Origin of the sequence: Exiguobacterium sp. s35 (assembly GCF_018617535.1) — a bacterium.
Classification (GTDB): Bacteria; Bacillota; Bacilli; order Exiguobacteriales; family Exiguobacteriaceae; genus Exiguobacterium; species Exiguobacterium aestuarii.
In genome coordinates, this window is record NZ_JACSKI010000001.1 from 1 (window position 1) to 57554 (window position 57554).

General features: G+C 47.5%; 56 protein-coding genes, 14 tRNA genes and 1 rRNA gene (1 of these 71 running past the window's edge). 55 read left to right on the top strand and 16 right to left on the bottom strand.

From position 1 onward, the window contains the following. Positions 1-154: 154 nt before the first annotated feature. From rrf to KNO75_RS00105, 21 genes are all read left to right on the top strand, one after another. A 5S ribosomal RNA gene (gene rrf / locus KNO75_RS00005) occupies positions 155-271 on the top strand. Positions 272-279: 8 nt separating this feature from the next. Then, positions 280-354, top strand: a tRNA-Asn gene (locus KNO75_RS00010). Between the two features lie 11 nt (positions 355-365). Next, positions 366-456: transfer RNA gene (locus tag KNO75_RS00015), tRNA-Ser, on the top strand. 20 nt (positions 457-476) lie between these two features. Beyond that, positions 477-551, top strand: a tRNA-Glu gene (locus KNO75_RS00020). 16 nt (positions 552-567) lie between these two features. Then, positions 568-641: transfer RNA gene (locus KNO75_RS00025), tRNA-Met, on the top strand. 9 nt (positions 642-650) lie between these two features. Further along, positions 651-726: transfer RNA gene (locus tag KNO75_RS00030), tRNA-Asp, on the top strand. 31 nt (positions 727-757) lie between these two features. Next, positions 758-833, top strand: a tRNA-Phe gene (locus KNO75_RS00035). Between the two features lie 5 nt (positions 834-838). Next, positions 839-922 (top strand) — tRNA-Tyr (locus tag KNO75_RS00040). A gap of 3 nt (positions 923-925) precedes the next feature. Continuing rightward, positions 926-996: transfer RNA gene (locus tag KNO75_RS00045), tRNA-Trp, on the top strand. 17 nt (positions 997-1013) lie between these two features. Next, positions 1014-1089 (top strand) — tRNA-His (locus tag KNO75_RS00050). Between the two features lie 7 nt (positions 1090-1096). Then, positions 1097-1171 (top strand) — tRNA-Gln (locus KNO75_RS00055). Positions 1172-1175: 4 nt separating this feature from the next. Further along, positions 1176-1250 (top strand) — tRNA-Gly (locus KNO75_RS00060). Between the two features lie 10 nt (positions 1251-1260). Continuing rightward, positions 1261-1334 (top strand) — tRNA-Cys (locus KNO75_RS00065). 9 nt (positions 1335-1343) lie between these two features. Continuing rightward, positions 1344-1424, top strand: a tRNA-Leu gene (locus KNO75_RS00070). Positions 1425-1520: 96 nt separating this feature from the next. Then, on the top strand, positions 1521-2588 hold the full coding sequence (locus tag KNO75_RS00075; protein WP_353047542.1) for a DUF2332 domain-containing protein: 1068 nt from the start codon (positions 1521-1523) through the stop codon (positions 2586-2588). Between the two features lie 122 nt (positions 2589-2710). Beyond that, a tRNA-Gly gene (locus tag KNO75_RS00080) sits at positions 2711-2781 on the top strand. A 67-nt stretch (positions 2782-2848) separates the two neighbouring features. Next, positions 2849-3997, top strand: a complete 1149-nt coding sequence (queG, locus tag KNO75_RS00085) for a tRNA epoxyqueuosine(34) reductase QueG (protein WP_214819181.1) — start codon at positions 2849-2851, stop codon at positions 3995-3997. Further along, a complete protein-coding gene (locus KNO75_RS00090) occupies positions 3978-4418 on the top strand; it encodes a methylated-DNA--[protein]-cysteine S-methyltransferase (protein WP_214815494.1) in 441 nt (146 codons plus the stop codon). The genes queG and KNO75_RS00090 overlap by 20 nt, the downstream gene beginning before the upstream one ends. Positions 4419-4429: 11 nt before the next feature. Continuing rightward, positions 4430-4903: a tRNA (uridine(34)/cytosine(34)/5-carboxymethylaminomethyluridine(34)-2'-O)-methyltransferase TrmL gene (gene trmL, locus KNO75_RS00095; RefSeq protein ID WP_214789745.1), complete on the top strand. Its 474-nt coding sequence runs from the start codon at positions 4430-4432 to the stop codon at positions 4901-4903. A 227-nt stretch (positions 4904-5130) separates the two neighbouring features. Beyond that, a complete protein-coding gene (locus tag KNO75_RS00100) occupies positions 5131-5688 on the top strand; it encodes a DUF5366 family protein (RefSeq protein ID WP_074032604.1) in 558 nt (185 codons plus the stop codon). Next, on the top strand, positions 5685-6560 hold the full coding sequence (locus KNO75_RS00105; protein ID WP_214819183.1) for a hypothetical protein: 876 nt from the start codon (positions 5685-5687) through the stop codon (positions 6558-6560). Before KNO75_RS00100 ends, KNO75_RS00105 begins: the two co-directional genes overlap by 4 nt. A gap of 47 nt (positions 6561-6607) precedes the next feature. On the opposite strand, the gene KNO75_RS00110 is transcribed toward KNO75_RS00105, so the two are convergent. Continuing rightward, the gene (locus tag KNO75_RS00110) at positions 6608-8395 is read right to left on the bottom strand and encodes a transglycosylase domain-containing protein (RefSeq protein ID WP_214819185.1); all 1788 of its coding nucleotides are present in this window, start codon (positions 8393-8395) and stop codon (positions 6608-6610) included. Between the two features lie 154 nt (positions 8396-8549). Between KNO75_RS00110 and KNO75_RS00115 the strand changes: the two genes are divergently transcribed. Genes KNO75_RS00115 through KNO75_RS00130 form a run of 4 tightly spaced genes read left to right on the top strand, consistent with a single transcriptional unit; the run spans position 8550 to position 14738 of the window. Then, positions 8550-9704: a glucose-1-phosphate adenylyltransferase gene (locus KNO75_RS00115; RefSeq protein ID WP_214789737.1), complete on the top strand. Its 1155-nt coding sequence runs from the start codon at positions 8550-8552 to the stop codon at positions 9702-9704. Next, entirely contained in the window at positions 9646-10839 is a 1194-nt protein-coding gene (gene glgD / locus KNO75_RS00120; protein WP_251126005.1) for a glucose-1-phosphate adenylyltransferase subunit GlgD, read from the top strand. The genes KNO75_RS00115 and glgD overlap by 59 nt, the downstream gene beginning before the upstream one ends. A gap of 10 nt (positions 10840-10849) precedes the next feature. Then, entirely contained in the window at positions 10850-12283 is a 1434-nt protein-coding gene (glgA, locus tag KNO75_RS00125; protein WP_214819187.1) for a glycogen synthase GlgA, read from the top strand. Between the two features lie 22 nt (positions 12284-12305). Then, positions 12306-14738: a glycogen/starch/alpha-glucan phosphorylase gene (locus tag KNO75_RS00130; protein WP_214789733.1), complete on the top strand. Its 2433-nt coding sequence runs from the start codon at positions 12306-12308 to the stop codon at positions 14736-14738. Between the two features lie 52 nt (positions 14739-14790). On the opposite strand, the gene KNO75_RS00135 is transcribed toward KNO75_RS00130, so the two are convergent. Continuing rightward, a complete protein-coding gene (locus tag KNO75_RS00135; protein WP_214819189.1) occupies positions 14791-15606 on the bottom strand; it encodes a sulfurtransferase in 816 nt (271 codons plus the stop codon). 100 nt (positions 15607-15706) lie between these two features. On the opposite strand from KNO75_RS00135, the gene KNO75_RS00140 reads away from it, so the two are divergent. The 3 genes from KNO75_RS00140 to KNO75_RS00150 all read left to right on the top strand — a co-directional run bounded on the left by KNO75_RS00140 (position 15707) and on the right by KNO75_RS00150 (position 18966). Next, positions 15707-17434 carry a phospho-sugar mutase gene (locus tag KNO75_RS00140; protein WP_214794551.1) on the top strand — a complete coding sequence of 576 codons (1728 nt, stop codon included), beginning with the start codon at positions 15707-15709 and terminating at the stop codon, positions 17432-17434. A 126-nt stretch (positions 17435-17560) separates the two neighbouring features. Continuing rightward, a complete protein-coding gene (locus tag KNO75_RS00145) occupies positions 17561-18319 on the top strand; it encodes a transporter substrate-binding domain-containing protein (protein ID WP_214819191.1) in 759 nt (252 codons plus the stop codon). Beyond that, on the top strand, positions 18316-18966 hold the full coding sequence (locus KNO75_RS00150; protein ID WP_015880920.1) for an amino acid ABC transporter permease: 651 nt from the start codon (positions 18316-18318) through the stop codon (positions 18964-18966). The genes KNO75_RS00145 and KNO75_RS00150 overlap by 4 nt, the downstream gene beginning before the upstream one ends. Positions 18967-19008: 42 nt before the next feature. Here the strand turns inward: KNO75_RS00150 and KNO75_RS00155 are convergent, their stop codons facing one another. Together KNO75_RS00155 and KNO75_RS00160 are read right to left on the bottom strand one after the other, a co-directional pair. After that, positions 19009-20106 (bottom strand): ABC transporter ATP-binding protein, encoded by a 1098-nt coding sequence (locus tag KNO75_RS00155; protein WP_214789726.1) that lies wholly within the window; start codon positions 20104-20106, stop codon positions 19009-19011. Between the two features lie 104 nt (positions 20107-20210). Beyond that, positions 20211-21062, bottom strand: coding sequence for a PucR family transcriptional regulator (locus KNO75_RS00160; protein ID WP_353047543.1), 852 nt, complete (start codon positions 21060-21062; stop codon positions 20211-20213). Between the two features lie 42 nt (positions 21063-21104). Between KNO75_RS00160 and KNO75_RS00165 the strand changes: the two genes are divergently transcribed. From KNO75_RS00165 to KNO75_RS00180, 4 genes are all read left to right on the top strand, one after another. Continuing rightward, positions 21105-22223: a DUF445 domain-containing protein gene (locus KNO75_RS00165; RefSeq protein WP_251126006.1), complete on the top strand. Its 1119-nt coding sequence runs from the start codon at positions 21105-21107 to the stop codon at positions 22221-22223. A gap of 35 nt (positions 22224-22258) precedes the next feature. Next, on the top strand, positions 22259-22630 hold the full coding sequence (locus KNO75_RS00170) for a YlbF family regulator (RefSeq protein WP_074032614.1): 372 nt from the start codon (positions 22259-22261) through the stop codon (positions 22628-22630). A gap of 133 nt (positions 22631-22763) precedes the next feature. Further along, the gene (locus KNO75_RS00175) at positions 22764-24542 is read left to right on the top strand and encodes an SLC13 family permease (RefSeq protein ID WP_214819195.1); all 1779 of its coding nucleotides are present in this window, start codon (positions 22764-22766) and stop codon (positions 24540-24542) included. 61 nt (positions 24543-24603) lie between these two features. Continuing rightward, positions 24604-25095, top strand: a complete 492-nt coding sequence (locus KNO75_RS00180) for a hypothetical protein (protein ID WP_214819197.1) — start codon at positions 24604-24606, stop codon at positions 25093-25095. Positions 25096-25132: 37 nt separating this feature from the next. Here KNO75_RS00180 and KNO75_RS00185 read toward each other — a convergent pair whose 3' ends face one another. From KNO75_RS00185 to KNO75_RS00195, 3 genes are read right to left on the bottom strand one after another with little or no spacing between them, the layout of a single operon-like run. Continuing rightward, positions 25133-25351: a YhzD family protein gene (locus tag KNO75_RS00185; protein WP_214819199.1), complete on the bottom strand. Its 219-nt coding sequence runs from the start codon at positions 25349-25351 to the stop codon at positions 25133-25135. Between the two features lie 40 nt (positions 25352-25391). After that, positions 25392-26483, bottom strand: coding sequence for a DNA polymerase IV (dinB, locus tag KNO75_RS00190; protein WP_214819202.1), 1092 nt, complete (start codon positions 26481-26483; stop codon positions 25392-25394). Between the two features lie 35 nt (positions 26484-26518). Beyond that, positions 26519-27442: a CorA family divalent cation transporter gene (locus KNO75_RS00195; protein ID WP_214815515.1), complete on the bottom strand. Its 924-nt coding sequence runs from the start codon at positions 27440-27442 to the stop codon at positions 26519-26521. An 81-nt stretch (positions 27443-27523) separates the two neighbouring features. Between KNO75_RS00195 and KNO75_RS00200 the strand changes: the two genes are divergently transcribed. Beyond that, complete coding sequence (locus tag KNO75_RS00200) at positions 27524-28483, top strand: HD domain-containing protein (protein ID WP_214794537.1); 960 nt, start codon at positions 27524-27526, stop codon at positions 28481-28483. Between the two features lie 49 nt (positions 28484-28532). On the opposite strand, the gene KNO75_RS00205 is transcribed toward KNO75_RS00200, so the two are convergent. Then, positions 28533-29519, bottom strand: a complete 987-nt coding sequence (locus tag KNO75_RS00205) for a peptidylprolyl isomerase (protein WP_214794535.1) — start codon at positions 29517-29519, stop codon at positions 28533-28535. A gap of 153 nt (positions 29520-29672) precedes the next feature. Here KNO75_RS00205 and KNO75_RS00210 point away from each other — a divergent pair, with 153 nt between their 5' ends. Continuing rightward, positions 29673-30011, top strand: coding sequence for a DUF1878 family protein (locus KNO75_RS00210; protein WP_353047455.1), 339 nt, complete (start codon positions 29673-29675; stop codon positions 30009-30011). On the opposite strand, the gene KNO75_RS00215 is transcribed toward KNO75_RS00210, so the two are convergent. Together KNO75_RS00215 and KNO75_RS00220 are read right to left on the bottom strand one after the other, a co-directional pair. Next, the gene (locus tag KNO75_RS00215) at positions 29995-30558 is read right to left on the bottom strand and encodes an HTH-type transcriptional regulator Hpr (RefSeq protein WP_015880933.1); all 564 of its coding nucleotides are present in this window, start codon (positions 30556-30558) and stop codon (positions 29995-29997) included. The genes KNO75_RS00210 and KNO75_RS00215 overlap by 17 nt on opposite strands. Positions 30559-30619: 61 nt before the next feature. Then, positions 30620-30976 carry a hypothetical protein gene (locus KNO75_RS00220; RefSeq protein WP_214789715.1) on the bottom strand — a complete coding sequence of 119 codons (357 nt, stop codon included), beginning with the start codon at positions 30974-30976 and terminating at the stop codon, positions 30620-30622. Between the two features lie 168 nt (positions 30977-31144). Between KNO75_RS00220 and KNO75_RS00225 the strand changes: the two genes are divergently transcribed. Then, entirely contained in the window at positions 31145-31480 is a 336-nt protein-coding gene (locus KNO75_RS00225) for a hypothetical protein (protein ID WP_214819204.1), read from the top strand. 38 nt (positions 31481-31518) lie between these two features. On the opposite strand, the gene KNO75_RS00230 is transcribed toward KNO75_RS00225, so the two are convergent. Continuing rightward, positions 31519-31947: an HIT family protein gene (locus tag KNO75_RS00230; RefSeq protein ID WP_214819206.1), complete on the bottom strand. Its 429-nt coding sequence runs from the start codon at positions 31945-31947 to the stop codon at positions 31519-31521. 129 nt (positions 31948-32076) lie between these two features. Here KNO75_RS00230 and KNO75_RS00235 point away from each other — a divergent pair, with 129 nt between their 5' ends. Continuing rightward, entirely contained in the window at positions 32077-33126 is a 1050-nt protein-coding gene (locus tag KNO75_RS00235; RefSeq protein WP_214819208.1) for a hypothetical protein, read from the top strand. Positions 33127-33174: 48 nt separating this feature from the next. On the opposite strand, the gene KNO75_RS00240 is transcribed toward KNO75_RS00235, so the two are convergent. Continuing rightward, positions 33175-33426: a GlsB/YeaQ/YmgE family stress response membrane protein gene (locus KNO75_RS00240; protein ID WP_031421191.1), complete on the bottom strand. Its 252-nt coding sequence runs from the start codon at positions 33424-33426 to the stop codon at positions 33175-33177. Between the two features lie 170 nt (positions 33427-33596). Between KNO75_RS00240 and KNO75_RS00245 the strand changes: the two genes are divergently transcribed. Together KNO75_RS00245 and KNO75_RS00250 are read left to right on the top strand one after the other, a co-directional pair. After that, entirely contained in the window at positions 33597-34334 is a 738-nt protein-coding gene (locus KNO75_RS00245; RefSeq protein ID WP_251126007.1) for an ABC transporter ATP-binding protein, read from the top strand. Then, on the top strand, positions 34331-35464 hold the full coding sequence (locus tag KNO75_RS00250) for an ABC transporter permease (protein WP_214819210.1): 1134 nt from the start codon (positions 34331-34333) through the stop codon (positions 35462-35464). Before KNO75_RS00245 ends, KNO75_RS00250 begins: the two co-directional genes overlap by 4 nt. Before the next feature lie 341 nt (positions 35465-35805). Here KNO75_RS00250 and KNO75_RS00255 read toward each other — a convergent pair whose 3' ends face one another. Continuing rightward, positions 35806-37110 carry an ammonium transporter gene (locus KNO75_RS00255; RefSeq protein WP_251126008.1) on the bottom strand — a complete coding sequence of 435 codons (1305 nt, stop codon included), beginning with the start codon at positions 37108-37110 and terminating at the stop codon, positions 35806-35808. Positions 37111-37231: 121 nt separating this feature from the next. Here KNO75_RS00255 and KNO75_RS00260 point away from each other — a divergent pair, with 121 nt between their 5' ends. From KNO75_RS00260 to lplA, 6 genes are all read left to right on the top strand, one after another. Next, the gene (locus KNO75_RS00260) at positions 37232-37537 is read left to right on the top strand and encodes a MerR family transcriptional regulator (RefSeq protein ID WP_074032630.1); all 306 of its coding nucleotides are present in this window, start codon (positions 37232-37234) and stop codon (positions 37535-37537) included. A gap of 116 nt (positions 37538-37653) precedes the next feature. Continuing rightward, on the top strand, positions 37654-38703 hold the full coding sequence (hemE, locus tag KNO75_RS00265) for a uroporphyrinogen decarboxylase (protein WP_074032631.1): 1050 nt from the start codon (positions 37654-37656) through the stop codon (positions 38701-38703). Further along, positions 38700-39629, top strand: coding sequence for a ferrochelatase (hemH, locus tag KNO75_RS00270; protein ID WP_214696193.1), 930 nt, complete (start codon positions 38700-38702; stop codon positions 39627-39629). The genes hemE and hemH overlap by 4 nt, the downstream gene beginning before the upstream one ends. Then, the gene (gene hemG / locus KNO75_RS00275; RefSeq protein ID WP_214819214.1) at positions 39622-41007 is read left to right on the top strand and encodes a protoporphyrinogen oxidase; all 1386 of its coding nucleotides are present in this window, start codon (positions 39622-39624) and stop codon (positions 41005-41007) included. The genes hemH and hemG overlap by 8 nt, the downstream gene beginning before the upstream one ends. A gap of 87 nt (positions 41008-41094) precedes the next feature. Continuing rightward, on the top strand, positions 41095-41982 hold the full coding sequence (locus tag KNO75_RS00280) for a Cof-type HAD-IIB family hydrolase (RefSeq protein ID WP_214785398.1): 888 nt from the start codon (positions 41095-41097) through the stop codon (positions 41980-41982). Between the two features lie 71 nt (positions 41983-42053). Continuing rightward, complete coding sequence (lplA, locus tag KNO75_RS00285) at positions 42054-43043, top strand: lipoate--protein ligase (RefSeq protein WP_074037667.1); 990 nt, start codon at positions 42054-42056, stop codon at positions 43041-43043. A 62-nt stretch (positions 43044-43105) separates the two neighbouring features. Here the strand turns inward: lplA and KNO75_RS00290 are convergent, their stop codons facing one another. After that, on the bottom strand, positions 43106-43969 hold the full coding sequence (locus KNO75_RS00290) for an aminoglycoside phosphotransferase family protein (protein WP_214819216.1): 864 nt from the start codon (positions 43967-43969) through the stop codon (positions 43106-43108). A gap of 187 nt (positions 43970-44156) precedes the next feature. Between KNO75_RS00290 and KNO75_RS00295 the strand changes: the two genes are divergently transcribed. The 10 genes from KNO75_RS00295 to KNO75_RS00340 all read left to right on the top strand — a co-directional run bounded on the left by KNO75_RS00295 (position 44157) and on the right by KNO75_RS00340 (position 55630). Further along, positions 44157-44630 carry a PTS sugar transporter subunit IIA gene (locus tag KNO75_RS00295; RefSeq protein WP_214789690.1) on the top strand — a complete coding sequence of 158 codons (474 nt, stop codon included), beginning with the start codon at positions 44157-44159 and terminating at the stop codon, positions 44628-44630. 100 nt (positions 44631-44730) lie between these two features. After that, positions 44731-46278 carry a long-chain-fatty-acid--CoA ligase gene (locus KNO75_RS00300; protein ID WP_214815530.1) on the top strand — a complete coding sequence of 516 codons (1548 nt, stop codon included), beginning with the start codon at positions 44731-44733 and terminating at the stop codon, positions 46276-46278. Positions 46279-46369: 91 nt separating this feature from the next. Beyond that, complete coding sequence (locus KNO75_RS00305) at positions 46370-46672, top strand: metal-sensitive transcriptional regulator (RefSeq protein WP_214789688.1); 303 nt, start codon at positions 46370-46372, stop codon at positions 46670-46672. Between the two features lie 11 nt (positions 46673-46683). Continuing rightward, positions 46684-48795 (top strand): heavy metal translocating P-type ATPase, encoded by a 2112-nt coding sequence (locus KNO75_RS00310; RefSeq protein ID WP_214819218.1) that lies wholly within the window; start codon positions 46684-46686, stop codon positions 48793-48795. After that, on the top strand, positions 48792-48998 hold the full coding sequence (copZ, locus tag KNO75_RS00315) for a copper chaperone CopZ (protein ID WP_214789686.1): 207 nt from the start codon (positions 48792-48794) through the stop codon (positions 48996-48998). The genes KNO75_RS00310 and copZ overlap by 4 nt, the downstream gene beginning before the upstream one ends. Before the next feature lie 311 nt (positions 48999-49309). Continuing rightward, positions 49310-49972 carry a response regulator transcription factor gene (locus KNO75_RS00320; protein WP_015880954.1) on the top strand — a complete coding sequence of 221 codons (663 nt, stop codon included), beginning with the start codon at positions 49310-49312 and terminating at the stop codon, positions 49970-49972. A gap of 26 nt (positions 49973-49998) precedes the next feature. Continuing rightward, positions 49999-51339 carry a sensor histidine kinase gene (locus KNO75_RS00325; protein ID WP_224860216.1) on the top strand — a complete coding sequence of 447 codons (1341 nt, stop codon included), beginning with the start codon at positions 49999-50001 and terminating at the stop codon, positions 51337-51339. 127 nt (positions 51340-51466) lie between these two features. Beyond that, entirely contained in the window at positions 51467-51937 is a 471-nt protein-coding gene (locus KNO75_RS00330) for a competence protein ComK (protein ID WP_214819220.1), read from the top strand. A gap of 86 nt (positions 51938-52023) precedes the next feature. Beyond that, on the top strand, positions 52024-55092 hold the full coding sequence (locus KNO75_RS00335) for an efflux RND transporter permease subunit (protein WP_214819222.1): 3069 nt from the start codon (positions 52024-52026) through the stop codon (positions 55090-55092). Between the two features lie 127 nt (positions 55093-55219). Further along, positions 55220-55630, top strand: coding sequence for a hypothetical protein (locus tag KNO75_RS00340; protein ID WP_015880958.1), 411 nt, complete (start codon positions 55220-55222; stop codon positions 55628-55630). 30 nt (positions 55631-55660) lie between these two features. Here KNO75_RS00340 and KNO75_RS00345 read toward each other — a convergent pair whose 3' ends face one another. Next, complete coding sequence (locus tag KNO75_RS00345) at positions 55661-56050, bottom strand: hypothetical protein (RefSeq protein ID WP_214815536.1); 390 nt, start codon at positions 56048-56050, stop codon at positions 55661-55663. A gap of 55 nt (positions 56051-56105) precedes the next feature. After that, positions 56106-56486: a truncated hemoglobin gene (locus KNO75_RS00350; protein ID WP_214789676.1), complete on the bottom strand. Its 381-nt coding sequence runs from the start codon at positions 56484-56486 to the stop codon at positions 56106-56108. A 158-nt stretch (positions 56487-56644) separates the two neighbouring features. On the opposite strand from KNO75_RS00350, the gene addB reads away from it, so the two are divergent. Beyond that, a protein-coding gene (gene addB / locus KNO75_RS00355; RefSeq protein WP_214819223.1) for a helicase-exonuclease AddAB subunit AddB crosses the window boundary here: on the top strand, positions 56645-57554 show its beginning. 2528 nt of this gene lie beyond the right edge of the window; only the first 910 of its 3438 coding nucleotides appear in the window; its start codon is at positions 56645-56647; the stop codon falls past the right edge of the window.

The following is a 57554-nucleotide window of genomic DNA, read 5'->3' on the forward strand; positions in this document are numbered from 1 at the left end:
GGAAGCGTGGTGACACGTGGAGCTGAATGATACTAATCGGTCGAGGCTTTGATCTAGTCTATGGTTTGTGTTGATGAATCCTCAGTTTTGAGAGAACAATCTCTCTTAAAAAACATGTTGACATTATTTTAAGATAATGTTAATATAATATTTGTCTGGTGGCGATAGCGAGACGGCCACACCCGTTCCCATGCCGAACACGGAAGTTAAGCGTCTCAGCGCCGAAAGTAGTTGGGGGATCTCCCCCTGTGAGGATAGGACGTTGCCAGGCAAGATCGTTCCGCAATAGCTCAGTGGTAGAGCAACCGGCTGTTAACCGGTAGGTCGTAGGTTCAAATCCTACTTGCGGAGCCACTTTCTCTTTTGGAGAGCTGTCCGAGTGGCCGAAGGAGCACGATTGGAATTCGTGTAGGCGGCAAAACCGTCTCAAGGGTTCGAATCCCTTGCTCTCCGCCAGTTTTTCAAAATTCAAACATGGCCCGTTGGTCAAGCGGTTAAGACACCGCCCTTTCACGGCGGTAACACGGGTTCGAATCCCGTACGGGTCACCATTTAATTTTATATCGTCGCGGGGTGGAGCAGTCTGGTAGCTCGTCGGGCTCATAACCCGAAGGTCGTCGGTTCAAATCCGGCCCCCGCAATTAATGTCCGGTCTCGTGGTGTAGGGGTTAACATGCCTGCCTGTCACGCAGGAGATCGCGGGTTCGAATCCCGTCGAGACCGCCATTTTTATTTTTAAAAAATCAAGACTACATATGGCTTTGTAGCTCAGTTGGTAGAGCAAAGGACTGAAAATCCTTGTGTCGGCGGTTCGATTCCGTCCAAAGCCACCATATGTGGGGGGGTAGCGAAGTGGCTAAACGCGGCGGACTGTAAATCCGCTCCCTCGGGTTCGGCGGTTCGAATCCGCCCCCCCCCACCACTTAGGGGCATAGTTTAGCGGTAGAACTACGGTCTCCAAAACCGTCAGCGCGGGTTCGATTCCTGCTGCCCCTGTTTTTAATTTAATCATGGCGATTGTGGCGAAGTGGTTAACGCACCGGATTGTGATTCCGGCATTCGAGGGTTCAATTCCCTTCAGTCGCCCCATTATTATTGGGCTGTAGCCAAGTGGTAAGGCATCGGATTTTGATTCCGACATGCGAAGGTTCGATCCCTTCCAGCCCAGCCATTTTGCGGAAGTAGTTCAGTGGTAGAATACGACCTTGCCAAGGTCGGGGTCGCGGGTTCGAATCCCGTCTTCCGCTCCAATGACTTTTTGGCGCCATAGCCAAGTGGTAAGGCAGAGGACTGCAACTCCTCTATCGTCGGTTCGATTCCGACTGGCGCCTCCAACATAATATGCCGGTGTGGCGGAATTGGTAGACGCGCACGACTCAAAATCGTGTTCCTCTGGAGTGTCGGTTCGACTCCGACCACCGGTATCCGTATGACTCTAACTGAGGTTAGGGTCTTTTTTGTGTTCAATTTGCAGGGTAAGTGATCATTTTAATCGAATGGTTTAAGGTGTAGAAACAGGGGTGAATAACATCAACCAAAAAGAGATCGTAGAACGCTTCATCCGATTTGCTGACAACGAATGTGTAGGATCAAGTCGCTTGTATGAGATATTAGCTAGAGAAGTCGCTGAAAATGAATGGCTATTGTCTCTGTGTGAGGAGATACCTGATGGACAACCGGTGCCGAACCTGTTGTTTGGAGCTGTTCATGAGTTAGTACTTCAACACCAATCCGATGAACTAGCTATGTATTATCTGAGCGTGACGAAGAATCCAAAACAACCTGATGATGTATTTCCTTTTTTTCTGACGTTTTGTCATACATATGAAGCTGAGATTCGCAAGCGACTCATGACGCGACTTGTCCAAACAAATGAGATTCAGCGTTGCTCGTATTTATATCCGATTTTTATGAGAATCCAACAACAGACGAAGTTGCCACTCGGCTTACTCGAAATCGGAACAAGCGCAGGCCTCCAACTTTTTGTTGATCAGTATGCCTATGAGTATAATGACGTTCCGCTTGATCCGACAAATGCCTCATCTGTAAATATTTCAGTAAGCGTTGAATCGAAAGAACCGTTCCATCTCGAGGCGACAATTCCGCTCGATATCGGTACACGTCTCGGTATAGACTTGAATGTAATTGATTTAAAGGACGAAGCAGAACGGTCGTGGATGAATGCATTAATTTGGCCGGAGCATGAAACGCGCCGTCAAATGCTCGATGCTGCCATACAAGAAGTCGATTTTGACAAGGTGACACTCGTTGAAGGAGATGGCGTGTCTATATTACAAGAACTCACGACACGTATTCCTAAAACAGAGACACTGTGCATCTTCCATACGCACGTTGCGAATCAGATGCCACGTCCTGTGAAAGAAAATCTATTAGAGCAAGTGAGGCGGATCGGACAAACGCGAGACGTCTTCCATATTTATAACAATATTCAAGACCGTTTTCTTCATGTCGACATGTATCAATCAGGACGCTTGACGGAGTTGACGTATGCTGAGACAGAAGGGCATGGACGGGCATTTCGTGTGATCACACCATTGGAATCCTTATTTGTTCAGGCATCAAACTAACAATTAAGATATATCGAAATATTTATTTCAATGATTTTAGAAAAACTTACGAATACTTGTTGACAGTTTAATAGTATAGGTGTATATTAAATATAGTCGCTTGAACGACAACAATATTTCATGCGGGTGTAGTTTAATGGTAAAACCTCAGCCTTCCAAGCTGATGACGAGAGTTCGATTCTCTTCACCCGCTTCATATCTCTCTGCCGAGTGGCGGAGAGATTTTTTGTATGCGAAAATATATAAAGGAGGTGAACGGAATGGACCCGTACACATTGAAACAACAAATCCTCGAGTACGCCGAGACCATCGGAATTGACGAGTTGAAAGTGACGACGGCTGATCCGTTCATCGTCATGAAACAACGACTCATTCGGCAGCAAGAGAAAGGGTTTGCCTCTGGGTTTGAAGAGCCCGACTTAGAGAAGCGTACAAACCCGGAGCTCTTACTTGAAGAAGCGCAGTCAATCATAGCGATTGCGATCGCTTATCCAAGTAAGTTGAAGGATGCGCCACGGAGCGTCTCCGGAGAGCGTCGCGGGCTATTTGCCCGAGCCTCATGGGGACTGGATTATCATCGCGCCGTTGGCAATCGCTTAGAGCAGCTTCAAACGTACATTGAAGAGTTGGTTCCTGGAGTGCGTACGCGCTCAATGGTCGATACGGGTGAGCTCGTAGACCGAGCTGTCGCTGAACGAGCCGGAATCGGCTTCAGCGGAAAAAACTGCTCCATCATCTCACCCGAAAAAGGATCGTACTTATATTTAGGGGAAATGATTTTAGATGTTTATTTGCCGCCGGATGAAGCGATTGAAGATGGATGTGGCGACTGTAATAAATGTATGACGGCCTGCCCGACGACAGCACTCGTTGAACCGGGCGTGCTGGATGCGAAACGCTGCATCGCTTATCTTACGCAGATGAAGACGTTGATGCCACGAGAGTTTCGCTCGAAACTCGGAGGGCGACTATACGGATGTGATACGTGTCAGCAAGTTTGCCCGTATAATCGTAAAAAGGATTGGCGTCACCACGAAGAATTGTTACCGGAAGCAGAAATCGTCAAACCGCTGTTAGAGCCGCTCTTGACATTGAGTAACCGAGAGTTTAAACAAAAGTTTGGGCATTTATCAGGTGCGTGGCGCGGGAAGAAACCAATCCAGCGAAATGCAATTTTGGCGCTCGCGCACTACCGGGAACCATCTGCGATTCCGATTTTACGTGAATTCATCCGAAACGATGAACGAGAGGACATGCGAGCGACTGCGGTATGGGCGATCGGTGCAATTCTTGGTCCTGATGCCGAATCGATTTTTGAAGAAATTGAACGTAAAGAAGTGTCTGACATGGTACATGAAGAAATTCGTATCTATCGAGAGGAGTGGACACATGAAGATCGTGTCGTCTAAATGGGGACCGTTAGCGTATGAATTAAACGCAGCAGGCAAACTGACAGCTCTTGAGTTCACCACATATGAACCGTCAGAAGAAGCTCCTGACTGGTTACAACATCTCATGATGCGCGTCGAGCAGCATGGGTTCCATGAATCAGATCGTACCTACATCGAAATGAAGGGAACACCATTTCAACAGGAAGTATGGGATGCATTGTTGACGATTCCATACGGTGAGACACGGACATATAAACAAATTGCAGAACAAATCGGTCGGCCGAAAGCTGTTCGTGCGGTCGGGCAAGCGCTCAATCGAAACCCGTTACCGATTTTGTTTCCGTGTCATCGGGTAATTGGAAGCAGTGGAAAACTTGTCGGTTTTGCAGGAGGATTGTCTGAAAAACAACGTCTTCTTGAATTAGAAATGAAAAAGTGAGGGAATGAACTATGGCGATTCATGTCGTAATGTTTCAACCAGAAATACCAGCAAATACAGGGAACGTCTCACGTACGTGTGCGGCGACAAACTCGGTCCTCCATTTAATTCGTCCGCTCGGTTTTTCGACAGATGATAAAATGTTGAAGCGTGCGGGATTAGATTACTGGCAATTTGTCGATGTACGCTATCATGACTCGATCGAGGAACTATGGGAAAAGCATCCGGACGGCGAATTCTTTTATATCACAAAGTATGGAGAACAATATCCGAGTGATTTAGACGTTTCGGACGTAGAAGGTGACTATTTCTTCGTCTTCGGTCGTGAAACGAAAGGTTTGCCGATGGAAGTCATCGAGAACAACTTAGATCGGTGCATCCGTCTTCCACAATCGAATCTCGTCCGTTCATTGAACGTGTCGAATACAGCTGCCATCATTGTGTATGAGGCTCTACGCCAACAAGGATATGCAGGGTTGAAATAAAAAAGAGCCGGATTCGTAAGAATCCCGGCTCTTATTCGTTACCCTCAGGTTTACGGTTATATCCAGCTGTCAAAATCGCTGCGAGGAAGACGACGCTGATTCCAACCATCAATAATAGGCCCATCCAAAAATCCCCCTTTTAATCTCCATAACTATAAATAGTATAATATACTTGGTAGTAGAATTGCACTGAATATAAGAAATTACTGTGAAATTGGAGAAGGAACATGAAAACGAATGTGTACTTACTGAGCTATGCACCACTCATCGGAATAATTTTGTTTTCCATGTCACTTGCGATTGCAACGTCCGAGTATGTGATCCAGTGGCTGAATCAAATTGGCGTATATAGTGAAATCATCGAACTGTTATCCGTGCAAGAGACGAAAGTATTCGTACTCGTCGTGTTCTTCACTATCTTCTTTATGTTGTTTAGTGCACTCAAGCTGGTCGCCGATACGTTCAATCAACTCGGCTTCGCTTTTTTTGCGCGAGAAACAAACGGGACGTCACTCCATCGACTTAAGCCTGGAGCGATTATCTTCCTCATCGGTTCTGGGATCAGTTTTCTGTTTCTGAATACATTACTTGCTGTCATGGCCGTCCTTGTCTGTACGTTATTGATGTATCTCTTTTACTACGTCTGGCAAGTGAGTCAATCGATGTCCGTTCCCCGTGCAATCGGCTTGTTGCTCATGCAAGGTGTCATGTGGGCGACATTGATCAGTGGGTTAGGATGGTCGATTCTGCGGCTGTTTAATTCTGTCGGAGATATCATCTTATGAGAGAGAAATTTGAGCCGACGTTTGATGAAATAGAGGCGTGGTGTCAGACGTTTGTTCCAAAAGAAACGTTGTACTGGATCGATTCTACTTTCTTTGAAGATTTGCCGAGTAGTGTCCTCCTTTTACCGAGAGAAGAGTTTTCCCGTCACCCCGCTTATAAAAATCCGCATCTTTCGAATGCCTATCTGACATGGATGATGGGAGAAGGCGTCACACATGTTGTCCATGCCCCGTCAAACGCGGTTGATGGTTTACGTCAGGACATCAAGTCCCGTCTTCTTGAATATCAGGTGAAGACGAATCGTGGGCTTGTTTTACCTCTTGCCGTTGAGCAGCGGAATGAGGTATCAGATGACGCAATCGTGGAGAAGGATGGGCAATCTTTCATCGTCTTACACGAGTCGAACTGGAATGAACTTTCATTGAACATGCGTCATTCTCTTGTATTTAGTTATGCGAAAGAATGGGATGCATGGGAAGGGGAACGATGTGATGAACGGACACCAGCACATCTCGTTACATATGCGAATACATTTCCGATACTTGAAGGGAGTAATTGTCTGGCGGCGACGTTATATGCAGCCACACAAAGCGAATGGATGATTCACCAGTGGATTCATCCAGAGACATTTCTTCAGACGATTCAGCAGAGCGGTTTTGAAACGGTAACGGATGCTGTTCCGGAAGCAGGTGACGTCCTTACTTTTTGGAACGAACAAGAGCAACTTGTTCACGCCAGCTACTGTGTTCGAGAAAACCTATATTTCAACAAGCACGGTCAAGTTCGTTTTAACCCATGGAAACTCATAAATCACGATGAATTATTGAAACACTGGGGAAATTATCATATGCGAATCGAACGCAGAGTGTGAGTCATCAAAAAAGAGTCAGCTGATAAAATTCGGCTGACTCTTTTTAATCAATGTGCCTCTGTCCAGACGATTGCCGGGTAAGCACGGTTGGCAAGTTCGGGGAACGGTCGAGGCGTGTCGGCCCCAAGCCAAATCGCCGTGATGGTTTGATCTGTTAATCCGACGTACCACATATCTTTATTGTCATTCGTCGTGCCTGTCTTTCCTCCAAGGTATTCGTAATCACGTTTCACTTTACTCGCGTAACGTCCCGTTCCGTACGTCGTGACGGTCGTTAAAGCCTTCTTCATCACGTTCATGGTATCGGGAGACCAGACTGCCTCTTCTTTCAAAATAGGCGTCAGTGCGGGCTCACCAGAATTGAATGTGATTTGTTTAATCGTATGACCGGATGTATAGACGCCTTTGTTTAAGAACGGTGTGTAGGCTGCCGCGAGTTCTTTCGGAGAGACCCCTTGCGTGAGGCCACCGAGAGCGCTCGCCAAGTTTTCATCCTGTTCATCCCATTGACTGAACATCATGTCAGCCGTCTCGTAGGCGCGTCGCTGATCGAGTGCCGAAAAAGCCGCCAAGGCTGGTGTGTTGTAGGAGTAGGCTACCGCATCTTTCAATAACACATCGCCTAACACACGGTCGTGACTGTTCCCAGGACAGTAGGAACCGTAACATGTCGGTCGACCATCGAGAACTGTATCAAGCGTTGCCTTAGTCTCTTCGATGAACGGGGCGAACACGAGAATCGGTTTGATCGCGGAACCCGGTTGACGATAGGCTTGAGTCGCTCGGTTAAATTCACCGACTTGTGTCATTTCTGAATCGACCATCGCCACAATTCGTCCTTGAGGTGTCAGTTCTGTATATCCTCCGTTCAACCCGGATGGAAGTTGACTCATCACGGCTTTTGCTTTCGTCTGTTTGGCTGTCGATAAGTATGTCTCGATCGTCGCTTCATGCGTCGATAAATAGTCTCTGGCTTCGGCGTCATCCAAGTCATACCGTGAACGGACTAACTGAATCGCCTCGCGGACGACCGTATCCATATAATCCGGATATTGAATCGTTTGACTTCGGTAAGAAGCCTCTAGGTTCACACCATAATATTGGTCATAGGCACTCTTTGAGATGACACCTGCTTCAAATAGTTGTGTCAAAATCCGATCTTTTCGTTCGAAGTATGCATCTGAAGGATTAAGCGGGTCATAGAGTGACGGGTTATTCGGTACCGTCAATAAGTAGGCGAGTTGATTCCAGTTAAGATCGGCGAGCGGTCTCGAAAAGTATGTATCGGCCGCAGATTGAATTCCATATACATTATGTCCAAAGAAAATAACATTGCTATAAACGGTTAAAATTTCTTTCTTGCTATAGTTTTTTTCAAGCGCTCGTGCAATCAATAATTCCTTTACTTTACGCTCATATGTCCGTTCATGAGTAAGGTAAACATTTCGTGCGAGCTGTTGGGTGATGGTGCTTCCACCTTGAACAGATGTCTCATTTGCGTTATTAATAAATGCCCTGGCAATCCCGCTCAAATCGTAGCCGGGGTGGGCGTTGAATTTTCGGTCTTCGATGACCATAATGGCTTCTTGAATGTGTTCGGGCAATGCCTTGGGTGAAACATCATTTCTGCGTCCTGCCAAGTAAATTTGCTGTTCGCCGCCATTGTAAGCGAGTGTGATGGCATGTTTCGACGAGAGTGGTTGGGCTGACACCAGCTCTTGTCCCCAAGATAAGATTTCATCAGTCTTTTTGATCTCTTCTTTCAATGCATTTGTGAGTGTCAAAGAAGTCGCTAATAGTCCCGCAAAAAATAAGGTTCCAATCCAAGCTCTCATCGTTTCACCTCTTTCTATTCATTATATCGTCAAATTTACAAAAAAATATAAATGTAAACGTTATCATATAATAATTCGAGAAGGAATACTTTAGGAAAGAGCGAAAAAGGGTAAAAGAGGTTGTATATTACGATTTTGAGGAGGCTTATTATTTATGAAGCAAGAAATGGTTGCAATGCTCCTTGCGGGAGGAGAAGGAAAACGATTGGGGCCTCTCACGCGAAAAACGGCGAAGCCTGCCGTTCATTTTGGCGGAAAGTACCGCATTATCGATTTCCCATTGTCAAACTGCACGAACTCTGGAATTACAACAGTCGGGGTGTTGACGCAATACGAGCCACTTGAATTGAATCGTTACTTAGGAATCGGGACGGCATGGGATTTAGATCGTCGCAATGGGGGATTAGCGATTCTTCCACCTTACCAAGCACAGTCGGGGAAAAATTGGTACGAAGGGACAGCGAATGCGATCTATCGTAACTTGAGCTATATCGACGCTTATGAGCCGGATTATGTCTTGATCCTGTCAGGAGACCACATCTACAAGATGGACTACGAGAAGATGCTCGAAGCCCATAAAGAAAGACAAGCTGATGTGACAATCTCCGTAATGGAAGTACCGTGGGACGAAGCGTCACGTTTCGGGATTTTGAACACGGCGGATGACCTACGCATCAATGAGTTCGAAGAGAAACCTGAAGAGCCGAAGAGCAACTTGGCATCGATGGGGATTTATATCTTCAACTGGAGTGTCTTGCGTGAGCATTTGATTAAAGATGCGGAGGATGAGACGTCAAGCTTTGACTTCGGGAAGAACATCATTCCAAACACACTTCTCCAAGGACTTGATGTTTTCGCTTATAAATTCAAAGGATATTGGAAAGACGTCGGAACCATTCAATCGCTTTGGGAAGCAAATATGGATCTGTTAGAAGAAGAACCACCATTTGATTTGTATGATCCGAACTGGAAAATTTATTCGGTCAATCCGAATCAGACACCACAATATATTGGTAAAGATGCCTGCGTCGAGCAGTCTGTGATCAATGAAGGGTGTCATATCGAAGGGGAAGTTCAACATTCGGTCTTGTTCTATGACGTTCGTGTCGGAGAAGGATCGCTCGTGAAAGACTCGGTCATCATGCCGGGAGCTAGAATCGGGAAAGATGTAACAATTCACAGAGCCATTGTCGCAAGCTGTGCAGTCATTGAAGACGGCGCGACAGTCGGTGAGCCAGGTGGTGAAATCGTTGTTATTGAACCACACGAAAACATTGAAAGCGGAACCGTCTTCAAACAAAGAGTTTGAAACGAGTAAAGATCGACGCAAGGAGGCGTTACTGTTGACGAACGATTTATTAGGGGTCATTAACTTAGGAACGGAGCAAGGTCTGTTTCCAGAATTCACAGGTCATCGTAATTTAGCAGCGGTTCCATTCTCGGGGCGCTATCGTCTGATTGATTTCACGTTGACGAATATGATTACACAAAACATCAGTCAAGTCGGGATTTTCACGTTAGACAAGTACCGCTCGTTGATGGACCATCTCGGCTCGGGGAAAGAATGGGATTTGGACCGTTCACAAGGCGGACTTCACATTTTCCCACCTGCCTTAAAGCCGGACGGGGAAGCGTATCTTGGTGACTTAGCCAACTTCTCGATGCACCGAGAACATTTTATTCGCAGCAAGCAGCCGTACGTTGTCATTACGGGCTCGAACGTGTTGACGACGATTGACTATAACGACATGCTTGAGCATCACAAGTCGATGGGCGCGGACATTACGCTTGCCTATACAACGCATGAGCAGAAATGCGGCTACTGTCGTCCAATCCGCCTCGGCGAGAATGATCGCGTCGTTGGCGTGTCAGAACGCGGCTTTTCACCAGATGATGAATACGCTTATACAGAAACGATCATCATGTCAAAAAATCTCTTTATGCGTCTCATTGACGAAGCGACGTCTAAAGGAGAATACGATTTATTAGACGGTGTCATTCGCCCGCAACTCCACCGTTTGCATGTACATGGCTACCATTATGTCGGGAAAATGCAGGTCATCCACTCGGTGCTTTCGTACTATAACGAAAGTATGCGATTGCTTCGTGGGGAAGGAATCATTTATGACTTCCCGCACATCTATACGAAAATCAAGCATGAGCCACCGACTCGTTATTTGAAAGGGTCAAAAGTGAATGAAGCGCTCGTCGCGAACGGGTGTAAGATTCATGGCGAAGTTCAAAACAGTATTCTCTTCCGTGGTGTTCAAGTGAGTAAGCACGCCCGCGTGAAAAACTCAATCATCTCGTCGAAGTCGATCATTGAAGAAGGTGCTGTCGTCGAAAACGCAATCCTGGATAAGGAAGTCGTCGTAAAACGAGGACAGGTCATCCGAGGTACAATCGACGAACCGATTGTCATCGCAAAACGAACAGTGGTGTGAGGAGGATTTTATGAAAATTTGGTATGTTGCTTCAGAAGCGGCACCGTTCATGAAAACGGGGGGGCTCGCCGACGTTGTCGGTTCGCTCCCTCAAGCGGTGGCGGATTTAGGAGAAGAAGTGAGCGTCGTCATGCCGAAATATGGCTCGATTGCTGACGAATATGTGGACGAGATGGAATATTTGTTCGACCTGATCGTTCCGGTCGGTTGGCGGAAGCAATTCGGTGCGGTCTTGAAATTAGAGCGAGCTGGCATCACGTATTATTTCATCGATAACGAGTATTACTTTAAACGTGACGGTGTCTTATATGGACACTTTGATGATGCGGAACGCTTTGCCTTCTTTTCACGGGCGGTTCTCGAAATGATTGGGAAGATGGAAGATGTACCTGATGTCCTTCATTGCCATGACTGGCAGACAGGGATTTTACCGGCCTTCTTACGAATTCATTATCAACATATTGAAGCGTATCAACGCATTCGCACAGTCTATACCATCCATAACCTGCAATACCAAGGGATTTTCCCAGAAGAGATTCTCGGCGAACTGTTACAGTTCGGTCCTGAACATTTTACGGCCGAAGGCATTCAACATAATGGTCTCGTCAATTACATGAAAGCCGGAATCGTGCATTCTGATCAAATTACGACCGTCAGTCCGTCATATCGAGACGAAATCATGGAACCGTATTACGGTGAAGGACTGGACGGAGCCTTACGTCATCGCGCGGTCGACGTCCGAGGGATTTTAAACGGAATCGATTTGGCAACGAACGATCCGTTTACAGATCCGCGTATCGAACAGACGTATAACCTCGACACGTATAAAGAAGGTAAACTCGCCAACAAGCGAGCGTTACAAGAACGACTCGGTCTTGAGGTTCGAGATGATGTCATGCTCATCGGGTTCGTTAGCCGTCTCGTCGACCAAAAAGGGCTCGATTTGATTAACGGAGTATTTGAAGAACTCGGTCAGTTGCCATGCCAATTCGCATTTCTCGGTTCCGGACAGCCAGAATATGAAGGAATCGTTCACGAGATGACAGCAGCACATCCAGGGAAAGTGGGCTCATATATCGGTTTTGACATCGAACTCGCACACTTGATTTACGCTGGATCGGATGCTTTTTTAATGCCGTCACGTTTTGAACCTTGTGGACTCAGCCAATTGATTTCGATGCGCTATGGGACGTTACCGATTGTCCGTGAAACGGGTGGACTTCGTGACACGGTGAAGCCGTATAACGAGTTCACACAAGAAGGGACCGGATTCGGGTTCATGAACTATAATGCTCACGAAATGTTGGCAACAATCGAAAAAGCGATTCGTGTCTTCTATGAGAAAGAAAATTGGCATGCCCTCGTCCATCAGGCGATGACCGCGGACTTTAGCTGGAAACAATCCGCCAAGCAATATCGTGAGTTATATCATTTATTCGCATGAGTGGAAGGAGCTAACTTGATTTATGTTCACAGATAAACAGAGCTTTGTCGACGCGTTTAAAGAACGATTCATCGCATTGAATGGGAAGTCGATCGAAGATGGGACAGAGCAGGAAGTGTATCAAACCTTGGCAACGATGGTGCGCGAACAGGCCATGCCAAAATGGATTCATACGCGCGACCGTCAAGAAGAAAAACATAGCAAGCAAGTCATCTACTTCTCGCTTGAGTTTTTATTAGGTCGTTTCCTGTACAACAACTTGTTGAGTCTAGACGTGTTAGAGCTCGTCAAAGAAGGACTCGAGGACCTCGGATATGACTTTACGGAGATCACAGAGCTAGAACCAGAACCGGGACTTGGAAATGGAGGTCTTGGTCGCCTAGCAGCCTGCTTCCTCGATTCATTGGCCGCGCTCAGTTTGCCTGGTCACGGGAACGGGATTCGTTACCGGTATGGGCTTTTCAAACAAAAGATTGTCGATGGGTATCAAGTCGAGTTGCCGGACAACTGGCTACGTGACGGGAACATGTGGGAGACGAGACGTCAGGATAAAGCGGTCGACATCAACTTCGGCGGATGGATTGAGATGAAGCAAATCGGTGATCGGTTGCGCGTCGTCCATCATCCAGACGAAGTCGTGAGAGCAGTGCCGTACGACATGCCCATCATCGGTTATCAAAATGACGTCGTGAATACGTTACGTCTTTGGAATGCCGAATCACCACTTGACGATGAGGCGTATTTGGAGAAAACGAAAGGGACGTATAAAGACTTGTTGCGACATAAACAGTCGATTGCGACCATTTCGGAATTTTTATATCCAGACGATACAACGTATGAAGGAAAAGTGCTGCGCTTAAAACAACAGTACTTCTTTGTGTCGGCAGGTATTCAATCGCTGCTCGCTTCTTATATGAAACGGAATAAATCCCTCAAACAATTAGGGGACCATTATGCCATCCATATCAACGATACGCACCCGGTTGTCGCAATCCCTGAACTGATGCGAATCTTGATGGATGAGCATGGATATGGTTGGGATGAGGCGTGGCGCATCACGAAGAGCGTCATGTCGTTCACGAACCATACGCTCCTCGCTGAAGCGTTAGAGAAATGGCCGGTCGAGATGTATCAACGACTATTACCACGTGTGTATCAGATTATCGAAGAGATTAATCGACGCTTCTGTCGGGACGTATTAGTCAACTATCCTCATCTTGAATCACATATGGGTGAAATCGCAATCGTGTCGAATGAACACATCAATATGGCGAACCTAGCCGTCGTTGGCTCGCATTCCACGAACGGGGTTGCCCAGATTCATACCGATATCTTGAAACAGCGTGAGATGCGTTATTTATATGAGATGTTCCCGCTTCGCTTCAACAACAAGACGAACGGAATCACACATCGACGTTGGCTCTTGAAGTCGAATCCACGATTGTCTGATGCGATTACGGAGGCGATTGGTCCGTCATGGATTGAGCATCCGAACGATTTGGAGAAGTTGATGGGTGTCTCGAAAGATAAGAGTTTCCAAGAGATTGTGATGGATGTGAAACAACAGAACAAATTTGATTTGGCTGCTTACATTCAGGAAGAGACGGGAGAAACCGTTGACCCACACTCAATTTTTGACGTTCAAGTCAAACGTCTCCACGCCTATAAGCGTCAGCTTTTAAACGCTCTTCATATCCATGCACTTTACTTGAAGATTCAAGCGGATCCGACGTTTACGATGGTCCCGCGTACGTTTATTTTTGGTGCGAAGGCGGCACCGGGGTACCATTATGCGAAAGAAATCATTCGCTATATCAATGCGCTTGCTACTTTAATCAATAAAGATAAGCGGGCGAGCCAATTCATCAAAGTCATCTTCCTCGAGAACTACCGTGTCTCGATGGCTGAACGTATTTTCCCAGGGTCTGACTTGAGCGAACAAATTTCGACGGCGAGCTACGAGGCATCGGGTACCGGCAATATGAAATTCATGATGAACGGTGCGTTGACAATCGGTACGCTAGATGGGGCCAATATCGAGATTCGTGACGCGGTCGGAGACGATCATATCTTTATTTTTGGGTTATCCCCACAAGAAGTCATGAACTACAAAAAATTCGGGGGATATCATGCGGCGGAGATTTATCACGCTCATCAAGAAATCAAAGATGTGGTTGACGGTCTCGTCAATGGGACGTTCGATAAGGTGGGCGAATATCAGTTCCAGTCGATTTTCGATTCACTTCTCGTCTATAACGATGACTTCCTCGTATTGAAAGACTTCGTCTCCTATATGCGAGCACAGCGACGTGTCGATGAAGTATTCAGCGATCGTTCGCGTTGGGCAGAGAGCTCAATCGTCAACACGGCAAAATCGGGGATCTTTTCAAGTGACCGGACCATCACGGAATATGCGAATGCGGTCTGGAATATCAAACCGACGAGCGTTAAATAAAGATTTTTTGGAATAACATTAAAATCGATGTAAAATAAAAACGATCCACCCGTCACGGGTGGACCTCGTTTTCTGGATAGCTGATCCAGTCAGAATAGGATCCTGGATAGAGTCGAACATCGTCTTTACCGAGGGCGTGTAGCGCCAGAATATTGACACAGGCGGTCACACCACTACCGCAATAAAAGATTGGATTTTCGACAGAAAGAACGTCTTTATAGAGTTCTTTTAAATCGTGAAAGTCCTCTAATGTACCGAGCTCCGTGATGGCCTCGGCATAAGAACAGAGCAACGCGTTCGGGATATGACCTGCCTTTTTGTCAATCGGTTCATGTGACCCGTTGAAGCGGTCTTCTGTTCGTGAATCATAGAGGGAGCCGCTCGTGGCAGCTTTCACCTCTTCGAGTGTCGCGATCATGTCGTCTCGGAAGTCTGGTGTATAGTCACTTGCTGGATAGTCTGGGACGTCCGTCGTAGTCTCACCGCAATAGGTGATGCCAGATTGGATGCCGCCTTCTAAGACAACGACCCGTTCGTGACCGGCCCATTTGAAGAGCCACCATGCACGAGCTGCGAATGGGAAGCCGTCATCATAAATGATGACCAAATCTTCTTTATTAAGGCCGATGCGGCGGAGCGTTGCCGTCCATGCTTCTTTTGAAGGAAGCGGGTGACGTCCGCCATGTTCGCCGAGCGGACCGGACAAGTCTTCCATCAAGTCGAGAAAGACAGCGTTCGGAAGGTGTCCCTTTCGGTAGACATATTTACCATAGGACGCGTCGTTTAGTGAATATCGGCAATCGATGAAACGAATCGAGTTCGTATGCACGATTTGTTTTAATTCTTGGGCACGCATTGTTGGAAACATTAATATCACCTCGAGGTTTCGTTACTCTCATCGTATACAAGATGGAAGCAATTGGCGAGTACTTCGATTGAATTTTTTGAGGGTGAAAGGGGAATGAATCATGACATGGCAACAAACATATGACCGTTGGAATCAATTTGAAGGGCTTGCACCGCATTTACGTGCGGAACTTGATGAGCTCGCAAAGGATGAGACGACGTTAGAAGATGCATTTTATAAGACGCTTGAATTCGGGACAGGCGGGATGCGCGGAGAAATTGGACCAGGTGCGAACCGAATGAACGTATATACGATTCGAAAAGCATCACAAGGCTTTGCGGACTTTATCGCTGCTTCAGGAGAAGAGGCGAAACGTCATGGTGTCGTGATCGCCCATGACTCTCGTCATTTTTCACCTGAGTTTGCTTTGGAGGCGGCGCGGACGCTTGCGTCAAACGGAATCAAGACGTACTTGTTCCCAAGTTTGCGCGCTACACCCGAACTCTCGTTTGCCGTACGTCATTTGAATGCGTTCGGTGGCATTGTCATCACAGCGAGTCACAACCCGCCAGAATATAACGGGTTCAAAGTTTATGGAGCAGACGGTGGGCAACTTCCACCAGCGGAAGCGGATGAACTCGTCAGTTACGTCAATGCGATTGAAGATGAGTTGAAGATCGAGATTGAAGATGAGGCGGCGCTTCGCCAAACGGGGCTCCTCGTCACAGTCGATCCATCCGTCGATGAAGCTTATATGGAAGCACTCCAGTCGATTCGGATTCATCGTGACATACAGGATAGCCCCCTTCAGATCGTCTATTCGCCGCTCCACGGAACGGGACGCCGTCCGGTCATGGAAGGATTGAAAGCATATGGGTTTAACCATGTGACGATTGTAGAAGAGCAGGCAGAACCAGACGGTGCCTTCCCGACCGTCAGCTATCCGAACCCGGAGGAAAAGGCTGCATTTAAACTAGCGATGGAATACGGGGATCGTGTCGGGGCCGATTTACTCATGGCGACCGATCCGGATGCGGACCGTGTCGGCTTGACGGTACGCGGGCGTGACGGGGAATGGTTCGTCTTGACTGGGAACCAGACGGGTGCGCTCTTAATGGAATATATCCTCTCACAAAAGAGCGAGACGGGAACACTCCCATCGAACGGCTTCGTCGCCAAGACGATCGTCACGTCAGAACTCGGTGCCGCGATCGCGAAAGCTTACGGCGTACACCTTGAGAACACGTTGACGGGATTCAAATTCATCGGCGAGAAAATCAAACAATATGAGGAGTCAGGTGAATATGAATTCCTCTTTGGCTATGAAGAAAGCTACGGCTATTTGATTGGCGACTTCTGTCGCGACAAAGATGCTGTCCAAGCTTGTTTACTCGCAGCGGAGATGGCGGCCTACCATAAGCAAAACGGCCGGACGCTCTACGATGCGTTACAATCGATTTATGAGAAGTATGGCTTCTATGAAGAGTCATTACAGTCGATGACGTTAAAAGGGAAAGCAGGTCTCGAACAAATCGGGCGAATGATGGAAGCGTTCCGTGCCAATCCACCGAAAGAAGTCGGTGGGTATGAAGTCGTTCGTTTCGAAGATTATAAGAAGCAAGTGGCAACTGACTTACGGACAAATACGTCTGAAGCCATCGAGTTGCCTTCATCGAACGTTTTGAAATTCGTCTTTGCGGACGGGTCTTGGTTCTGCCTTCGCCCATCTGGCACAGAGCCGAAAATCAAGTTTTACTTCAGTGTACACGCGGATCGCGCCGAGAAGACGACGGCGAAACGTGAAGCGATTGAAGCAGACGTCATGAAACAGGCAAAAGCCATCGACTGATGGGAGACATCACTCTAGCGATAGGGTGATGTTTTTTGTTTGACATGAAGACATCACCCCAGTATGATGAGGATATTGTTTAAAACCGTGTAATCATATAAGGATTATAGGAAAGGCGGAATCATCATGAAAAAGACATTAACAAGCGTACTCGCAATCGGAGCTTCAGTTGGGCTTCTCGCAGCTTGCGGTAACGAAACAGACAGTGGAGCGGACGAAGCAGTCATCACTGTCGGGACAGAGGCGACATACCCACCGTTCACATACAAAGAAAAAGGTGAATTGATGGGATATGACATCGATGTCTTGAACGAAGCGGCAGAACGTGCCGGTTATAAAGTAGAGTATGAGGCAATGGACTTCAAAGGACTCGTTCCTGCACTCGATGCAGAACGCATCGACATGATTGCCAACCAAATGAGCATCACACCTGAGCGTGAAGAGAAGTATGCGTTCTCTGACCCATATGCGGTATCGGGAGCTCAAGTTATCGTTGGATCGGATAACAACGACATTCAAGGAGTAGACGACCTCGACGGCAAATTAGTCGGATCGACGCAAGGTTCGGTCTATGCGCAAATGGCGGAAGAAGCTGGTGCCGAAGTGAAATACTACAAAGGGGCGAACCAAGTGCTTCAAGACCTCGAAGTCGGTCGTCTTGATGCGGCATTGAACGACCGTCTCTTCATCTTGACAGAGCTTGAAAAAACAGGCTATGACGTCAAAGCAGTCGGTGACATCTTCAACACGAGCGAAGCTGGGTTCATGACACGTCAAGATAGCGACGTTCTTGAGAAATTGAACGAAGCACTTGCAGAAATGAAAGAAGACGGTACGATGCAGGAAATCGGTGAGAAGTACTTCGGTGAGGATATCAGTCAATGAATGAACTGATCACGACCGTCATAGATAACCGTTCGGTCTATCTTGAAGCCGTCCAGCTCACGTTGATCGCCAGTGTCCTGTCGATTCTTCTCGCCTTGGCGCTCGGTCTGATCATCGCTCTACTTCATAGTAGTCCGATTAAAATCGTACGGTTGTTCACGCGGACGTACATTTCGTTCTTCCGCGGAACACCGCTCTTACTTCAATTATTGATTTTGTATGTCGGTCTCACTGGGTTCGTGCAACTGAGTGGGATGCAGGCGCTCATCTTCGGACTCGGGTTCCACTTTGCGGCCTATATCTCGGAAGCGTTCCGGGCAGCCATCAACTCTGTCGATAAAGGGCAGGTAGAGGCAAGTGTCGCGTTAGGGATTCCGAAAATGAAGCGTTTCAAAGACATCATTTTCCCACAGGCGCTTTCACGCGCCATCCCGCCTGTCTCGAACTCGGTCATCGACATCATCAAGTCGACGTCACTCGGTTCGGTCATCGCGGTTCAGGAGTTAACGTACGTGTCTGACCAAATTGCAGCAACGACGTATTTGGTCATGCCGTTACTCTTGTTCTCGGCTTCGATTTATTGGATCTTATCGACCTTGATTCAAGCCGGTCAACACAAACTCGAACAGCGTTACGCGATTCGATAAGAAAAAGCCTCGATTCAGACGAATCGAGGCTTTTTGTATGGCTTAACGGATCACGAGTTCAGTTTCTCCGTCGAAGAAGTGTGCTTTTGTCATATCGAGTGCGAGTTCAACATCGTCACCCATGTGGATGTTCGAACGACCGTCGACACGTGCTGTGAACTGATGTCCACCAAGCTCTGCGTAGAGGTAAGACTCTGATCCCATGAGCTCAGCGACGTCGATGTGCGCTTTGAACGTGTGCGTCGTTGGTGAGTCGAGGTAGATTGGCTCATCATGGATTGATTCTGGACGAATTCCGAGGACGAGTTCTTTTCCGACATAGCCACGGTCACGAAGCGTCTTCATTTTTCCTTCTGGAACGTTGACTTCTTCACCGTTCGTGATGAATTTGCCTTCTGCGAGCGTGCCGCGGAAGAAGTTCATTGAAGGTGAACCGATGAAGCCAGCGACGAAGATGTTGTCTGGATGATCGTATACTTCTTTCGGTGATCCAACTTGTTGGATGAGACCATCTTTCAAGATGACGATACGTGTAGCAAGTGTCATCGCTTCCGTTTGGTCGTGGGTAACGTAAATTGTAGTTGTGTCCAAACGGTTGTGGAGTTGGATAATCTCTTTACGCATCTGTACACGAAGTTTCGCATCCAAGTTTGAGAGCGGCTCATCCATCAAGAAGACTTTTGCGTCACGAACGATTGCACGACCGATGGCAACACGTTGACGTTGACCACCTGAGAGCGCTTTTGGTTTACGCTCGAGGTACTCTTCCAAACCGAGAATACGAGCAGCGTCTTTTACGCGACGGTCAATCTCGTCTTTCGGGAATTTACGGAGCTTCAAGCCGAATGCCATGTTGTCATAAACACTCATGTGAGGATAGAGCGCGTAGTTTTGGAAGACCATAGCGATGTCACGATCTTTAGGAGCGACGTCGTTCATTCGTTTCCCGTCAATGATAAAGTCACCGTTTGAAATCTCTTCAAGACCTGCGATCATACGAAGTGTTGTCGATTTACCGCAACCAGACGGTCCGACGAAGACGATGAATTCACGGTCTTTAATGTGTAAGTTGAAATCGCTGACGGCTTTGACGCCACCATCGTAAATTTTATCAATATGTTCTAAACGAATTTCTGCCATGTCGTTAGCCTCCTAAAGAATCTGTGTGTGTATAATAGCGCTTACAAGAACGATTATATGATGAAACCGCTTGCATTGAATATAGACAAGTTGCACAAAAACCGTTAATCGGATTTGTGCAACGTGACCATGAGTTGAAGGAGACTCGCATCATAAAACTTTCGAGCATCATAACCGGTCGTCTCAAAGAGGCGATCGAGTCGATAATTCAGCGTATTTCGGTGCATGAAAAGTGCTTTCGCCGTATGGGAGACGTTCAACGAGTTACTGAATAACGCCTCGAGCAATTCGATTGTCGATAGATCGAGCATCTTCATGAGTGGAGCGGTCATGTGACTCCGCTCTTTTAAGTCCTGTTCTTGTAGTAAATAATGGTATAATAATTGACTAGCAGGGTAAGTTTTAGTAGACAGACGAGCGTATGGCATGAGCAGTTGATGTTGACGATACACAAGAGCGAGAGAACCTTGTGAACGTTCGCTGTAGACCGCGTGTGCTTCGATGAAACAATCACTCGCAATGGCACGCAACACGTCCTCGAACTCTTGGAGATCGACAAATGAATCTCGTTCGATGAGTTCGATGTGTTTTGTTGTCATCCATACGATTTCAGCATGTGGCATGAAGTCGTGGACGATACTGATGAATGATTCGAACGCTTCCTCTTCCGCTTCTTGAAGCGAGAGAGAAATGAGCCGAAACGATTGGTCAAGACGATACGTCTCATCTTGAAGGCGTTCTTGCCATTTTCGCTGATGTGGGTCGGTCTGAAGGATCGGGGTCGCCCACATGCGGAGCAGTTGCTGTTCACGTTCGGTCAATTCGAATGTCGGGAGCCCAAATATGGTACCATCTTGCGTCTCGAACCAGTCAAGGTCACCAGATGCATCTTCCGACCGATGGACAGCAGTCGGAAAAATCGATTTAATACGATCAAACGTATTCAATACTATCACCTCATCAACAATGTATCATATTTCAGATCGGAGGCTTGCAGTTTGGACGGGTTATTAAAGATTTTACTCATGATTGTGATTGGTGCGACGATTGGGGGCGTGACGAACTTTCTCGCCATCAAGATGTTGTTCCGACCGCATGAACCGAAATATATCGGTTCGTTCCGGATACCTTTTACACCAGGTCTCATTCCGAAACGTCGGGATGAATTAGCATCTAGCTTAGGGAAAACGGTCGTCAAACACTTATTGACACCAGAAGGCATGCGAAAGCGATTATTGGATGACCAAGTGACGACGCATATTACGCACTTTGCGCAACAAGAAGTTCAAGCGATGTTACGCTCGGATAAAACGGTTCGAGAACTCGTAGAACCCCTCTACCCGAACGCAGAGGCACGCATCCTCACGTTGGCGGATGACAAGTTACGTGACGAGTTAGCGAGCGTCATGGCTGAAGTGAAAGAGCGGAAGTTGTTTGAATTGCTTGGAGAAGAAGGGATGGACCGAGTTCGGGCAGTCATTCCTGAAATTGTGGAGGCGCTTCTCGTCAAATCGGAAGAGTATTTTTATTCCCCTGAAGGCGAGGCACAACTTCGTCATATGGTCGATTCGTTCGTCCAGCGTCGACTCGGGTTTATCGCAGGATTTATTCAAAATATGAACTTTGTCGAGATGGTCCGACCAGAAATCGTCAACATCTTACGAGGGCAGTCGACGCGTGACGGTATGACGACGATGATCACGCGTGAATTTGAGCGATTCAGTGAGAAGACGGTTGATACGTTGATCGATGAACGTTTAGAGGCACGACTCATTGATGGCATCACAGAACAAGTCGTCACACGTTTGCCAATCGGGCAATTGTTAGATCGACCGCTCTCGTCATACACGCAGTCCATTGAAGCACGAGTCGTCGACGAACTCGTCCCACAAGGTGTCACCCTTGTCATTGAGCGCTTCACGAATCAAATGGAGACGATTATGGACCGATTGAAAATCGATAAAATCGTTCAGGAACAGGTTCAGTCACTCGACACATCATACCTCGAAGAGATTGTTTTATCGATCTCGAAACGAGAGTTCCGGGCAATAACATGGCTTGGAGCGCTGTTAGGTGGTATGATTGGGTTGATTCAAGGGTTGATTGCCATCTTGTGATGGCCACGCCCTAATAGCATTTAGGAGGACGTTACATGTCACAAACAAACTTGTACGACCAAGCTTACCAATTGGAGAAAGCACTTCGCGATTCTGAAGAGTTCACAACACTCTCTTCTTTATACGATCGTGTCAATGCGGATGCGGAAGCGAACCAGTTGTTCGCTGACTTCCGTAACATCCAAATGACGCTTCAACAAAAGCAAATGCAAGGAGAGGAAATCTCTGAGCAGGAAATGATGGATGCGCAAACGAAAATGATGAGCGTTCAACAGAACGAATTGATCATGGAGCTCATGCAAGAAGAGCAACGCATGCACCAGCTCGTTACAGAAGTAACGAAAATTATCATGAAACCACTTGAGGAGCTTTACGCGCCGATGGTGAATGAAAACGAAGTTCAATAAGATGTGAGGAGCGGATGGCAATCGAGCCATCCGCTTTTTTTGTTGATGAGATTGTCACAAACAATAAAGTAAGCGTTTTCAAATAAGATTTATAATAAATATAGATGGAATAGTGGAGAAAGGGTGAACTGGCATGTGGACCGTGCTCATTTTAGTCGTGATGATTCTCTTTTTCATAACAGGTTGGCTAAGAGCGGACTTGGTCGCATTGATCGGACTTCTCGGTCTCGTCCTGACCGAGCAGCTGACGCCGGGTGAGGCGATGGCAGGGTTCTCGAACTCAGTCGTCTTGATGATTGCCGGGCTATTTATTGTCGGGGCTGGATTGTTTCACTCTGGATTGGCTGAACGGTTGGCTTCCATGCTCATCCCGTATGCGAATGGAAGCGAGACGCGACTTTTTTATTTGTTCATGTTAACTGTCACCGTTCTTTCAAGCGTGATGTCCAACACAGGGACCGTTGCATTGCTCATCCCTGTCGTCATGGCGATGACTCGACAAATCAAGCGATCTGCGAAAGGGTACCTCATGCCACTTGCTTTTTTCTCAAGCATCGGTGGAACGATGACATTGATTGGAACACCACCAAACCTTGTCGCGGCTGAATCGCTACGAGGTCTAATCAATGTGCCAATTGGTTTCTTTTCGTTGTTTCCGATAGGTGCAGTCGTGATGTTTGTCGGATTGCTGTACTTTCGTCTGATCGGGAATCGTTTGCTCGATCAAGGTCGTTCAAGACAATGGGATGAAGGGGGAGCAATCGAATCGATTAACCCGAACGTATATGTCATGTCGATCGACGCGTCGCATCCACTGATTGGCAAACGATTAAATGATTTGAAATGGTCGCATGACGGTGTCATCGTGTTGAAGGAACGGATTAGAGGGATAGGGAAACATTACGAGACCGCGCGTGCCGACACCGTATTACGTGCCGGGTCGTTACTCGTCAGTGGAGATGAGCAGCGAGTCCGTTCTCTCTCCGAACAACAACACATCCCTTTTCAGAAGGTCGAGGCAACAAATGTCTATGACAAGACCGGTGGCATCGTCATGTTTACGATTCCAGGGTCGAGTCAACTTGTAGGGAGATGTCTCCATGAGAGTCAACTACGTAATGCATTTCATGTGAACGTCTTGCGTGTCATCCGTCCACAAGAAGAAATTGCACAAGTGAGGCTGAAAGATACGCCGCTAAAACAAGGGGACTTGTTGATGGTGCAGGGGAAATGGGAAGATTTAGAGCGAGTTGAACAAGAGACACGATTACTACTCTCGAACGAGCGAGTGACGGAAGTGGCGAATCGAACGGTGTCGAGTCATCATCAACTCGCGGCTGGTGTGATTATGGTCATGATGATGACGATGTTCGTGTTTGAATGGGTCGACCCGACCGTCGCGGTTTGGCTAGCAGCACTTGCGATGGTGATGAGTGGAGCCGTACGCCATCTAGACGTTGCGTATCAATCGATTCAATGGTCTTCACTCGTCTTGATTGCGGCCATGATCCCAGTAGGAACGGCGCTGGAGAAGGCGGGTGTCATGGCGTGGCTTGTCGACTGGATCGGACAGTCGTTCGCGAGTTTTGGTCCTGCCTGGGTCCTCGTCGTTTTATTTCTTGCGACAATGGTCCTCAGTCAAATCATCTCGAACACCGCGACAGCTATTTTGTTTATCCCGCTCGCCATCGCCCTGTCGGAATCGATGGCGGTCAGTCCTGTCCCGTTCGTCATCGCCGTCGCCATTTCAGCATCTCTCGCCTTCATGACTCCGTTCGGGTCTCCGACGAATGCGATGGTATTTAGTGTAGGAGACTATCGTTTCATGGATTTCGTCAAAGTCGGTGTCCCGTTGCAACTGCTCACTGGCATCGTCGGAATCCTCATGATTCTTCTTCTCTTTCCATTTTAAGCAGGATTTAGGGGGTGGATAACGAAAGTAAAGTGATCAGGAAATGAAAGGATGGAAGACGATGAAAAAATGGATATTGGTTTTCCTCTGCTTGTTTCTCGTAGCCTGTGGAAAAGAAGAGACGGCCGAACCAAAACCTGAGATGACGGAGAACGGACGGGTGGCCGAACAGTATCTCGAGAAACAACAGTACCCAATCGTCTCATATGAAGGCGAGTATACGAGTACGTTAACCTTAGAAGAGTTGGCGGAAGATCGTGCACGGACCACTTGGGGAGTACAATCCGTGTCACCGGATGAATACGTTGGAAAGACCATATACTATGAAAACTTTACGGTGAAAGATCATCCGATTGGTGAACAATCTCCCGACGGTCAGACTGCTGTCTCGGTAATGGTCGTGGATGGAAAGGTGATCGGGGGAACGTCATTCCCTGTGACAGACGGATCAGGTTTAGGGAGCGGATATAGTTTGAGTGGAGAATCATTCGAGGACATTCACCCTGATATTCAGGAATGGCAGGAAGCATGGGACGAGAAATATGGAAATTAAAAAGTAGACCGAGAACAATAATCTCGGTCTACTTTCATTATGATGCCGTTCCTTTCAATTTCCCCGGTAATTTGCAACGTTCAAAATAGATGAGTTGCCCTCGGCGAACAATGCGCGCGCCTTTGTGCTCATGACCTGCGGCACGAAGCAAATCGAGCCCTTTTTGTTTGGCTGATTGATCATCGCTCGCTTCGAACATTTCATTCAACACGAGCGTGCCGTCGTTCTCAAATCCCGTCACCGTGTATGTCTCCATTCACATGACCCCCTTTCTCTCTATTTTAATGAATGACCATTCATTCTTCAAGAGAAGGTTTCGTCAGTTCGTCGAATGTCAGTTGACGTGTCGATTCGGTTCGCGGAATCAAGTCGGATACGGTCAGTCCAATCAAGCGGACGGGTTCGGTGACGTTCATCTCATCGAAAAGACGCCTTGCGAGCCTCCTGATTTCGTCGTGGTCATGAGTGGGATGATTTAATTTGATTTGATGACTCCGAGCCTGAAACTCACTCGTCTTTAATTTAATCGTGACGGTTTGACAGCTCAGCTCGCGTCGGTCGAGCTGACGCAAGACATCCTTCATCTCGGGAATGACTCGTTCGAACACTTCTTCTGGGTCGTCGATGTCAAACGCAAACGTCGTCTCCGACCCGATTGATTTGCGTTCCCGTGTGGCGACGACGGGACGCGTATCTCTTCCATGTGCCAATTCATATAATTGTTGTCCGCGATCGTGTCCAAAGATGGCTTTCAGTTGTTCGGGACGAGCTTGTTGGAGGTCCCCGATTGTATGATATCCACTCTTATAAAGTGTTTGAGCTGTCACTTTTCCGACTCCGTGCATCGCTTCGATTGAGAGGGGAGCGAGAAAATCGGCGACATCATCAGACGGTACGACGGTAAGACCGTTCGGTTTGTCAAAACCGGACGCAATCTTCGCGACGAACTTTGAAGGTGCGACACCAGCGGATGCCGTGAGACCGGTACGCCGTTTAATCTCGCCTAAAATATATCGGGCAATATAGGGGCCTGACGTGCTCAACAGCGTATTTTCGGTCACGTCGAGATAGGCTTCATCAAGTGATAACGGTTCGACGAGAGGGGTGACCGACTTAAAAATGTCCATGACCTGCGTGCTAACTTGGCGATAAGCTTGAAAGCGTGGTTTCACAAACGTGGCATGTGGACACAACGCAAAAGCGCGACGTGATGACATCGCGCTGTGTACGCCGTACTTCCTCGCTTCATATGAACAAGTGGCGACGACTCCGCGGCTGTGGGGTGGTCCTCCGACGATGACAGGTTTACCTCGTAAGTTGGGTCGGTCCCGTTGCTCGACGGAGGCGTAAAAAGCATCCATGTCCACATGAATGATGAGTCGTTCCATAACATCACCTTTCCTGTGCAATTCTCTTTTCTTTATTATAACGAACTTTTGTTCGTTTTTTTAGATTTTTGTTTGACTCGATCACTTGGTGACGTCGTTTGATTCGGGAATTGTAACAGTGAGCCAATCCAATTCTTCCGTTTCAACCATACTTGAATGATGAGCGTGAAGAAAATAATCACAAACCAGGCGAATGCATAGCCGAGGGGCCAGTCCAGTTCAGGCATTTCTTTAAAGTTCATCCCCCACACGGCTCCGAACGCAACGACAGGAGTCGTGAGTGCCGTGAAGACGGTAAGTGCCTTCATGATTTCATTCCCGCGAAAGTTAGAGAGTGTCGAGGCGAGGTCTGTCATCGCGATGACATCACCTTGATAATGATTGATGAGCGTCAATAGTCGGCTCACTCGGTAATCAGCGAGTTGATAAGGTTTTAACGTTTGTAAATCAATATCGAGAAAGGCCTCACGTCCTGCCATGACGAGTTCTTTATAAGGAGTGACAGTGTCAGACCAACGCTCAATCTCGCTTCGGAGCCCGAAAATCTCGTTCATGAACGTGGCGGGTACTTGTCCGGCCATTTCTCGTTGCGCCACGAGAAGTCGTTCTTCAAATTCATCAATCCCATGGAAGTAATTGTTCATCCGTTCGGCGAGCAGTTCATAAAACGCTTCGATTGGTGAGTTGCATGCTTTCGCGAGAACCGACTCGTGATGTAAATCATCAAATCCAATTGTCCATAAAAAATCAGGAGCAATAAAATAATGTCCGATCTTCTGAGGTTCTCGTTCTAACTGTTCGTAGTCGAGGGTGAGTGACCCGTACATATAATCATCCTCAACCACGATTTTTGTGACGCTTGCGGTCGTCAATTGTTCAAGCCAATACGTATAGGCCAGCGCATATCGAGAATCCACTTCCACATAATCCTCAGGGCGTGTGTACCAATCCCATTCCATCACCTATTCCTCCAATTCGCTATAGTAGTAGTATTCCCAAATTGACGGGAATGTTGGCATCTATGGCAAAGTTTCGATAAGATGAAGGTATTGAATAAGAGAGAGGTGCTTTCATTGACGACAAAAATCGGTCAGCTCAAAGTGGGCGACACGCTAGACCAGTATGTCATGATCAAACAATCGTATAAGGGACTTGCCGGAAACGGAAAGCCTTATTTAACATTAATCCTTTGCGACGAGAGTGGCGAAATTGAAACGAAATTATGGGATAGTGCGGATACTGAAAAGTATGCGACGAAAAAAATCGTCCATGCGGCGGGTGAAGTAATGGACTATCGTGGGCGGACGCAATTGAAGTTGAAGCAAATTTCAATTATCGAGCAAGAAGTAGACATCGCCCCGTATGTTCGATCGGCACCGATTCCGAAGTCGGAGCTTGAAACGACGATTCGTGGGTTCATCACATCACTTCAACACGATGAAATCCGACGTCTCGTCGAAGAGGTCGTCAATCGTCACGAAGAGGCATACTTCACGTATCCTGCAGCTGTGCGACATCATCACGCGGTCTATTCAGGACTAGCCTTCCATGTCATGTCGATGTTGAAGCTTGCGGATACGATGTGTGACCTGTATCCGTCATTGAACCGAGACCTGTTGATTGCCGGCGTGATCTTACATGACTTGGCGAAAGTCATCGAGTTGTCGGATGCCATCACACCAGAATACACGCTTGAAGGGAAGTTGCTCGGTCATCTATCGCTCATGTCATCTGAACTCGAGGTCGTGTCACGTGAGCTCGGGACGGACCGGGAAGTGACGACGTTGTTGCAACATCTCGTCTTGAGTCATCATGGGAAGCCGGAATGGGGATCGGCGAACACGCCACAACTCCCTGAAGCGGAGATGCTGTTCTTCATCGACAACATCGATGCGCGCATGAACATGTTCGAAAAAGCGTACGAGGGTGTCGAACCTGGTGCGTTCACCGAACGTGTCATGGCCCTCGATAATCGTGCATTCTATCGCCCGAAGTTATAATTGAAGTTCAAAAAAAGGGGTACTCCATTGCTGGAGTGCCCCTTTTTGATTATTGTTCAGTCGATTCTTCTGAAGATTCGTCTGCGTTTTTAATCGCCTCTTTGACAGCATCAAATTGTTGCTCTGCTTTTGCGTCTTTTACGTCAACGTTGTATTTTTCAATCAACTCTGCGTAAATTTTGTTTGCATCGACAGAAGCAGATTTTTCTGTTGCCAACTCTTCACGAATGCGGTCTTTCTCGTCCTCGAGCTTCAAGTCCTTCTCTTTACGGTCTGTCACTTTGATGACATGGAAACCGAATTGTGATTGGATTGGCTCAGAGACTTTTCCGACTACATCTTCTTTGAAAGCATATTCTTCGAATTCAGGTACCATCGTGCCTGTAGAGAAGTAACCGAGCTCTCCACCTTTTTCACCAGAACCTGTATCTGTTGATTTTTCTTTCGCGAGTTCTGCGAAGTCCGCACCATCATTCAACTGTTTGATGATGTCTTGTGCTTCTTCTTCTGACTCGACGAGGATGTGGCTAGCTTCCACTTCCACGTTTTCTTTGGCGAACTGTGCTTCGACCTCTTCGTCCGTCACGTCGACAAGTTCAGATTTTGCTGCGTCGACAAGCATTTGTCCACGAAGTGCTTCTTTGAACTCTTCCGTGCCGCTCATGCCGGCTTGTTGGATCGCTTGTTCAAATTCTTCTTTTGAGTTGAATTGTTCTTCTGTCTTGCTGAACTCTTCATCTACTTTTTCTTGTTCGACTTGGTCACCATATTCTTTTTCAAGAAGTGCATTCATTGTCTCTTGGAATGCAAGTTGTGGGACCATGCGGTCGTAGCTCATGTCCGCGATTTCACCGCGTGTGATTTCGCCGCCTTTATATGTGACGACTGCTGAATCGTCTGATTCGCCACCAGCGTTTGTTGCGGCATACGTACCGCCAGCACCGATGATGAGTGCGAGTGCCGATGCACCGACGAGAGCGCCGGTTGAGAATTTTTTATCTTGCTTTTTTGGTTCGTTTGACATTCCGTTTGACATGTATTCCACCCCTAATAATTCTTTAAAGTTTCTAAGTCCGACTATATCACATTTTCCTAATCATGACAGCTGTTCTCTTGTCTGTACAGTATCATAGCACACAATCCTGTCGTATAATGATGTAATAGAATGTGAAATGATGGGGTGAGGGTAGTGTCACTAGAAGAGAAGGTCGAGCATTTATCATATCAAATGAAGATCTTACTCGAGATTGTCGATTGGACGGACCGTCCGTTTGAATATGAAGTGATTCGAGCGAACTTGACGAAGCAAGACGTAGAGGCGTTTTATCAGTTGCTTGAGGATATTCGGGTACGACAAAACGAGCAAATGCGCTATGGATTTACGTCCATAGAGCCGTTGCTCGTCCATTTTGTAGGCATGTTAGATTCGAGGCTCGACGTTAAAACGATTCTTGGGGCATGCGTCCGTCAAGGAATCGAGTTAGACGTCACAGAGCCACTCTATCGGCAGGTTAGGCTTCTTGACTGAGTTCATCCTCATCAGGACGTCTGCCTGCCTCTTCTGTGATCATTTTTGATGTTTCAGCAAAGATGTCCATGAAGTTGTCCCCATATAAACGACGAACGATCGCTGTCATGTCTGTTAAGTCAGGGAACTTCCCGTAAAGCTCTTGAAGTGGGAGCGAGGCGCGGAATACGCCGTTTCCTTCCGGGTCAAATGCGTGAATCGTTTCAAGCAACAACGATTCTCCTTCAGGTGTCAATTGGACGTACGTATTTCGCTTGTCCGTCTCCTTTTTAGAAAACGTAAGTAATCCACGATCTTCTAACTTCTTCGAGAAGTTGAAAGCGGTCGAGACGTGCATGACGCCATATTTTGCAATTTCAGAGATCGATGCGCCGCCTAACGCGTGGGCAATCCATAAGATATGATGCTCATTGATATTTAAATCGAATGGTTTAATCCAGTTTTGCCAGTCTTTTTCGACGGTTTTCCACAAAGCCTTACTCAATTGAATAATTTTGTGGCTATAGAGCATGGCCTCAGGGCCAGTGAATTCTTTTTCGTGTTCCATCTCGATCCATCCTTTCCGGATAAAAAGTCAAAAGTAAACGACGGACGATGACCTCAAACACTTACGGTGTTTGATTGACGGTGTTGTCAGTCATAGCAGACTGTACGTTCGAGAGTTCCTGAAGGTTCCCTTGGATTCGCTCGACTGAAGGCTGAATGTCTTGTTGATAGCGTTCGACTTCGGCTTTCACTTGATCAGTCAATTCTTTTCCTTGCAGTTTACCTGCGGCGGCAACTTGCGATGCATGTTTCGCCACATTCCCAAATTGTTCTTTTAGCGTAGTGATTGTGGATGCTCGATGTTGTTGAGCAGCAGCATCATTTGCGGTACCTCTCGCCAATTTTTTAAATGTGGCGACTCCTAAAAATGCTAAAACAAAGCCGAAAGCAATCCAATCTCGACGTTGGCGACTCGACAAAACATTCCCCTCCTCAAGCTCGGATAATCCGAATTACATTCTTTTCATATTATTTTACCAAAAAAGAGTGATTAAAAACCTATATCGCAAATAAAATTTTTCAGAACATTCAATTTTGACCGAAAAATCATTTTATTTTAAAATACAGGTAAAGGAAGGTGATCCTCAGTGGAGAAAGCGAAGCGTTGGGTAGATGACATGCTTGACCTATATCTCGCTGCAAAACGACTGGGAGATGACACTTGGGCCGACTCCATTATGAACACACTAGAGGCGGGGTATGAAGCGTCGAAACAAACAGAGCAGGCACGCGAAGAATCGATACGAGAAAAACGAGTGCTTGAAATAGATACCCGTCTAACCGAATTAAGAAAAGAATTTGAACAAGCGACATCTGTCAAAACGCGTCAACAGTTATATGAAGTGGCGATCAAACTTCAGGTCGAGCGAGCACAATTAGAAGAAGAACGGAAACGTCACCTTGATTCAATCAATCAATCATAAAAAGGGACCCGTCATCGATTGACGGGTCCTAGTTTGTCTTATACGTGTGCTTGGATATTCGATGCGAGGGTTGTGAGTTCGTCAGACGTGAACGCGTCATTTTGTGTGATCCATTTTGCACCGAATCCGTCTTCGTGTCCGAAGCGTGGAATTAAATGAATGTGGAAGTGATAGACCGTTTGTCCAGCAACTTCCTCGGCATTCGACAAGACATTCATGCCGATTGCCCCTGTTTCGCGTTGTATGGCCTTGGCGATGGTCGGAACGCGTTTGAAGACGTCCGCTGCGACATCTTCAGGTAGCTCGTAAACGTTTTTCGCATGGTGCTTCGGAATGACGAGCGTGTGACCTTTTGTCACTTGCGAGAGGTCGAGGAAAGCGACGACCGCCTCATCTTCATATACCCGATACGACGGGATTTCTTGTTGAGCGATTTTGCAAAAGATACAGGTTGGATCGGTATGCATCTATATTCCTCCATTCTAAAAAGTCATTTCTGTTTCATCATACCACGGAAATTCAGGCGCAAGAACGATTGGAAGAGAGATTGATTCCTTTTATACTTGAAGTAAGCACTGAAGAAAGGAGGCGAAAAGATGTCGTATACAAGAAGTCGAAAGAAAGAACGTCATTCCAAAATGATTCTTCAATTATCTATTTTCACTATTTTAGTCGGAGCCATTGTCTTCTATATATATGGATACAAACCAGCGGCGGAGCAAGATAAGATTCACGTCGCATTTAAAGAGGCCTTATTAGAGGAAGACCGTGCTTTCTTTGAGGAAAAGGTAGAATATCAAGGCGAAACGTTAACGCGTGCTGAGGCACTGCGGTTTATGGGCTGGCTGAACGATGAAAAATCCATTCGTGGCGATGCCATCGCCGAAGTCGCACAAGATCGTGCGAATCGGACGAAAGGCATGGAAGCGGAAGGGCTGTTTCGATTGATTGATACAGGTGAAGGGCGCTTTGGCTTTTCAGATTATCGGATTGAGTTATTGCCACAACGAATCGATGTCACTTCAGACGTACCGTTGACGAATATTTGGGTCGATGGGCAGCGCGTCGGTCGGATTGATGAAGCGAACGGACGATTCACGTTCGAGAAGATGCCAGGAAGTTATGATGTGAAGGCGGTCGCCGTGGCGAATGGTGAGACGGTGTCCGAAACAGAGACGATTCAATTAACATCTCCTGAATCGCTCGAGTATGCATTGATGCCGGAATCGAGTGAAGCGATTGCGGGACAGTTCGATTTGAAGCGGGCAGAGTTGATTGAGATCGAAGTAGAAGCGCAAACGGGTCATCCGTTAGAAACGATTGATTCGTTGATTGGACAATCGGAAGGAAAGGTTCAAGAAACGTTAGGAGAGCCGGATGGGAAACGTGACGATGAATGGGATTATGAGCGATTGGCTGTCGTGTTTGAAAAGGGAGACGTGCAGTCAGTTTTAATCGATCTTGATAAACGACCAGACGACTTGATTGCGTTACTCGGCGAACCGAAAGAAAAGACAGAACACCAACTCGGAACAGAGTGGGATTACGGTCAATCCTTCTTCGAATCATTCTTCACGTTCTTTGGTCTTGAAACGGAGAAGCAGTTTATTGAAAAAAATGACGCGATGTATTTATTGATCCAATGAAAAAAAGAGGGACATTCCATTACGGAAGCCCCTCCTGTACATAAATAATTATTTCTTACGCATTGATTTCATGACGAACGATACGATTAAAATAAGGATAATCGCACCGATAAGAGCTGGGATAATCGCGATATCCGCTACGATTGGTCCGAAATCACCGAAGATGAGTCCACCCAACCAAGCACCGATGATCCCTGCGATGATGTTACCGATGATTCCACCTGGTACGTCTTTACCTAGAATTAATCCTGCTAACCAACCGATGATACCTCCGATAATCAAATAAAGAATAAACCCCATCATTCATTTCTCCTTCCTCTGTTTGCCCATTGTTCTTTTCAACGATTTTGTGGAACAATGGGAGTATTGATGTTTTATTTTAAAATGCCTTACAGTTCAGAATATTCCCATGTGACGACATTTAAAACATATACCACGAAAAAAAGTTGAAAATGAAAGGTGTGGTTTTCATGCTGCACGTCGATCGATTGAACGGCGGATATATCGGAAAGCAAGTTTTGCACGACGTTTCGTTTGAGGTGAAAAAAGGAGAGCTCGTTGGGTTGATAGGGCTAAATGGAGCTGGTAAATCGACGACGATCAAGCACATTTTGGGTCTCTTGTCACCACTATCCGGAAAAATCGAAATTGATGGAGAAACAGTAGAGTCTTCAGAAAAAAGGTATCGTAAGAAAGTAAGTTACATACCGGAGACACCGATTTTATACGAGACGTTGACCTTACAAGAACACATCGAGTTGATGGGAAAAGCATATGACGTAAGTCCTGATGAATTGACCGAACGGACGAAGCGTTTAGCGAAAGAAATGAGGATGGAAAAACAACTTACCTGGTTCCCGTCCGTCTTTTCAAAAGGGATGCGACAAAAAGCGATGATTTTATGCGCCCTTGTGACGAAGACGCCGCTCCTCATCGTCGATGAGCCGTTCGTCGGTCTCGACCCGTTAGCGATTCGTCAGCTGCTCCAACTGTTTGATGAATACAAACAAGACTGTGCGATTTTGATGTCGACCCATATTCTTGAGACAGCGGAGCGGCATTGCGACCGTTTCGTCTTCCTCCATCAAGGTATCGTCATTGCGAACGGGACGGCCGCACAGTTGCGAGACAAGTATCAATTGTCACCTGATGCGACACTCGATGACATTTATGTAGAGGCGATTGCGTCGGAGGAGCGGTCGTCATGAATCGATTTAAATCAAGACTCGGCAATTGGATGGAAGAGGTCGTCAAATATAGTCGCTACGTCGCAAACGGCGGACTCTTGTTCACGCTCTACTTCACTTTGATTTACGGGGCATTCGTCTACAACAACTTTTTAGAACGTATTGATGGGACGTTCCCGGGGGCATGGATTGCCGCGGCGGTGCTCATTCTCATCCCGCTCGGTCATCGTCCGAGAACGTTTATCCAAGAGGCGGATCAAGTGTTCCTACTCCCTGAATTAGGAATGATTCGTTCCTATATGATTGGTGTGCGCTTGTTCAATATCGGATTTGCGACAATCCGAGCACTTCTCGTCTTACTCATTTTATTGCCGCTTCTCGTGCGGACGGAGAGCTATACGGGAATTGAGGTATTATCGTTCGTTGTCACGATGATGTTACTGTCGGCTGCAGGTCGATTGGCAAAAGTGGAAGGGGTACGCGAATGGATCATCGTTCCGTTCGCGCTCGTGAGCGGCGCTTGTCTACTAATGGATTGGACAGAGTGGGCATGGGTGCCGGCGTTCATGCCGTTCGTTTTCTTACATGTGAAACGAAACGAGCGAATCCCACTCTTACACTGGTTGGCGCTTGAAGAGAAGAGTCGGGCTCAGTTTGAACGGGTGATCAGCTGGTTTGTCGACTTGCCGACCTTAAAAGAAGAAGTGCGGGAAAGACGACTACTGACAAAGATTCTCGAAAAACGAGTGCTCCAACGCGTCGATGCGTCCCGTTACGTGTACGGACTTCGAATTATTCGTTCAAACGACTCGCTCGACCTCATCCTTCGGTTGACAGTGGTGGCGCTCATCGTCATGTGGATGTCAGGCGGTTGGTATGTCGGATTTGTCACACCACTATTCGTTGGATTGACGGCGTTACAGCTCGTTCCATTGTTTAAACGATTAGAGGCGATTTCCATCGTGTCCTGGTTACCGATTACCCGTAAAGAACGGATCGAAGGCTATTCGTGGTGGGCGATGCGGTTACTCATCATACAATCCCTCGTGCTCGTACTCGCCTCAATTGGGTTTGGCGCGACATGGGACGCGGCGGTCGGGCTGATTTTATCCATTGTGGTCATTCGTTATTACTTGAGACGGTTGACGTAAATAGTGACGAATAGATATACAAAAAAATAGACGAACGAGACGGTTCAAACAACATCTCGTTCGTCTTTCATTTTGTATTAAGCGATAGATGATTTTTTGACATGTTAATAGTCGTTCATCTTCTTTTCGGTCGATTGATGAACTTTACAAAAAAGAAGATCATAACGGAAATAAAAACGAGTAAGAATAGTGCGAAATCAAGAGCGTTTATAAGTCATACCTCCAGTAAATGTCATGATGCGTAAAAATTTCACGACTTCATTTTACCGTTATTTGAATTGGTGTAAAGCGAAAAAGGGTTAGTCACCATATTTTGGTGACTAACCCCTCCTTAGTTCGAATTATTTTTTAGGAGACATGACCGATACGCTCGAACCGAGAATCTTCGGAAGGCGTCCTGGTTTCTCTGTTGTTTCTTCGACTTCACCATATGCTGAGACACCATGCTCTGCGATATCGAGACCGACATCTTCTTGTTCTTCTGTAACGCGAAGACCGATTGTGACGTCAAGGAGTTTCAAGAACGCATAGCTTCCGCCACCAGCGATGACCATGGCGATCAATACGCCGAGTGTCTGAACGCCGAGCTGTGTCAATCCGCCGCCGTAGAAGAGACCTGCAGAACCGATACCTGTAATTTCGACGAGTCGAGGAGAAGCGAAGAAGCCGAGTGCGAGTGTCCCGATAATACCAGCCACGCCGTGTACAGAGAAGGCGCAGAGTGGGTCGTCCACATATTTTGCCATCAAGATGCTCGTTCCGTATGTTGCGATCGATGCGAGGGCACCGATGACGACTGCTGCCCATGGCTCTACGAACGCACAAGCTGCTGTGATGGCAACGAGTGCTCCGAGAACACCGTTGACAATCGTCGGGATGTCTGCCGTTTTACGGTGAATCATGACGATGGCAAGGGCACCGAGTGCACCAGCTGCTGTTGCGAGCATTGTTGTCAACGCCACGTAACCGAAGAATCCGTCAGCGACCGACATCGTTGAACCAGCGTTGAATCCGAACCAGCAAAGCCAGAGTACGAGACCACCAACGACCGTCAAGACGTGGTTATGACCAGCGAGTGATTCCGTTTTGCGACGTGGTTTCAAGATGATGGTCGCCATAAGAGCCGCCATCCCACCTTGAAGGTGAACGACCGCCGAACCTGCGAAGTCTTGCATCCCCATCGATCCGAGCATTCCGCCAGCCCATACTGAGCGTGCAACGATTGGGTAGAGGATGGCAACGAAGAAGATACCGAAGAGAACGTAGGCAGAAAGCTTAGCCCGTTCCGCAAATCCACCCCAAGCGATGGCGAGGGATACAGCAACGAATGATAACTGGAATAAGAATTTGATGTCGATTGATACGTTCGCCCAATCGAGGCTTGAGAACGATCCGCTTAAGAAGAAACCTTCTGTCCCAAACCAAGTTGTTCCGTCACCGAATGAGAGGCCGAATCCGACCGCCCAAAAAGCGAGTGCCGCCACAGAGAGGCTGATAATTTGTTTGACCGCGACGTGACCGGCGTTCTTCGCCCGAAGCGTCCCTGTCTCGAGTAGTCCGAAACCTAATTGCATTGTCAATACGAGCAATGCAGCGATGAGTACATACAGCGTGTCCATATAATAGAGAATGTCTTCCATGTTCATGCCCTCCTTTTTCTTAGGTGCTTTCCAAAAGTTGACTTCAGTGTAAAACGAAAATTTGATGTTGGATTGCATTTTGTCAGATTATCTGACATAGTTTTTTTATTAAGGAGGGCGAGGACGGATGGACTATAAATCGAAGAAAGTAATCGGGATGGGCGTCGTGACTGAATTAACGGGACTTTCTGAGCGTCAGGTCCGCTATTATGAAGAAAAAGGTCTCGTCTTTCCTGAACGTACGAAAGGCGGTTCACGTAAATATTCTTTCCATGACGTGGAGCGTTTGGTCGAAGTCGCGACCAAGCTAGAAGATGGGTGGCGAATTCAAGATATTAAAGAGCGCGAGCGTCGATTGTCGGCGAAGCAGCGTGACGATTTGATTCGTGGTCAGTTGAATTCGGCTTTCCGAACATTTCCGACAAAAAAATGACACAAAGAAAACACAATGAAAATGCTTCACATTAGCATAATTCTAATTAATTTCTGTATAATGTTTTTGAGTTCACAAACACGAGAATAAAGAGTGTAGGAGAAATTTAGAGGGGAATGACGCGACGTATGAACGATACTATTTTAAAAGCGTTTAAAGGAGAGGCGACAGACTATGTACCTGTTTGGTATATGCGCCAAGCCGGACGCTATCAACCGGAATATCGAGAGATTAAAAAGACGAGGTCACTATTCGAGATCACGCATGATCCTGAACTTTGTGCATATGTCACGGAACTTCCGGTGAAACAACTCGGAGTCGACGCGGCCATTCTATATAAAGACATCATGACGCCACTTCCGTCGATGGGAGTGGATGTCGAGATTAAGAGCGGAATCGGACCGGTCATCGACAACCCATATCGAACGATGGAAGATGTGGAACGCTTAAAGCCGTTAAACCCAGATGATATCTCATACGTCTTCGACACAATCCGTTTACTTCGGGAACGATTAGAAGTACCGCTCATCGGCTTTTCAGGGGCGCCGTTCACATTGGCGAGCTACATGATCGAAGGTGGTCCATCACGGAACTACCATCGCACGAAAGCGCTCATGTATGCAGAACCGGATGTCTGGAATGCATTGATGGAAAAACTCGGTGATATGGTCATCACGTATGCGAAAGCGCAAGCGGATGCTGGCATTCAAGCGTTCCAATTGTTTGATTCGTGGGTCGGGACGCTCAGCCGTAAAGACTACGCGCGTTACATCAAGCCGACGACGGAACGAATTTTCAAAGAATTACGTTCACTCGACATCCCGCTCATCATGCATGGAGTCGGAGCGAGCCATCAAATCGAAGAATGGCACGACCTTCCGCTTGATGTGGTCGGGCTCGATTGGCGTCTATCGGTACAAGAAGCGCGCGACCGCGGGATCACAAAGGCTGTCCAAGGAAACTTGGACCCGTCATTCTTACTGGCACCGTGGCCGGTCATCGAAGAGAAGGTAAAAGAGATTTTGGATGAAGGAATGAAGCAGCCAGGATACGTCTTCAACTTGGGGCATGGGGTGTTCCCGGAAGTCGATCCAGCCGTACTCGTCAAATTGACGGCATTCATTCACGATTACTCACGCGAAAAAATGGGAGGCAATGAATCATGAAAACAGTCGGACTACTTGTCATGGCGTACGGGACACCGTACAAGCCGGAAGATATCGAACGCTACTACACGCACATTCGGTACGGACGTAAACCATCGCCGGAAGCGCTCCAAGATTTAACGGAACGCTATGAAGCGATTGGCGGCGTATCTCCACTCGCAAAAATCACGATCGATCAAGCGGAGACGCTTCGTGACATCTTGAATGAGCGCCATGTAGGTGAAATCGAGTTCAAACTGTATATCGGATTGAAGCATATCGAACCGTTCGTAGAAGATGCGGTCGCGCAAATGGCGAACGACGGCATTAAAGAAGCGGTATCGGTCGTCTTGGCACCTCATTACTCTTCATATAGCGTCAAGTCATATAACGGTCGTGCTCATGAAGAAGCAGCGAAGTATGGCATCGACATCCGTTCAGTCGACTCATGGTATGACGAACCTAAGTTTATCAACTGGTGGGCAGAGGCGATCAAAGAGACGTTCGCGAACTTGCCTGTACCGGCTGAAAAAGCATGCCTCATCGTATCGGCACATAGTCTTCCTGAAAAGATCTTGGCTGGGGGCGACCCGTATCCAGATCAATTGAAGGAGACGGCAGATAAGATTGCTCAGGCGACAGGTGTACCGAACGTGGAAGTCGGTTGGCAGTCAGAAGGAAATACACCGGATCCATGGATTGGACCGGATGTGCAAGATTTAACGGCTGAACTTTATGAAAAGCATGGCTACGAAGCGTTCGTCTACACGCCGGTCGGCTTTGTCGCAGATCACCTCGAAGTATTGTTCGACAACGATGTCGAATGTAAAGTCGTCTGTGACCGCCTCGGTGTCCACTACGCACGTCCAGCTATGCCAAATGCAGAGCGAAGCTTCATCGAAGCCATCGCGGATCGAATGGAAAGCGTGATTGTGCATCATGCGTAAATTTACGATTGTCGGTGGTGGGATCACAGGTCTCACCGCCGCTTTTTATGCGGAGCGTTATTTGCCGGAAGACGTTTCAATCACATTGCTCGAGGCGACAGACCGTCTCGGTGGGAAGATTGACACGTATGAGACGGGCGAGTTTGCGGTTGAACGTGGACCGGATTCGTACGTTTTTCGAAAGACAGCTATGACAGAATTGATTGAAGACGTCGGTTTAGGTGATGAACTCGTTCGAAACGGCGTCGGACAGGCTTACGTTCTCCATCATGACGGACTCCATCCGATTCCGAAGCAGACAGTGATGGGAATTCCGCTAGATGTCAACGCGTTTCGTGAGACGACGTTGCTCTCGGAAGAAGAACACGAAGCTTTGAAGAAGATGTTACTGACACCACCTGATGTAGAAGTTCCAGACTCGGACGTCTCACTTGGTCTTTACCTTCGTGAACGTGTCGGGGACCCGATCGTCGACCGCTTGATCGAACCGTTGCTCTCTGGCATCTATGCCGGGGACATCGATCAAATGAGTGCGATGTCGACTTTCCCGCAGTTCATCGAGGGAGAAAAGAAATACGGGAACTTGTATGAAGGGATGCGTCATCTACGTCCCGAACAACGGGTCGCGGAAGTCGGGGCGAAGAAGGTCGGTCAGTTCGCCTCCTTGAAGCGAGGACTCAAATCACTTACGGATCGACTGGCTGAACGATTAGAACGGACGGAGGTCGTATTGAACTGTGCCGTCGAACAAGTGTCCGAGCGCGAGGACGGTTATCGGTTATTTACGGGTCGTGGAGATATCGATACGGATCATCTCGTATTGACGGTCCCACCACGTCTCATTCGTCAGTTCCTCCCGAAAGTCGACAGTGACTTTTTGGCGGATATGAAACCACATGCGACAGCGACTTGCTCGCTTGTCTTTAAGGAAGAAGATATCGAGCTCCCATTCATCGGAACAGGATTTGTGACGAGTCAGGAAGCAGACGTGACGATAACGGCGTGTACGTTCATCGACCAGAAATGGCCACATGCCGTGCCGGAAGGGTATCACGTCCTTCGCGTCTTTTTAGGTCGCCCGGGGGCAGATGATATCGTGGAAGCGTCCGATGAAGAAATCATCGAGACAGCGTTACGTGATCTTCGTGGTCTCATGAAAATTCACCGTGATCCGATTCAGGCAGTCGTCAGTCGACTTCGTGACGGGCTGCCACCGTATGCCGTCTTTCATGCGGATCGCGTCAAAGCGCTTCGTGCCGAGATGAGCCGGGTATATCCTGGAGTTATTCTGGCTGGAATCGCCTATGACGGAATCGGGATGCCGGACTGTGTGAAGAGTGTGCGGGAACAAGTGAAGGCATTGCGTGAAAAAAATTGAGATTTGATGAAGGGAGGGTTCGGATTGTTCCGAATCCCTCTCTTTTTGTTATAGTTAGAAGCGAAAGAGAAAAAGGAGTGATGGAAGATGGCAACGTATAAACTTTTTGTATCAGACATGGACGGTACGATTTTGCACAACCACACCAAGATTGCGAACGAGACGGCAGAAATCGTTCGTGAAGCAGAGGCAGCAGGCATTCGATTCGCAATTGCGACGGGGCGCAACTATGTGAATGCGAAACAAATCCTAGATGAGGTTGGCCTTTCTTGCCCAATCGTATCGTCGAATGGGGGACGCGTGCTCGACACATCAGGAGAAGTCCTTCATGAGATCGACTTGACGATCGAAGAGGCACTTCAGGTCATTGAAGTCCTTCATCAAGACCATAAGTATGCGGACGTCTTTTACGAGATGTACACGGAAGCTGGACTCGTGGCGAGCCGTGGCGACTTGATTGAAGCATCGATGAAAAACCTGAAAGCGAATGGTGACGACCGCTCGCTCGAGATGTATGAATTCTTTAAGAATCGCTATTACGTCAATGAAGACGTTAAGATTGTCGACGACATCGAGAGCTTCATTCGTGAGGAAGCGGGGCGTGTCTATAAGTTCATCGCGTTCTCAAGCCATCTCGAGAAAATGACGGCGCTTTGGAAAGAAATCGAAGCACAAGTCGAAGGTGTGTACGTCACATCTTCAGGTAATGACAACATTGAAGTGATGGCACACGGCGCAGATAAAGGAAACGGTGTGACGAAGCTCGCTGAACATTACGGTATCGATTTATCAGAAGTCGTCGTCATCGGTGATAATTTGAATGATGTACCGATGTTCAAAGTGGCCGGAAAAGGGATTGCGATGGGGAACAGCCATGAGGACTTGATTGCCATCAGCGACCACGTCACAGAGCGTCACGACGAGTACGGGGTGGCGAACGCCTTGAAACGAGTGATGACAGGTGAGTGGAAGTAAAAGATTTGTCGAGTCATCGTCTCGTCTCGTATAATACGAGTAACGAACATCCGACTAGGAGGAAATAGACTGTGAAATTTATTTTTAATCCAGATATCCGCGACCCAAAGCTTAACTTGGCGGTCGAAGAGTATATCTTAAAACACTTGAACGTAGACCATGAAGACTACTTCTTGTTCTATATTAACGGTCCATCAATCATCATCGGGAAAAACCAAAACACGTCTGAAGAGGTCAACTTGAAGTACATCGAAGAGAACGGCATCGATGTCGTACGTCGCCTCTCTGGTGGCGGTGCCGTCTATCACGATGAAGGAAACTTGAACTTCAGCTTCATCACAAAAGACGATGGCAACTCGTTCAATAACTATAAGAAGTTCACGCAACCGATCGTGGATGCCTTACGTAACCTCGGTGTCGAGGCGGAGCTAACAGGCCGCAACGATATTCAGGTCGGTGAACGTAAAATCAGCGGGAACGCACAATTCACGACGCGCGGACGTATGTTCAGCCACGGGACGCTCATGTTCAACTCGAACATTGAAGAAGTCGTCAACTCGCTCAATGTCTCGGAAGAGAAAATGCGTTCAAAAGGAATCAAGTCGGTCCGTAGTCGTGTAGCGAACATCACTGAATTTTTAGAGCGTGAGATGGAGATGGAACATTTCGTCGAGGCGTTGCTCCATTCGATTTACGATGGAGAGCAGCCAGAGCGTTACGTGCTTCGTGATGAGGATTGGGAAATTGTCCATGATATCTCGAAAGAACGTTATGCGAACTGGGACTGGAACTTCGGGAAATCGCCGAAGTTTGATGTCGAGTCGAAACGTCGTTTCCCAATCGGGACAATCGATGTCCGCTTGAACGTCAACAAAGGGACGATCACTGAAGCAAAGATTTACGGTGATTTCTTCGGTGTCGGTGACATCCAAGATGTCGAGCAGGCGCTCGTCGGGACTCGTTTCGAACGTGCGGCCATCCGCGAGCAATTGATGCAACTCGATTTGAAACATTACTTCGGAAATGTTGAGCTCGAGGAATTGGTTGATTTGATTAGTTAATGAAAAAAGGTTCTTCGGGAGTGGACTTCCGAAAAACCTTTTTTCATATGACTTATAAGAGGTTAGTTTAACTCTGTTTCAAGGATATTCAAGTTTCTTTCGAAAAAATCTATATTTTGTTCAAGTCCTCTACGATTACACCATCCGATACTATTGAAGGCATCGGTGAATCGATAAAAAGGAAGCACGCGCTCGAGATCAATCAATGGTCTAATACTTGAGTAACCTTCTCGATAGGCTTCATATAACTGTGAGTCATGACTCAGATAATCGCGATAAATCTTAGTGAAATCGACTTCTGTTGAACCGAAACGAACTGTCTCAAAGTCAATTAAACTTGAGACTTCGGATGATGTGACGAGAATATTACCCGGTCTGAAATCCATGTGTATGAAACTAGGTCCATCTGGTTCAGGAAGGTTCATCTTCATTTTTTCAAAAGAATGTATGGCTTTATTGTATAATGCTTCTTCCAACAAAGGTCTTGCATCTACGGCGAAACCATAAAATTGACGATCTAGAAATTGTGGCCACTCTTGAAAAACATTTTCGATATAGGTGTTCTTGTGATTGATTGGCGGTTGAATGGAGTGTATCTTAGCGTGCACTTGTCCCACCTGAAAAGCGATCGTTTCCGATGAGTCTAAGGAAAGTTGCTCACCCATTGATTCTTTTAATAATAGGGCACCAGTTGAATTTTCATCGCCGGTCCAATAGTTTAGCAATTTTGGGATTGGGACGTGACCATCTAAAAATCGGTAAGCTTCAAGTTCACGAAACAATTTCACTTTAGAGAAAGGGATTTTGATATATACAACCTCACCATTATTTTGCACACATCGATAAACAGTCGAACTAAAGGAATTTTCTACAGAATCAAAATGTTGGATATTCAATGCAAAGATATTAATAAGCTTTTCGAGCAAAGTTATCCCCCCACTATAATGTTATATATCTAACTAAAACAAATTTCTAAAAAAGTATAGCATTAGTTTTTCGATGTTTGGCAGTTTCGTGAACGTTGATGCTACGGATTGCACCGGGACAGGAGAAGGCGTATCATAATTTGTGCAAGCGCTTTCGTGGAGGCTGATCAAAATAGGAGGAGTAACGATGTATCGGAGGCTCAGTGAATGGATGGATGCAAGTCGTATGTGGGTGACGGAACAAGCGACGTTTGAACGGGCTGTCATGGCGGTAGGACTAGAGTTGGAACGTAAAGAGATCGTCGATTCTTCATTTATACGAGTGATTCTGGATCAAGAGACGATTATTCCGTCTGGAGTGAGTGACGTGGCCGTTCCGGTGGCTGTCATCGATGTTCCGGTCTCCATCTCAAAACGAGACGGCATATCACTCCTTCACTTGTTACATCCGTGTGAGGTGAAGACGATCACGGGTGAAATGATTCACGCGAAGGCAATCTTATTGATTACAGCTACGACGGAACCAAAAAAACAGGCGTACCATAAATTGATTGATGATTTACTTATGGACGACGAGTCGCTTCAAGCGCTCGTGCATGTTCAAAGTCGAACGGGATTGTATCACTTACAGACGAACTTTTTGGAAGCGTTTTCTTATTGAAGCATTTCATGTACAATAGAAGTAATTGAAAAGGGCGCGGACAACGTGCTCTTTTTTATGGCTCAAAAGTGAATCATCATTCATTTAAAGGGGGATTACCATGGCAAACTTAGTCAAGTCACTGCAGGAAGTAGTGGCTGCTCACCCGCAAAAAGCAGCGTACGTGTTTGGGGAAGACACGGTGAGTTACGGACAGTTTTATGGGCAAGTCAAGGCGATGGCATCGACGCTTGAACAAAAGGGGATTGGACAAGGCGACCATGTCGCTCTCGTTCTTGGCAATAGCCCTGCGTTCTTGATTGCGTACTTCGCTGTGTTGTCACGTGGAGGGGTCGTCATTCCGATCAACCCTACATACACGCCTGATGAAATGGCGTACATTCTGCTTGATGGAGACGTAAAAGGGATAGTTGGATTGTCACCGCTTGTCGCACAGGCGGAGGCGGCACTTTCGAAGTTGCCACAACTAAAACTCGTCATCTCGGTCCCATATGCCGATGTACCGGCATTGAAACGGGAAGGCGAAATTGAGTTTATTCCGTTCGCGGAAGCGTTCGCAGAAGCAGAGGGGACGTTCGTCGAAGTAGACGAGGAAGAGGTTGCTGTTATCCTCTATACGAGTGGGACGACCGGAAAACCGAAAGGCGCTTTATTGACCCATCGAAACTTGTTCTCGAATGCGCACTCCATCGGGGAATATTTGGATATCACGCCAGAAGATAAGGCGCTGGCGGCATTGCCGATGTTCCACGTGTTCTGTTTGACGGTCATCGTCAATGCGCCGCTCCTTCGTGGTGCGACGATTGTCATCTTGCCGAAATTCTCGCCACAAGACGTGTTCGACTTGGTACCGAAGCATCGTGTGACATTATTCGCCGGGGTACCGACGATGTACAACTTCTTGCTGCAGACGGCGATGAAAGTACCGGCTTATACGTCAGCGTTGAAACATGTACGCGTGTTCGTCTCAGGAGGGGCGAGTTTACCGGTCCAATTGCTCGAGTCGTTTGAGCAGATGTTCGAATGTAAGATTCTCGAAGGATATGGACTTTCTGAGGCGTCACCGGTCACTTGTTTCAATCCGCTCCACGGTGAGCGAAAAGCTGGGTCAATCGGTCCTTCAATCGTTCACGTCGAAAACAAAGTCGTCGACGAGCTTGGGGAAGAAGTCGGCGTCGGGGAAGTCGGAGAATTGATTGTACGCGGACCGAACGTCATGAAAGGATATTACAAGTTGCCGGAAGAGACGATGATGACGCTCCGTGACGGATGGCTCTATACGGGAGATTTGGCGAGACGTGACGAGGACGGTTATTTCTATATCGTCGACCGGAAAAAGGATATGGTCATCGTCGGAGGTTATAACGTATACCCTCGTGAGGTAGAAGAAGTTCTTTACCAACACCCTGACATCGTGGAAGCGGCAGTAATCGGTGTGCCGGATGCCGAACAAGGGGAAGCGGTGAAAGCGTTCGTCGTCACGAAACATGAAAATGTGACGAAAGAGGACATTCGTGCATACACACAAACGAAGTTGGCGAAATATAAGCAACCAACTTATATTGAGATCATCGAAGAGCTTCCGCGAAATACGACAGGTAAGATTTTACGTACGGTCTTAAAAAGCGAAGCGTTTCAAAATAGTTGAGTAAAGGGGGGCGACTACGAGTCGTCCCTTTTTTATCATTTCATTTGACACTATTACGGGGTAGGGGTATATTGAAGGTGAGGTGATCAACATGGATGAATTTTTGCATGAACAACCACTCGTTCCGCGTGATGATGCTGAGCGGGAAGCACTCGGAAAGCGTCTTAAACGAATCGAAGGACAAGTCCGGGGAATTCAAAAGATGGTCGAGAACGACCGATACTGTGTCGATATTTTGACGCAGACGTCGGCTATTCAAGCTGCGCTGAAGCAAGTCGAGATGCAACTGTTAGAGCGTCATATGCGCAAGTGTTTGGTTCACGCGAGTGAGACGGAGGACATGGAACCTTACATTGATGAATTGATGACGATTGTCAGCCGCATCAAAAAATAAGGAGGGATGTCATGAAAACCGTTGAGTTATCCATACAAGGAATGACCTGTGCGGCTTGTTCGGCACGAATCGAAAAAGTGTTGAACAAGATGGACGGAGTCGAAGCGACCGTCAACCTTCCGCTCGAGACGGCAACAATCCGTGTCGATGAAGGGATCACAGAAGAAGAGCTAATCGCCCGAATCGAGAAGATCGGATACGGAGCTGAACCGAAAGTGGAGATGGCACTACCGCATGATTTGCGTCCATTACAACGGAAAGTCATCATCTCTGCCTTGTTGTCGGCGCCGTTACTCCTCGTCATGCTGACACACATCCCAGGACTCGGATTTCATGCACCATGGCTGATGAATCCGTGGTGGCAATTCGCTCTGGCGACGCCCGTCCAGTTTTGGATTGGGGCGCAGTTCTATCAAGGGGCATATAAGAGCTTGAAGAGTGGCTCGGCGAATATGGATGTACTCGTCGCGACTGGAACGTCAGCCGCATACTTTTACTCCATCTTTGAAATGATTGTGCACCCGATGAATCCACATCTCTACTTTGAAACGAGCGCCGTTCTCATCACGCTTGTGTTGCTCGGAAAATGGCTAGAGGGCCGAGCGAAAGAGAAGACGACTGATGCATTGAAGTCGCTGTTATCCCTTCAAGCGAAGGAAGCGATTCTCTTTGTCGACGGAGAAGAACGGTCTGTCGCCGTCGAACTTGTCAAAGCGGGAGACGTTCTCGTTGTACGTCCGGGTGAGAAGATTCCGGTGGACGGACGAATTATCGAAGGGGAGACGGTCATCGATGAATCCATGTTGACCGGTGAATCGATTCCTTCAGAGAAGGCGGTAGATGCCGAGGTCGTTGGGGGAACGATCAACCAATCCCACCGAATCCTCATGCGGGCAGAACGTGTCGGGAAAGAGACGATGCTCGCTCAAATCGTACGTGTCGTCGAACAAGCACAAACGGATAAGGCGCCGATTCAACGGCAGGCCGACCGCATCTCTGGCGTGTTCGTACCGATCGTCGTAGCCATCAGTGCCGTCACCTTCGCTGTCTGGGCGTTCCTCTTGAATGATATCGATACGGCCATTCGTGCATCGATTGCGGTACTCGTCATCGCTTGTCCATGTGCGCTTGGTTTGGCGACACCGACATCAATCATGGTCGGAACCGGACGAGCGGCAGAGCAAGGTGTCTTGTTCAAAGGTGGCGGTCAACTCGAATCGCTCAATGAAGCGAATATCGTTGTCTTCGATAAGACAGGAACGTTGACGAACGGTACGCCTGAAGTGGTGGAAACGTTTGGAGATGAAGCGTCGCTCCGACGTGCTGTTATGGCAGAACGTCAATCGACACACCCGTTGGCTGCAGCGATCGGTCGTGAACCCGGTGACGGTGTCGTAACCAAAGTAGAAGAGCTGGCGGGACGTGGTGTCAAAGCGATCGTCGATGGAGAAGAGCTCATCATCGGTTCTGTTCGAATGATGGAAGAACTCGGATTCGATTTACCGGATTGGTCGATGCGAGCGATGACCCCGGTCTACGTCGCAGATGAGAGCGGGATTGTCGCGGCGTTCGGACTACAAGATCAATTGAAGCCGAAAAGTCGAGATGTTGTGCAGACACTTAGTCAAACACGCGAGGTGTATGTCTTGACCGGTGACCGGAAAGAGGTTGCCTATGCGATTGCCGATGAACTCGGAATTCCGCATCGCCAAGTCATTGCCGAGGTACTCCCTGTCGAGAAGGCGGACCAAATCGAACGCTTGAAGAAATCAGGTCGTGTCGCGATGGTAGGGGATGGCATGAACGATGCACCCGCCCTTGCGGTAGCAGACGTCGGGATCGCATTCGGAAGTGGTACAGATGTCGCACTCGAGGCGGCGGATGTTACAATTGTAGGGCAAGACATTGAAGGTGTGAGTCGGGCGATGAATATGAGCCGCTTGACGATGAAAAACATTCGTCAAAACTTGTTTTGGGCCCTCGCTTACAATAGTCTTGGCATACCGGTCGCAGCAGCGGGACTGCTTGCCCCATGGATCGCGGGTGCGGCGATGGCGTTCAGTTCGGTTTCTGTCGTCTTGAACGCATTACGATTAAAAACACAAGGAGGATCATCATCATGAAAGAAACAACGTTAACAGTAGAAGGTATGACATGCAATCACTGTAAAGCTGCAGTAGAGGGAGCATTGAATGAATTGAACGGTGTCGAATCAGCGACCGTATCTCTCCAAGAGCATCGGGTCGACGTGATTCACCAAGACTCTGTCACGCGCGAAGCGATGGTAGAAGCAGTCGAAGAACAAGGATACGACGTAAAAGCATAATGATGAGAAGTCCCGAGTCAAATCGGGACTTTTTTTGTTGTATTCAATGAACTGGATGTATGCTATATTTAAGTTGATAATGAGAATCGGTATCAACGGGAGGCGAACATCATGGAAATCATCATGATCAGTGGAGTGTTGGCGTTGATTAGTGGGGGCGCGGCGTTTTTGACGCAACAGTTACGAACAAATTCAGTACGTTAAAGAAGGTGCGAATTTCGTTGCCTTCTTTTTCTTTGACTCTAAACCTTTCCCATCATTTCACGACAATTGTTTGATATGATGAGAAAAAACGTGTTGAGGTGACTTGAATGTATACAATCTACTTAGTCGACGATGAAGCAAACTTGAATAAAATGCTCGTCACGTATCTAGAACAGGAAGGATACAACGTTCGTTCATTTGCGGACGGGACATCCGCACAAGAAGCCATTCCGGACCAGCCAGACTTATGGGTGCTCGATATCATGCTGCCGGACTTAGACGGATTTCAATTGTTAAAACAAATTAAGGCCGTCAATGCGAATACGCCAACGATTTTCATCTCAGCTCGGGATGAGGATATCGATAAAATCATTGGTCTTGAGATGGGATCGGATGACTACATTGCCAAACCATTTCTCCCGAGAGAACTCGTCATTCGCGTCAAAAAGCTGATTGACCGTGTCTACGGATCGAAATCAAACGAACATATCGAGTACGGAGAGTATACGATTTATCCGGACAAGCGTCTCATCAAACACGGGGATGAAGAGATTGATTTGACATCGAAAGAGTTCGATTTACTCCTTCTCTTCTTAGAACACCCTGGTTCCGCCTTGTCGCGTGAACAGATTCTCGAAGGGGTATGGGGGAATGATTATTTCGGTTCGGACCGTGTCGTCGATGATTTGGTGCGCCGCGTGCGTAAGAAATTGCATCGGCTTGAGCTCGAAACGCTTTACGGTATCGGTTACCGTCTCGTCAGACCATGATGAACGCACTTAAACCGAAGCGTCTCATGTGGAAGATTTGGGTGCTCATCCTGCTCATCATCGTGACGCTCGCGCTTATGATTTTGATCACGATTCGCTCTTCGATCACCCAGTTCATCGATGAACAAGTGTACGAGACGCTACGAGATGTAGACTACTATTTGGGCAATACGAACGAGTTAGAGAATTATCCGCAAAATCCGATTGAATATGACCGGCGCCAGCAAGAGTCACGTTCGGTCAACCAATTGATTTTTCTTCCGAATGGACGAATCATCTACGGATCGGCTCCACTTGAATTGACGAACCGGATGTATCAGGAAGCGTTGAACCAAAGTGGTCAAGTCGAGCGATATCAGACAACGATTGATGGGGAAGACGTCTATTACATCATTCGTCAAAATGAATATGACGGCACAATCGTATATCAAGCTTCCTATGCGTGGGATGCGTACCGACGTGAGTTGGTATCAACATTGTATTGGCGCATCTCGATCCTCATTGGGGTGATCAGCCTGTTGTCACTCATCCCAGCACTGCTCATGTCTCGCCAATTGACGAAGCCGATCGTCGAGATGGAACGGGCGGTCGAGAAGATTTCAAATCGTCAATGGGAGACGGCACTTCCATTGGATCGTCAGGATGAGCTCGGGCAACTGGCCCACTCGATCGATGCCATGCGCAAAGAATTGAAAGAACAGGATTTGGCACAGCAGGCATTGCTTCAAAACATTTCGCATGATTTGAAAACACCGATCATGGTCATCCGTGGATATGCCCAATCGATTGGGGATGGCATTTATCCGACAGGGGACTTGAAAGGTTCTTCTGAGGTCATTGACGAAGAAGCATCTCGACTCGAAAAGAAAGTCGTCGATTTGCTATATGTGACGAAGCTCGAATATTTCAAAGGGCAAGAGATGAAACTTGAACCGATCAATCTCGATAAATTGATGGAGCTTCTTGTGGCGCGTTTCAAACTGAGAGGACAGCTTGATTGGGAAATTAATGGTGAAGGCGGAGAGATGCTCGGGGACGGGGAACAGATTCGGGTCGCATTCGAGAACGTTCTCGACAACGCGCTACGCTATGCGGAGACTTGTATTCGGATTGACTTGAATCGGGACGAGTCTGGCGTAGAAATCATCATCTTTAATGATGGACCGCCGGTTGATGAGAGCCTCGACTTATTCCATCAGTTCTCTCGTGGCAAACAAGGGAAGTTCGGACTCGGCTTATTTATCGTCCAACGAATTGTGACACTTCACACAGGGGAAGTCTCCCTTCGAAATACAGGAGACGGAACTGCGGTACGATTTTATTTTCCGCGACTCAAACCGAACCATGCTTTAAAATCTAACGCTTGATTTTCAAAACCAGCCAGAAAACGGCTGGTTTTTTTATGGGAAATGTTAAAAAGTCGATTTGCGGGGCGTATGGAATCCTGGTATGAATGACATGTAAGTCATTACATACGTTATGGGGGATGAAAAGATGAGTAGATTGACCAATGAAACGAGAGCTTTAATTCCTGTATTTAATGAGTTTGGCGAAGCGGAGACACTCGTGTATCAGCCGGAAGGCGTGACCCGGATGAAAGGATCACCCATCGATCTGTTGGAACATGCGTGTTTGTACTATGGATCGAGCATTCAAGGCAGAATTGAAGCCGCTCGTCATGTCCTCGGTCCACATCGGAAGACACCTGTCGTGATGGATTGGCATGCTGACGCGGTCTTCTTTCCGACGATTGCAAAGGAGAGTCCAGACTGTGCGTGGATCAACTTTCAACATGTGACAGCAATCAAGAAAGACGGAAAACAGACGCTTATTCAATTTTTGACAGGTGAGTCGGTCAAGGTTCATGTATCCGATCATACAGTGGCAAGGCAAAAACAACGGTCAATCGAATTATCATACGCTTTTCAAAAACGTTTCCATGACAGCACATTGCAACACGCTTAAGGATTGAATTCACTGTGAAACCCCTCTATGATGAAGAAGAGATATCATATGTGTATTTGCACATCTTCCGAAAGCGAGGGGTTTTTATGTTTTTTGAGAAAATGATTGAACGAGGGAAACTGGTCATCGTGTTTCTTCTCGTGGCAATCGTAGTAGGTGTGCTGACGTTCTTTCAGCTCCCTAAGCGTGAGATTCCAGAGACAGGAATCAATATCGTGCTCGTTCAAACACCGTATCCTGGTGCAACTGCAGAAACGGTTGAACGAAGTGTTACCGGCGTGTTAGAAGAAGAACTACGCAGTCTAGAAGGAGTAGAGAACGTGACGTCGATTTCGGCTTCAGAGTTCTCGAATATTACGGTCGAGTATGCAGATGGAACCGATCAGGCAGAATTTCAGGCGAACGTACGCCAAGCTTTGTCTGATGCGACACCAAAGCTTCCGGAAAACGCACTCGCACCGACAGTCAATGATTCACTCGGTCAATTACCTGTCGCATCGTACTTATTGACAGCAGATGACCGTGAATCATTCGAGGACGTTCGTGCAGATATTGAACAATTAGAATCAAACCTTCTGCGAACGGATGGTGTGACTGGAGTCACCGTCAAAGGGTTACCGGAGCAGGAATATGTCGTCTCGCTCGACTCCGAACAACTAGGTGCAAGGCAGCTCGCCTTCCCTGATGTGTTGACGGCCATCAACGAAGAGTACAAAACGACACCGCTCGGTCGCCAATCGACCGATGAAGGCATCTATCAACTAGCAATCGACAACTTGACGAATGTAAACGATATGGAGCAAGTCATCGTCGGTTCATTTAACGGAGAGCCCGTCTTGTTAGAAGATGTCGGAACGGTCGAAGAGACGGCGAAAAGTGAGACGGATCTCGTTTCATTAGACGGAAAACCAGCAGTTTCCATCACTGTACCGATTGAATCAGGCTTGGATATCCCGACGATGCAAGACCGTGTCAATGAGGTAGTGGAAGACGGTCTTGGAGATTTAGACGGGTTTGAGCTCGTCCCGTATTATGAACAGGCGAAAGCAGTCGATGCAATCTTCTCATCACTGACGCGTGAATTCATTATCGCGATCATCGCCGTCATTGCTGTGACAACGATTGGTCTCACGTTCTCTGGTTCAATCATCGTCAGTTTGGCAATCCCATTGTCATTCTTGATTGCCTTAATCCCGTTACAGTTCACCGGGGTCGACTTGAACCAAATCTCGATTATCGGAGCGATCATCGCCCTGGGGATTTTGGTCGATGACGCGATTGTCGTCAACGACAATATTTTACGACGGTACCGTAGCGGTGATTCTGCGATGCTCGGAGCAGTTCGTGGAACGAAGGAAGTATGGGGCTCGATTGTCACGTCGACACTCGCGGTCGTCTTCGCCTTCCTTCCGCTCACTTTGCTCTCTGGAGCGAACGGAAACTTCATCCGTGCCTTACCGACGGTGCTCGCGCTCTCAGTTTTGGCATCGATGGTCATCAGTTTGACGCTCGTGCCGATCGCACAGTATCGCTTGAACCGAAAAGAAGTGAAAGTATCGAAGCGTGAACCAGGTTGGCTCGGTGGACCGCTCAATCGTCTCAGCAACTTCTATGCCGACCGTCTCTTGCCAAGCGTCGCGAAACGTCCATGGACGTTCGGGATTGTCGGTTTCGTCATCACTACAGCGCTATATGGTTTGATTCTTCTCACGCCGTTTGAGTTCTTCCCGGCGGCGAACCGTCCGGAAGTCGTGACGAGTGTGACGTTACCTGTACAGACGGATTTAGAAGAGACGGAAGCACGACTTGAAGAAATCGAAGCAAGATTCCAAGAAGAAGAAGGGGTCGTTGAAACATCGATCTTTGCTGGTGGTGGACTTCCTGGATTATTCACGGGTGGACTCGATCAATCTGGTGAAAACACAGGGCAAGTCGTCGTTCGTGTCGACAATGAAGAAATCGATGCCATCGAGTTGATCGATAAATACACGAACGTGTTGCGTGAAGATTATCCAGACGCCGAAATCTTCTTAGATACGCAACAACAAGGACCGCCGGCATCGGCTCCTGTCGAGTTCACGATGCGTAGCGAAACGATTGATCAGCTCGTCGCTGCACGTGACCAAGTGAAAGCAGACTTGGAAGAAATCGATGGCGCAATCGTCCTCGATAACATCAAAGAACCGTTCCAAACCCTCACATACGAGTTGAATCGTGAGGAGATGGCACAAGCGGGCGTGACGGCGAAAGCCATTAGTGATCAAATTCGACTCGTCACAGACGGTATTCCAATCGGTACATTCGATGACGGGGTAGAACAGCGTGACGTGAAAATTGTCATCGATGCGGAAGCGAATCGCGAAGCACTTGCCCTTGATGACATTTTAGTTCCTGTCGAAACGGAAGCAGGCCCACCTGTTGCACCACTCAGCACGTTTGTGACGGAGACGACAACGGAACAAATCCAACAAATCCCTCGTGAAAACGGGGAGCGTTCGGTCACACTCCAAATTTATGCGAGTGAGGGCATGGACGAAGATGCGTTCAAGCAAGATGTTGAGCAAGTGTTGGAAGATGCGAAGTCTGGGTTAGAGGATGAAGGAATTACGTTCGACCAGACTGGCGCGAGCGACACACAAAACGAGTTCTTCTTAGAGCTTGCGACATTGTTCGTCGTCGTCTTGTTCTTGATTTACTTGATCATCGCATTCCAATTCAACTCATTGTCGCTACCACTTCTCGTGTTATTCACGATTTACCTTGCGATTGCTGGAGCGGTCGTCGGATTGTTCGTGACACAGACGCCGTTCAGTTTCATGGCATCAATGGGGATGGTATCGCTTGCGGGAATCGTCGTTCGGAACGCAGTCGTTCTGTTCGAGTTTATCGAACAACGCATTCGTGAAGGATTACCGGTCACAACCGCTGTATATGAGGCCGGACGGGCTCGGATTCGTCCGATTCTCTTGACAGCGCTCACGGCAGTCGTTGCCCTTTTACCAGTCGCACTTGGAGAAGATCCGCTCTTCAAACCGCTTGCGATCGGAATCGTGTCGGGTATTCTATTCTCGACTGTGTTGACTCTCGTGCTTGTGCCGGCGTATTACCTGATTTTGGCGAAACGTCGTCATAAGGACAAACCATTTACAGAATGAATCTTGAGAAGGTGTGACGCCTAAATGGTGTCACACCTTTTTTTGGACCATTTGTCACATGTTTTGGGTGATGTTGTATGGGTATAATTAGAAGAGAGGTTTTGAACAGTATGGGAGGGAATTGAAGATGAACGATTCATATACTTGGCTCAATCGTAGGAAAGTACGACCTGCGTATAGTGTGACAGGAAGCCGCTCTTGGTCCAGTGAGCGTGTCGTTCGACCGGATCGTGCGCGTGGGAAGATGGTGCGCGACGTGAAACGTGTACGTCGTCCGTACGTAGACGAGTACGGCAATCGTCGCTGGACGACGGGGCGTGTGGTCGTCACAGATGCGTCACGTAAGGCGCGGGCGCATGGACACGGTGATACAGCCGTACAATTAGAGTTCTCGACACCAACGCCTTATGAGCGTGTGAAAGAGATGATTCCAACGAAGCGTGTGCTCGTCCCAGTCGTCGCTGGACTTGCTGTCGTCGGTGGGATTGCCGGTGTGGCGTATGCACTTCGTAAAAAGAAACGAAATAAGAAGAACTAAAAAAAATCGCCGAAAAATTCGGCGATTTTTTTATTTGAAACGTTCAGCGAGGATGCGCTCGAGTTCACGTTGCCCGAGTTCACGCATTTCTGCCTCATTTTCTTCGTCGTATGCATCGTCCGTGAAGCGTCCGACAAATTCGACTTTGCCGTTTCCAAGTTCACGGAACACTAAGTTTTTGCGATCGTTGTAAAAGACGACACGATACTCACGGCCATTTTCATGGTCGTAGTTGAAGACGCCTTTGATGTGATCCATGTTCTTCTCTTCCGGCTGATCCTCATCATCGTCCTCATCTTCTTCTGCTTCAGCTGCTTGGTTAGCTTCATCAAGCGCGTCGGCGAGGACTACCGTTTCTTCTTTTTCTTCCGTCCCCTCTTCCTCAGATGAGACGACTTCTTTTTTTTCTTCTTCTGTCATGTGAAACGACCTCCTTTACTTACTTTCCTATCATACCCACTTTTTATAGTTGTGACTACTCAAAATGATGCGAGCAAACGCGGACAACATTCGAGGACGACATGATTAGTCGCTGGAAGAGTTGGCGTTTGATTGATTCCGGCGCATCGACCGTCTTGAGCGCTTGCTCCATGCATCCGAGCCAATGCCCGGCATGTGTCTCAGAAATCGGATGCTCATGATGAATCATCGCTAAATTCCCGCCACCGCGACGTTCCGAATATAACTTTGGACCACCTAGCAACTGGGTTAGAAATTCAAATTGATGTTGTTTCACCCGATCTTTGTCTGCCGGAAATAGCGGTAGTAAAATCGGGTCGGCATAGACGAGGTCATAAAACGCGTCAACAAGTTGTTGAACGCCGCTTTCGCCTCCAAATTGTTCATAGGCACTCACATTCATTCCCCCTCATACGTTCAGTCTAATCGATTTTGAACAAAAATGGGAACGATGCAGGCTATAACTTTTTTTGGTGGGGTGAAGAGGAGGTTTCCCTCTACAAATGAAGGGAGATGGTTCATAATGAAGAAAAAAGGGAAGGAGTGTTCGCTAAAATGACAGTAACCTTTCACGTTGGTCGATCGGGAACGGGGAAAAGTGAACGGATGATTGAACAAGTCATTCAGGATTTGAAACAGAACCCGAGCGGACCAACGATTTATATGATCGTGCCGGACCAAATGTCGTTTGAAATGGAGAAGAAGATGGCGACAGTGGACGGTCTGCGCGGCTCGACAAGGATCCAAGTGCTGTCGATGCGCCGTCTCGCATTCTTAATGATGCGAGATGCGGGAGTGGCAACGGACCAATTCTTAGATCAGACGGGGACGCATCTGTTGTTACGGAGAGTCGTCGAGATGAGCGAGGAGCGGCTGACCTTGTTCCGTCGAACGATGAACCAGTTCGGATTTTATGAAGAATTGAACCAATTGATTTCCATGTTGAAGCGAGGACTTGTTGAACCGGAGCATCTATTACGCTTAAGTGAACAAGCGCAACATCGTGCCTTAAAGTTACAGGATCTCTCCATCATCTATGAAGGGTTTTTGAAGATGACGGAAGGTAAGTCGCTACACGCGGAGGATTATTTCAACGTCCTGTTGCAACTGTTACCGGAGACGGATTTGACGGGAGTCCATGTATATGTGGACGGATTTAATGAGTTTTCAGAGCAGGAACTAGCCGTCCTCGTCGGTCTTGCAGAAAAGGTCGACGTCGATGTGTTGTTGACGCTTGATCCCTCATCCATGTATCGTCCGGATCCATTGTTTGGACCGACACAGCGTACGCTCATGCGCTTCAAGGAACTCTTGTCGGAACGACAACTTCTATCGGTCGACAAAACGTATGACAACGTATATCGCTACACACATCCAAGTCTTCGTTATTTAGAGGCGACCTTTGACCAGATGACGGCGGAGCCATACACCGGGACGGAGAATCGTGTCGACTTGCACGCTGCCG

What these genes read in the sequence shown, in the direction of transcription:
- queG (WP_214819181.1), top strand. Translation starts at nt 2,849, where the DNA reads ATGGACCCGTACACATTGAAACAACAAATCCTCGAGTACGCCGAGACC.
- KNO75_RS00090 (WP_214815494.1), top strand. Translation starts at nt 3,978, where the DNA reads ATGAAGATCGTGTCGTCTAAATGGGGACCGTTAGCGTATGAATTAAAC.
- trmL (WP_214789745.1), top strand. Translation starts at nt 4,430, where the DNA reads ATGGCGATTCATGTCGTAATGTTTCAACCAGAAATACCAGCAAATACA.
- KNO75_RS00100 (WP_074032604.1), top strand. Translation starts at nt 5,131, where the DNA reads ATGAAAACGAATGTGTACTTACTGAGCTATGCACCACTCATCGGAATA.
- KNO75_RS00105 (WP_214819183.1), top strand. Translation starts at nt 5,685, where the DNA reads ATGAGAGAGAAATTTGAGCCGACGTTTGATGAAATAGAGGCGTGGTGT.
- KNO75_RS00110 (WP_214819185.1), bottom strand. Translation starts at nt 8,395, where the DNA reads ATGAGAGCTTGGATTGGAACCTTATTTTTTGCGGGACTATTAGCGACT.
- KNO75_RS00115 (WP_214789737.1), top strand. Translation starts at nt 8,550, where the DNA reads ATGAAGCAAGAAATGGTTGCAATGCTCCTTGCGGGAGGAGAAGGAAAA.
- glgA (WP_214819187.1), top strand. Translation starts at nt 10,850, where the DNA reads ATGAAAATTTGGTATGTTGCTTCAGAAGCGGCACCGTTCATGAAAACG.
- KNO75_RS00130 (WP_214789733.1), top strand. Translation starts at nt 12,306, where the DNA reads ATGTTCACAGATAAACAGAGCTTTGTCGACGCGTTTAAAGAACGATTC.
- KNO75_RS00135 (WP_214819189.1), bottom strand. Translation starts at nt 15,606, where the DNA reads ATGTTTCCAACAATGCGTGCCCAAGAATTAAAACAAATCGTGCATACG.
- KNO75_RS00140 (WP_214794551.1), top strand. Translation starts at nt 15,707, where the DNA reads ATGACATGGCAACAAACATATGACCGTTGGAATCAATTTGAAGGGCTT.
- KNO75_RS00145 (WP_214819191.1), top strand. Translation starts at nt 17,561, where the DNA reads ATGAAAAAGACATTAACAAGCGTACTCGCAATCGGAGCTTCAGTTGGG.
- KNO75_RS00150 (WP_015880920.1), top strand. Translation starts at nt 18,316, where the DNA reads ATGAATGAACTGATCACGACCGTCATAGATAACCGTTCGGTCTATCTT.
- KNO75_RS00155 (WP_214789726.1), bottom strand. Translation starts at nt 20,106, where the DNA reads ATGGCAGAAATTCGTTTAGAACATATTGATAAAATTTACGATGGTGGC.
- KNO75_RS00170 (WP_074032614.1), top strand. Translation starts at nt 22,259, where the DNA reads ATGTCACAAACAAACTTGTACGACCAAGCTTACCAATTGGAGAAAGCA.
- KNO75_RS00175 (WP_214819195.1), top strand. Translation starts at nt 22,764, where the DNA reads ATGTGGACCGTGCTCATTTTAGTCGTGATGATTCTCTTTTTCATAACA.
- KNO75_RS00180 (WP_214819197.1), top strand. Translation starts at nt 24,604, where the DNA reads ATGAAAAAATGGATATTGGTTTTCCTCTGCTTGTTTCTCGTAGCCTGT.
- KNO75_RS00185 (WP_214819199.1), bottom strand. Translation starts at nt 25,351, where the DNA reads ATGGAGACATACACGGTGACGGGATTTGAGAACGACGGCACGCTCGTG.
- dinB (WP_214819202.1), bottom strand. Translation starts at nt 26,483, where the DNA reads ATGGAACGACTCATCATTCATGTGGACATGGATGCTTTTTACGCCTCC.
- KNO75_RS00195 (WP_214815515.1), bottom strand. Translation starts at nt 27,442, where the DNA reads ATGGAATGGGATTGGTACACACGCCCTGAGGATTATGTGGAAGTGGAT.
- KNO75_RS00200 (WP_214794537.1), top strand. Translation starts at nt 27,524, where the DNA reads ATGAAGGTATTGAATAAGAGAGAGGTGCTTTCATTGACGACAAAAATC.
- KNO75_RS00205 (WP_214794535.1), bottom strand. Translation starts at nt 29,519, where the DNA reads ATGTCAAACGGAATGTCAAACGAACCAAAAAAGCAAGATAAAAAATTC.
- KNO75_RS00215 (WP_015880933.1), bottom strand. Translation starts at nt 30,558, where the DNA reads ATGGAACACGAAAAAGAATTCACTGGCCCTGAGGCCATGCTCTATAGC.
- KNO75_RS00230 (WP_214819206.1), bottom strand. Translation starts at nt 31,947, where the DNA reads ATGCATACCGATCCAACCTGTATCTTTTGCAAAATCGCTCAACAAGAA.
- KNO75_RS00235 (WP_214819208.1), top strand. Translation starts at nt 32,077, where the DNA reads ATGTCGTATACAAGAAGTCGAAAGAAAGAACGTCATTCCAAAATGATT.
- KNO75_RS00240 (WP_031421191.1), bottom strand. Translation starts at nt 33,426, where the DNA reads ATGGGGTTTATTCTTTATTTGATTATCGGAGGTATCATCGGTTGGTTA.
- KNO75_RS00245 (WP_251126007.1), top strand. Translation starts at nt 33,597, where the DNA reads ATGCTGCACGTCGATCGATTGAACGGCGGATATATCGGAAAGCAAGTT.
- KNO75_RS00250 (WP_214819210.1), top strand. Translation starts at nt 34,331, where the DNA reads ATGAATCGATTTAAATCAAGACTCGGCAATTGGATGGAAGAGGTCGTC.
- KNO75_RS00255 (WP_251126008.1), bottom strand. Translation starts at nt 37,110, where the DNA reads ATGAACATGGAAGACATTCTCTATTATATGGACACGCTGTATGTACTC.
- KNO75_RS00260 (WP_074032630.1), top strand. Translation starts at nt 37,232, where the DNA reads ATGGACTATAAATCGAAGAAAGTAATCGGGATGGGCGTCGTGACTGAA.
- hemE (WP_074032631.1), top strand. Translation starts at nt 37,654, where the DNA reads ATGACGCGACGTATGAACGATACTATTTTAAAAGCGTTTAAAGGAGAG.
- hemH (WP_214696193.1), top strand. Translation starts at nt 38,700, where the DNA reads ATGAAAACAGTCGGACTACTTGTCATGGCGTACGGGACACCGTACAAG.
- hemG (WP_214819214.1), top strand. Translation starts at nt 39,622, where the DNA reads ATGCGTAAATTTACGATTGTCGGTGGTGGGATCACAGGTCTCACCGCC.
- KNO75_RS00280 (WP_214785398.1), top strand. Translation starts at nt 41,095, where the DNA reads ATGGCAACGTATAAACTTTTTGTATCAGACATGGACGGTACGATTTTG.
- KNO75_RS00295 (WP_214789690.1), top strand. Translation starts at nt 44,157, where the DNA reads ATGTATCGGAGGCTCAGTGAATGGATGGATGCAAGTCGTATGTGGGTG.
- KNO75_RS00300 (WP_214815530.1), top strand. Translation starts at nt 44,731, where the DNA reads ATGGCAAACTTAGTCAAGTCACTGCAGGAAGTAGTGGCTGCTCACCCG.
- KNO75_RS00305 (WP_214789688.1), top strand. Translation starts at nt 46,370, where the DNA reads ATGGATGAATTTTTGCATGAACAACCACTCGTTCCGCGTGATGATGCT.
- KNO75_RS00310 (WP_214819218.1), top strand. Translation starts at nt 46,684, where the DNA reads ATGAAAACCGTTGAGTTATCCATACAAGGAATGACCTGTGCGGCTTGT.
- copZ (WP_214789686.1), top strand. Translation starts at nt 48,792, where the DNA reads ATGAAAGAAACAACGTTAACAGTAGAAGGTATGACATGCAATCACTGT.
- KNO75_RS00320 (WP_015880954.1), top strand. Translation starts at nt 49,310, where the DNA reads ATGTATACAATCTACTTAGTCGACGATGAAGCAAACTTGAATAAAATG.
- KNO75_RS00325 (WP_224860216.1), top strand. Translation starts at nt 49,999, where the DNA reads ATGTGGAAGATTTGGGTGCTCATCCTGCTCATCATCGTGACGCTCGCG.
- KNO75_RS00330 (WP_214819220.1), top strand. Translation starts at nt 51,467, where the DNA reads ATGAGTAGATTGACCAATGAAACGAGAGCTTTAATTCCTGTATTTAAT.
- KNO75_RS00335 (WP_214819222.1), top strand. Translation starts at nt 52,024, where the DNA reads ATGTTTTTTGAGAAAATGATTGAACGAGGGAAACTGGTCATCGTGTTT.
- KNO75_RS00340 (WP_015880958.1), top strand. Translation starts at nt 55,220, where the DNA reads ATGAACGATTCATATACTTGGCTCAATCGTAGGAAAGTACGACCTGCG.
- KNO75_RS00345 (WP_214815536.1), bottom strand. Translation starts at nt 56,050, where the DNA reads ATGACAGAAGAAGAAAAAAAAGAAGTCGTCTCATCTGAGGAAGAGGGG.